The sequence below is a fragment of the Aquirufa nivalisilvae genome (genome assembly GCF_004307455.1).
Lineage (GTDB): Bacteria > Bacteroidota > Bacteroidia > Cytophagales > Spirosomataceae > Aquirufa > Aquirufa nivalisilvae.
The window spans coordinates 807,402-864,401 of record NZ_SEWX01000005.1 but is presented as its reverse complement, the minus strand read 5'-3'; the positions used below and the strand labels follow the sequence as shown (position 1 = coordinate 864,401).

Sequence of the window (57,000 nt, the reverse complement as noted above, 5' to 3'; positions counted from 1 at the left end):
TGTCTCCTATTGCATTTGAAAAAAAACTACTAAATTTAAATCAAGCTATAAGCTAAACACCTAAAATACTTGAATATGAATCAAGTATAAGTGACACAAAACGGTCAACGTCATTCAGGCATTCACAATTTATAATTTATAATTCACAATTTACAATTCCCTCCGTGCGCTTACTTTTCCTCCTTATCTTTTTTCCTTTCATTCAAATCAATGCCCAGGCCTTGATTAGTCAAGCTGATTTTCAATACTTGAAAGAATTGACCAAAGCAGTCATTGATAGTTCAAGGATTTTAGCCAATCAGCGGATTTCGTCGGATTTTGGATCCAATCAAACAGGAGGGACCTTGATTCGGCCGGGTGCTAGGACTTCTTATCCTGCTTTCTGGATTCGGGATTATGCGATGTCAATTGGAACCAATATGATTTCTTTAGAAGAGCAAAAACACATGTTATTATTAACAGCCACCACACAAAATGATGAAACTAGAAAGACAAAATATGGTTCTGTAATTCCTAAAGGAGCCATTGCCGATCACATTAGGATTGATGATGCTAAACCCATTTATTTTCCTGGAACTTATTCTGCTGAAAATCAGGGAGAAACAAGATGGGGTTTTCAACCTCCTTTAGATGATATGTATTATTTTATACATATGGCCTATGGATATGTGAAACAAAGTAAAGATGTTTCAATACTAGATCAACCTATCAGAGGAATCAGCTTGTTTCAACGTTTAATGTTAGCATTCAACGCTGTACCCATTAATCCAACCAATCAATTAGTTCAGGTAGAAGAAAGCAATCGGGGAGTTGATTTTGGTTTCCGAGATGCCATACATATCACGGGGGATTTATGTTTTACTTCTTTATTAAGGTATCAGGCCTTACAACAATTAGCAGAATTGTACCAAATGAGAGGCAATTCATTGAAATATCATCGCATGAAGTTGAGCGCAAGAAATTTGAAGCAACAAATTGTACGAGTATTTCAAGATTCCAGGGGTATGTTGAAAGCCTCAACGGGTAAAAGTGCTCAAGCAGATGTTTGGAGTACTGTTTGGGCCGTATATTTAGGAGTGTTAGTGGGAGAGGATGCAAAGAAGGCTTCTAGAACGCTAAGTCAAGCTTATTCGAAAAATGGATTAGCTTACCGAGGAGCAGTGAGGCATGTCTTGAAATCGGACGACTTTAGTGAAAATAGTGCTTGGGAAGGAAGTTTAGTGAAAAAGGATACTTATCAAAATGGGGCATTTTGGTCGACCGCCACAGGATGGGTGGCTTATACCTTGTCGTTGACTCAAATGTCTCAAGCAAAACAGCTTATTGGCGAGTTTATTCAAGATTTAAAGCAGGGGGATTTTAGAAAAGGAAAGGATTATGGTGCTCCATGGGAGTGTTTTACGAGTACGAGCCAACAAAACCCTGTTTACATGACCTCAGTCTCAGTTCCTTATCAGGTTTTGCAAAAAATGAATTCAAAATAAAGGATAAGCCTACAAGTCAAGGTAGGATTAAAAATAGTTTAAATTGAATTGTTCAAATGTAAAATTGTTATAGCTTTGAAGATTGAATTGCCATGTAGGATTTGACAATTCTTAATACCTTATAAAATTAGACCTATGAAACTAAAAAAATCCGATGCTTCCAGAAGGGAGTTTATTAAATCTGCCAGTTTAGCCTCTGCTGGTTTTATGATTGTTCCTCGCCACGTATTAGGCGGAAAAGGCTTTACAGCTCCTAGTGATAAAATTGTTGTTGCCGGTATCGGAGTAGGAGGAAAAGGAAAATCAGATTTACGTTACTTTGCTCAAAGCGGTAAAGCTGATATTGGTTTTCTTTGTGATGTAGATGATCGTCAGGCTAAGGATTCAGTTGAAGCATATCCAAAAGCAAAATATTATAAGGATTGGCGTGTTATGTTAGAAAAAGAGTCAAAGAGTTTTGATGCAGTTTCTGTATCTACTCCTGACCATAACCACGCGATTCAGGCTATGGCCGCTATGCAATTAGGCAAGCACGTTTACGTGCAAAAGCCAATGACGCATGATATTTTTGAAGCAAGAGCCTTAACTCAGGCTGCTAAAAAATACAAAGTAGTAACTCAAATGGGTAACCAAGGTTCTTCTGGTGACGGTGTACGTCAGTTAGTTGAATGGTTTGATGCAGGTATTATCGGTGACGTTCATACGGTACAAATCTGGACAAATCGCCCAATATGGCCACAAGGTATACCTTGGCCAAGCACTAAGCCAGCAGTTCCACAAGGTTTGGATTGGGATTTATGGTTAGGTACTGCTCCTTACAAAGATTATGTAGATAACTTGATTCCAGGAAGCTGGAGAGGATGGTGGGATTATGGTACTGGTGCTTTAGGAGATTTGGGTTGCCATTTAATGGAAGCTCCTTTCCGCGTATTGAATCTTAAATATGCATCGGATGTACAAGCTTCTGTAAGTAGTGTATTTACTGCTTTCGGAAAGCGTGGATTCTTCCCAGATAGTTGTCCTCCTTCTAGTCATGCTACCTTAACATTCCCTAAAACAGATCGTACACAAGGTCCTATCACCATGCACTGGATGGATGGTGGTATTAAGCCAGAAAGACCAGAAGAATTAGGTCCAGATGAAATGTTTGGAGATGGTAATTCAGGTATCTTGTTTATTGGAACCAAAGGTAAAATGATGGCAAGCGAATATGCAGCTAATCCTCGTTTATTGCCATTGTCTAGAAATGAAGAAGTTAAAGTACCTCGTAAATTAGAACGTGTACCAGGTAGTGCAGATGGTCATTATGCCCAGTGGGTAGAAGGATGTATTGCAGGATATGGTAAAAAACAATTGAGTTCACCATTTGAGATGGCTGGTCCTTTGACTGAAGCTATTTTGATGGCGAATTTAGCTATTCGTGTTGCTGATATTCCTGTACCTAGAAAAACAGGTAACGGAATGCATTATCCAGGTTCTAACACGAAGTTGCTTTGGGATAATCAAAACATGCGCGTAACGAACTACGATGCTGCCAACGCCTTTGTCAAGAGAACTTACCGCGAAGGCTGGACATTAGGAAACTAAAACCTAATAAGATGGATCCTGCCTCAGGGTCCATCTTTTTTTTACCCAACATTGAATTCGATTGATATTACCCTCAACTACATTGAACAAAAATATTTAGATCATGTCCTTTAAAATTAGATTCGGGATATTAGGTATTGTTTTAGCGATCATTGCATTTAGCGCATTTCAGCCCTCTACGTCTCCCTATTTACAAATCAGAAAGAAATCGACCATATCTTTGATTGGTAATAACTTAGGTTCAAGAATGATCAATTTTGATCATTTTGAAACGGAATTACACCTGAGATATCCCGATAGTTTACTGACAGTAAGGAATCTTTGCGATGGAGGAGATACTCCTGGTTTTAGACCTCATTCTTCCAGAAATGATCCTTGGGTTTTCCCAGGAGCAGAAAAATTTCAATTGGAATTTGCTAAAAATTCAGGGAGTGAAGGTCACTTAGAAAAACATGATGTGTGGTTAAGTCGACTGAAAACAGATATTGTCGTTGCATTTTTCGGATATCCTGAATCGACAGAAGGTCCTGCTCGAGTAGCTAATTTCAAAGCGGAATTGACCGCCTTCATTAAACATACACAAAATCAAAAATACAATGGGTTGAGTGCTCCTCAATTGGCATTGGTCTCGCCAATTGCCTTTGAAGACATTAGTAATTTGAGGGATTTGCCCAATGGAAAGAAAGAAAATGAGCGTTTGGCATTGTATACTCAGGCCATGAAAGAAGTGGCTGAGCAAAACAACGTCTTGTTTCTAGATGCATTTGAGATATCAAAAAAATGGTATGAGGAAAGTAAAGAACCATTGACGATTGATGGTCTTCAATTAAATGATGCTGGTTACCAGCGTTTATCTTTATTTCTATCCGATAAATTATTTGGTAAAAAAGCGACAGAAGTAGAATCTCGTAGAGCGATGGTTCAAGCTGCTGTAGACGAGAAAAACTGGATGTGGCATAATGATTTCAAAATCCCTAATGGAGTACACGTATATGGAAGACGTTACAATCCTTTTGGACCAGATAATTACCCAGCTGAGATTGAGAAAATTCGTCAAATGACTCAAGTTCGTCAGAATGCTATTTGGTTAGCTGCTCGCGAAGGTAAAGTCTTGGATATTGATGCAGAAGACAAAAAAACAAGAACATTGCCAGCTGTTACGACCAATTACAATCCAGAAAAAAATGGAAGTTTACGTTATTTATATGGCGAAGAGGCATTAAAGTCAATTCAGGTTCCAGCAGGCTATAAATTAGAATTATTTGCATCCGAGGAGCAGTTTCCAAATTTAGCTAAGCCTTCGCAAATGACATTTGACAATAAAGGTCGTCTTTGGGTAGCGGCTATGCCAACATATCCTCATTATAAACCAGGAGATCCCAAGCCAAACGATAAGCTTTTGATATATGAAGATACCAATGCTGATGGGAAGGCCGATCGTGAAATCGTTTTTGCAGATCATTTACAGTTGCCCGTAGGTTTTGAAATTACGCAAGAAGGAGTTTTTGTAAGCCAAGGAACGAATTTGGTATTATTAAAAGATACCAACGGAGATGATAAGGCGGATAGTAAAGAAATCATATACAGTGGGTTTGACGACCATGATTCTCACCATGAAATCCATGCCTTTGTTTCAGATGAATCAGGTGCGATTTACATGGGTGAAGGAGTATTTTTACATACGAATGTAGAGACACCTTACGGAACAGTACGTGGAACCAATGGAGGATTCTATCGCTTTAATCCAACTCGCAGGCATTTAGAAAGAGTCGCTCAATTGTCAATACCAAATCCATGGGGTATCGCATTTGACCGCTGGGGACAGAATTTCTTTGCTGAGACCTCTGGCCCAGATGTTCGTTGGATGATGCCTGGAAGTGTTTTGAACCGTTATGGTGAAGCTAATCATAAATCCTATAACTTGATTGAAGAAGCACATCGCGTTAGACCTACTTCTGGTTTGGAATTTATCTCTAGTAGACATTTTCCTGACGAAGTTCAAGGAGATATGCTGATTAACAATACCATTGGATTTTTAGGTATGAAGCAACATCAAATCTGGGATGATGGTACAGGATATAAGTCCAAACACCGAGTAGATTTGGTGAAAAGTGAAGATCGTAATTTCCGACCAGTGGATATGGAATTCGCTCCAGATGGGTCATTGTATTTCATTGACTGGCACAATATTCTGATTGGTCATATGCAACATAATGCCCGTGATCCATTAAGAGATCATACACATGGCCGTATTTATCGGATAACTTATCCATCTCGTCCATTGGTGAAACCTGCCAAGGTTTTTGGTGCTTCCATCGATGAATTATTAGAGAATTTGAAATTGCCAGAATATAGAACCAGGTATAGAACTCGTCGTGAATTAAGAGGTCGTAATGCGGCAGATGTCATTGCAAAGACCAAGGCTTGGGTGGCAAAATTGGACAAAAATGACCCTAATTATGAGCATCATGCGCTTGAGGCACTTTGGGTTACATGGGGTATGAATAAAATTGATCAGGTTTTGTTAGGTCAATTGTTGAAGGCGAAAGATTACCATGTTCGTGCTGCAGCGGTACGTGCAGTTCGGTATAATGGACATCAATTGCCTAATCAAGCGGCTTTATTAACTCAAGCTGCTCAAGATAAGCACGGTCGAGTAAGATTAGAAGCTATTGTTGCCGCATCTTGGATTGGACCAGAAAAAGGTTTGCCCATTTTAGCTCTTGCTAAAACGAAACCTTTAGATGATTGGATGATACATACCTATGAGACAGCATTTGCGCATTTGAATGGAAGAGGAGTAGAGCGCAAGAAAGAAGTTTATGGAGCTACAAATCTGAAAGGACAAGATTTAGAGTCTTACAATGCTGGTGGAGCTTTGTTTGGAAAAGAAGGCTATTGTGGTACATGCCATCAATTGGACGGTAAAGGCCTTACAGCTTCCGGTTTTCCTCCATTATCGGGCTCTAAATGGGTGACAGGGAATCAAGACCGATTAATTAAATTGGTCTTAAAAGGCTTAATGGGGCCCATGACAGTTAATGGTGTCAAATATTCAGGGCAAGTACCCATGACTCCATTTGGAGGCCTGATGAATGATAAAGATGTGGCGGATGTATTGACATATATACGAAATGCATTTGGAAATAAAGGTTCATTAATAAGCCCACAAAAGGTTAAAGAAGTTCGAGCGAATGTGCTAGGTAAGAAAGATTTTTATCAGGTTGATAAGCTTCTTTCAGAGCATCCAATGGAAGATTAGGTATTTTATCTACAAAAACAGCCTCATTATGAGGCTGTTTTTTGTTATTTTAAGTATATTTTTCATTTCTTGGACTTTATAATTGGTTAACTCTACTCTCAATATATAAGTGAACTATGAGCTTTGTCTTCTAGTTTTTGATGACTTATGGAAAAAATTACCATAAACTATTACCTGTATTTTTTAGGTTTTTTATTTTTTGCTTTTGGAGCCAGCTTGATGTTGAAAAAAGGATTGTTGGCAACTCGACTTTTGGGGTTCCAGTTCTTGCAGTTAGGTATTCAGCTCTATTGTAGTTACTACATTCAAGTACCAATTATTTTTGAACATCCTAATTACTTTAGGATCATATCTCCTCTATTTTATCTTATAGGGCCTTTGTCGTACCTCTTCCAACATTTTTTATTATATCCAGAAAGAAAATTTAAGCGGGTGTATTTTTTACATTTTTTGCCTTTTGCGTTTCATTTTCTCGAGTTTGTTCCTTTGTACCTAAGCCCAGAATCAATCAAACTAGCTGAAATTAGTGAGGTAGTGAAGGAAAGTACATTTAATACCCATTATTCCAATTTTGGACTGATCTCCATGAGCACGCATATTTATTTAAAAGGCTTATCCTATATAGCGTATATGATTTGGACAGCCTACGAACTATTTGCTTATTATCAGTCGGTCTCAAAATCATTCTTATTAAAGAATCGCCTCATTGTATTTTGGTTAACTGGTGACTTAGTTCTTAAAATTATTGTTTTGGGATGTCATATTGCCTTTAATATCATTTATCATGATCATATTCAAACAGTAGCAAGAGATTTTCTATATGCAGGTGAATTTGCAATTATGGCTTTATTCTTGTTTTTGAACCCTCGCTTATTGGATGGACCTTACTTAAAAGGCCTAGTTTTTCAGCATTCTCACCGAGAAATTCAGGAAAAAGTGGATGCACCTATGTACTTTGATGCGGAAAAGTCTAGAATCAATGTAAAGAATAAATCAATTTTGGAAAAATTAGATCGATATTTTGAATCAGAGTTTATTTTTTTAAAACCAAACATTTCTTTAAATCTAGTTGCTCAAAGTTTGAAAATTAAACCAAGATTGATACGTATATCCCTTCAAGAAGAGCTTGATTTTTCCTTTACAGACTATGTAAATTCCTGGAGAATTCAATATGCGGAGGAGCAATGTCGCGATAATCCTCGCTGGAAATCGTACAAAATCGAGGTTATAGCCACAGAATCGGGCTTTGGTACCCGTCAGAGTTTTAATGCAGCCGTTAAGAAGTTGAAAGGTGTTTCACCTGGTCAGTACTTTGCGAAGTACTTGAATTGATGTTCTCTTGTTTAAATTTCAATAAAAATTTTAACGAAAGAATTGTTCTCTTTTTTAAATTCGTAAAGATTATTTTGGGGTTAATTTTTCTTTACATGTACTCGAAATTTTATTTTTGTGTTTGTAAATTATTAGTGTACCTTTGAAGTGTTATAAAGATGAAAGATATCTGAAGATGGTAAGTGTGGTTCCTTTAGATTTTTCTTATAACCTCGGAATATGATATAATTTAGAACACGGAGTAATGTAAATCCAAGATTCAATGAATCTTGGATTTTTTTTTGCCCAGAATTTGGATGATTATTTTAATTCGAGTGTGCGTAAGCGAGCATCTACTTGAATAGCTTGTTTAAGCGCATACAATTGATTTTTGGATGAGCTTGTTTCTGAATCAAGGTTCCATAAGTAGATGGCATAAATACCCTCTTGTATTGATTCATGGTTGATTTTAATCGAGCCATAATTTGCTCGATAGTTTTCCAAGCTTAGAAAGTTCTTTTTGCCATTTAATGCAAATTGAATGGGTAATATGTAGCAATTAGGTTTTTTATCTTGTGATTTGAGAATAAGAAACCATTGTTTCTTGAAATTGGTCGAAAACGGGAAATGTTGGAATTCTAACCAATAATAATGATTGAGCCAGGTAGCATGTTTTTGCTGCATAACTTCCTTATATTCTTTCGCTTGAAAAATCAATGTTTCAGGAGCCAAAGAAATTGTAGAATGACCATCAAATGGATTATTCCATGGGTAATTCATGGAATAGATTTTATTGTTTTCTGCTTTTTGAAATATTGGTTTAGCATTCCATAAGTAGCCAGAACTTACAGATAAGATACTTCCATTATTTTGCCAATTAATTCGATCAGCCACAAAGCTCATTTTTTGATACTGTTGTGCAATGGTATGATTATAATAGGATAAGCAATAAAAGGAAATGCTATATATCAGTGTGCCTATTAAAAGGAATGGATGAATTTGTTTGCTTGTGTGTGGAAGCAAATGCAAATAAACGATGATGATGGAAAGGGCTGCATATAGTTGGAACCTACTATAAATGGTATAGCTTTCTGCCGAACGAACTAAGGCTATTAATCCTGCTGAAAATAAGATGAAGGATAGTATACCTAAATATGTCCCTTGACTTTTGTTTTTAAAATTGAATTTCCAATGATCTAAACTATAGTATATAAATAAGCTAACAACCCAGAAACCTATAAACCAAGATAAGATTAGGCCAATTTTGGGGAATTCCATAGCACTTGCACCAATAAACCCAAGGAATGAAAATATGATATGGTTTAAATTCCAATGAAACTTGGCAGCTTGTCCCATCTGATAAATTTGCAAATAGCAGGCAAAGAAAATGACTAAACTAATGCCAATGATTAGTGCATTTTTCCAGTTTTTTTGCAATAAATAAACATAAGCAAGGGCTATAAATACAATAAAGCCATTTCCAAAAGTAAAGGAAGCTAAGAAGGCTAATAGGATAGCCCAAGCTAAAGCAAATGGTCTATTTTCAGTAATAATCAATAGGCTAGCAAGTAGAAATAAGGTTACATGGCCATGTTGAAGTCCTGTGATTGCCCAATTAGAAACTTCATGATATTGGGGCTGCAACCAAAGGAATGCCACTGGAACAAAATAGACAAGAGCTAACTGCTGCCTTTTAAATAAGCGAAAGAGCAGATATAAAATGAATATCAGCTCGGCTAATGTGATCAAAATAAGGTGCTGAAAATTAACTTGGCCAAATAGTAAATAGTCGAGCCAGGTAATTAGTCTTGGTATGACAATCGAGTGATCATTATCAACCCTGAATAATGCTTGAAAAAAATGTGACCAATTCCATGGCGACATTTGCGTACTATTAACGAACTCCAACAGCGTTACATCATCTTGAAAAGGGAAATCCAAGCTGAAATAATGAATGTAAAACACAAATATTCCAATCAAAGACAATATGACTATGGCTGAAATATAGGTAAGAGCTTTGGGCATAGGTCAAAATAATCTTCAAATTTAGCTAAAATTTAAGGAATAGATTCGCTGGAAATTTTGGCTTATTTCAGCTAGTATGCATTCGTTCTGATTTTTTAGTTTTATTTTTGAAGACCTATACTGAGCTGAAAGAAATTTTCAGTTCATTTAAACCTATTTAAATATTATAAATCATGTTTCATCGAGTGACCTATGCGATAGGTTCATGGGCGTATTTTGTCAGCCTAAGTGTACGTATTCTTTTTAAACGAATTCTTCATCGTAATAAAGTTCATATTGGAATCCTCATGGATGGGGATTTGGGCGATATGGTGGCTTCAGAGCCAATTCTGGGGGCTTTACAACAAAAATTTGGCAATGTTGCCATCTATTGGATTACAGAAAAACGATATTTTCCTCTCTTTAATCATCATCCATTAATCACGGAAATGCTGGATGAGCATAGTTTATTGGTAGCCCGTTTTTTATTGGCATGGAATCCTTTTAACTATTTTTATTTCTTACAATTAAGTGATTTTAGAACGGATCCAGTATTTCATGTTTCATTGAAAAATACCCAAGCTGATAAATTAGGGATAAGCTTAAAAAATTACTACAATCATTTTAATTTATTGGAAATATCATCTCAACTGGCTGATTTGGGGATGATGAAAGGGCAACCTCAATTATATGTAGATAATAAGCCTCTTTCATTTGATATTCAAAAACCATATTGGGTGGTACATTGTAAATCCAATGCTGGATTAAGAGATTGGAAGGATGAGTACTGGAATAAGTTAATTATTGATGCCATTGAAAAATGGGGAGTACAAGTAATCGAAATTGGGATGAAGAATCCATTGAAACTAGAGCATCCGAATTTTAAATCCCTTGTGGGTCAATGTAATTTAATGGAAACCATGAAACTGATACAAGGAGCATCCTTTTTCATCGGTTTAGATTCTGGGCCAACTCATATGGCGAATGCATTTCAAATTCCAGGATTGGTGATTTGTGGGGAATTTACTTACTTTAAAAAATATATGTCTTATTCTGGATTTTATCAGGAAAGTAAGCAAACGAAAGTCATGTTTAACCCAGATGGTAAAGCCGAAGGATTAGCTTTTGATGAAGTGTGGCAGCAATTAGTTGCCTTGCAAGAAAATAAATAGCCTATGCTATTTCTGATTACATTGGGTGCCATAGTGTCTTTGGTTTTAGCTATGACTTGGCTAAAATTACCCCCTTTTGTAGCATTTGTTGGTATCAGTATTCTTGCTGGCTTAGCCTTTCAATTGAGCCCAGAGCTTATTTTTAAAGCCATCCAAGATGGGATGGGTAGTACTTTAGGGTCAATAGCAGGTATCTTAGCTTTTGGTTCAATATTGGGGAAATGGGTCGGAATCAGTGGGGCTGCTCAAAAAATGACCGAGGTATTATTGAGTATTTCGGGGACTCGATTCGCAAGAATAGCCTTTATGATGGCTGGTTTTCTGGTTGGACTTCCGCTCTTTTATTCAGTAGCTTTCATGTTATTGGCCCCACTTGTCATTACTGCCTCTGTCAAATTGAAACAACCTGCGACCTTTTTGGCCTTGCCCATGTTAGCCTCATTAACAGTCACACAAGGTTATTTGCCACCTCATCCTGCACCATTAGCTATCATGCAAGAGTTTGGAGCAGATTTGTCCAAAACCATGATCTATGGCATTATTATTGCCATACCTGCTATTTTGATTTCAGGATTGTGGTTTGGATTTACGACTAAAAATATCACGACACCTGCCAATCAGGCATTTGTATTTGTTCATGATGAGCATCAGCCTTCGGAGCGGAGTTTATCCACCATTCCCAGTTTCTTGATTGTTTTATTTCCCATCATTTTATTAGCGTTGGGTTCATTTGGAACAGGTTATTTTCCTAAAATGGCCAGCTATTTATCCAATCCTGTTTTTTCTTTGTTTCTATCTGTATTGTTGGCAGGAATTCTTTTGAAAAGGATTGGATTTACGTCAGATGAATTATTAAGTTCCTCCATGGTATCCATTAAAGATATAGCAGGAATATTATTGATTTTTGGTGGGGCAGGGGCATTGAAACAAGTATTGGTGGTAGCGGGAGTCAGTCAGGCCGTGGCAGATAGTTTAGGTGCTTCTACCTGGAACGTTTATGTTTTAGGTTGGACTATGGCGGCTATCATTCGAGTTTGTGTAGGTTCTTCTACGGTTGCAGGTATAACAGCCGCTGGTTTTATGAAAGTGATTTTAGTGAATTCCATGGCAGACCCTAACTTGATGGTATTGGCATTAGGTGCAGGAAGTATGATGTTCTCCCATGTAAATGATACTGGATTCTGGCTATTTCGGGAATATTTTTCTCTGAATTTTAGAGATACAATACGGTCATGGACCCTAATGGACACTTTAGTCTCTATTACGGGTCTTATTGGAGTATTGGTTTTAGATCAAATTCTTTTTTAGGGGTTCAATCGGATTTCCCTCTGACTGACATAAGTCATTGTTTCAACGAGTAGATTTGTCTAAATTAGTTTGATCATTTCTTATTTGTATGAAAAATTTCTGGTATTTTTTTGTTCTTCTAGCTGTCCTATCTTGTCAATCTTCTACTTCTGAAAATCAAGAAACGCTAGTGCCTAATTTGATATTGAATGATGTGCTAGCCTGTAAAGATTTAGCAGGACTTCAAGCTCAGTATGGTTCCGAATCTTTAGTTGCGGATACGAGTTGGATTCTAAACGAAGATACCTTGAAGGGTTCTATATTGTATCCTAATACGAATAAGCAAGTCTATATCATGTATCATCAAGGGCAGATATTGGATGTTTCTGTAGTAGGGAAACAGTCTTTGTGGAAAACTAATTCGGGCTTATACTTAGGCTTAAAAGTACTTGATGTAGAGAAATTAAATCAAAAGAATTTTACTATTTCTGGATTTAATTGGGTCAATGGCGGCATGGTTGTAAGTTGGGAAGGCGGGAAATTAGGTGGAGATAATTTGACTCACGTTGTTCAATTTAGCAATGCAGGAAATCAACATGAAGGGCTTTCCGATATGGAATACAGCCAAATTTCAGGAGAAGCCGAATTTGATATTCGCCATCCATTGATACAAAAACTAAATCCAAGTTTGGATCAGTTAGCCATAGTGAAACCTTATGTTCCTTCTAAGTCAGAAGGTAAATCCATGGGAAGTCATATCACTAAAACTCAAGTTCCTCAAGTCAAGAAAAAACCTTAATTAACCTGATTGATAGCTTTTCCTGCTAAAAATCCGACTAAGGTAGTTGTGAGGCTTTGAATGATTCGTGTTCTAGCCTCAAGACTTAGCCAAGCATTGTGTGGTGTGATATATGCATTAGGAATACCAATTAATGGATGATGGCTAGCTGGTGGTTCTTGATCTAAAACATCCAATAAAGCCGCAGCAATCTGTTTTTCTTGTAAGGCTTGTGCTAATGATTTAGAATCTACCAGTCCACCCCGAGAACTATTAATTAAAACAGCATGCTTGGGCATCCAGGATAGAAATTCTGCATTAATGAGTTGATCAGTTTGTGGGTTTAAAGGGCAATGTAGGCTAATAACATCACAGGTTTGAGCTAATTCTTTATTGGATAGAAATGTTCTATTAGCTAATTGTAAATCTCTTGTATGGTGGTAATAAATCTTCATTCCCAAGCTTTCTGCCATGCCAGCAAAACATTGTCCAATGTTTCCCATGCCTATAATCCCTAGTTTTTTATCAGCCAGTTCTGTTAAGGGGCTCAAGGAATAAGACCAATCATTTTTACTCCATTCTCCTGCCTGTACAGATTGATTATGTTGTTCTACTCGATTGCTCCAAGCCAATAATAGGGCCAAGGTATGCTGAGCGACAGAATAGGTACCATATGCAGGTACATTGGATACTTGAATTCCTCTGGCTTTACATGCTTGGATATCGACGGAGTTATAACCAGTAGCCGCGACTAATACTAATTTTAGTTGTGTGAAATGGGCCAAGGCTTTTTCATTGACCAAGCATTTATTGGTTACTAATACCGTGGCATGAGGATCTCTTGAAGTAATTTCTGCTTCAGTTGTTTTTTCATAGAAATCGACCTCTCCCAAATTACTGAAAGAAGTTCTTGAAATATCTTGTTGAAATAGGGCTAAGCCGTCTAGAATAACGATTTTCATGCTTTTAATTTCGGATTATTGTGGTGACGATCTTGGTCTCTAATCGTTTTTTTAGCTAAATTTTGTTCCAAAGCTTTTTCTAAATTGATCCCTGTTTGATTGGCCAAACATATTAAAACAAACAATACATCGGCCATTTCATCACCGAGGTCCTTTTGTTTATCGGATTCTTTCTCCGATTGCTCTCCATACCTTCTGGCAATAATTCGGGCAACTTCCCCCACTTCTTCCGTCAGCATGGCCATGTTTGTCAATTCATTGAAATAACGAACTCCCACGGTTTTGATCCATTGATCTACTTGTTCTTGTGCTTCTTGTATCGTCATGAGTTGGGTTGTTGAGAATCAATAATGATGGTGACTGGGCCGTCATTGACAAGACTAACTTGCATATCGGCACCAAATTGGCCGGTTTGTATAGGAAAGCCTAATTTATTTTCCAATAATTCAATGAGTAGTTCGTACAAAGGAATGGCTTCTTCTGGTCTAGCGGCTTCAATAAAACTAGGACGATTCCCTTTTTTAGTTTGAGCTATTAAGGTGAATTGACTGACCAAAATAATTCGACCATCTACAGCTTTAATGTCTAGGTTCATCTTGCCTTCAGCATCTGAGAAAATACGTAGCGCACTAATTTTATTGGCTAAGTATAGACAATCTGCCTCGGTATCAGATTGATGTATACCAAGTAAAATCAAAAAACCTTGTTGAATTTGAGCATTGATTTGACCATCAATTTCAACCTTAGCTTCCGAAACACGTTGAATGACAGCCAGCATGTTAGAGTAATAAATAGACGATGAGGAAATAAACCCCATAGCCCAGAATGTCATTGGTGGTGGTGATGAATGGACCACTGGCTACTGCCGGATTGATGTTTAATTGGTTCAGCACCAAGGGGGTAAGTGTCCCCATGAGAGAAGCTAACATAACCACAGCAAATAAGGAAATGGAGACAGTGACAGAAAGCATAATGGCACCGTGGTCTACCAACATGGAACAACCAAAGGCAAATGCCGCAGCAATTAAGGCATTGATCAAGGCAACTAATAAAACTTTTTGAAGTCGTTTCCAGAGTGTCGTATCCAAACCGCTTTTATCAGCCAAACTTTGAACAATGAGAGAGGAAGATTGAATTCCTACATTTCCTCCAGTAGAACCAATTAATGGAATGAATGCCGAAATAGCAGGCATCAGGGAAATAGAGCTATCGAATCGATCAATAATTTTAGCCGCCAAAAAACTTCCTACCATACCACCAATTAACCAAGGTAAACGAGAACGCACCAATAGCCAGATGGAGTCATCTTCTTCTACATCTTCCGAAATACCGGCCATGACTTGTATGTCTTCCTGTGCGGATTCTGTAATAAAATCGACCACGTCATCAATGGTAATTCTACCGAGTAAACGGCCTTGGATATTGACCACGGGAATGGCTTCAAGATCGTATTTTTGCATTAAATCAGCCACTTCTTCTCCCGATATATACGTTTGTACTGAAACAATTCCATCGGCATCAAACACATCTTGGATTTTGGAACCTCTTTTAGCGAGAATGATTTTTTTTAAGGAAACAGTTCCCATCAATAAACCATCATCATCTACGACATAAACGGCATATACTTTTTCAACGTCTTCGGCTTGCCGACGAATCTCTTCTACACATTCCGTTACCGTTTGTTTGACGTTGATTTTGATTAATTCCTTTTGCATTAAACCGCCTGCACAATCTTCATCATAATGCATTAAGTCAATGATGAAACGAGCTTGTTCACGATCTTTTAGTAGAGCTATCACTTCCTCGCGAACTCGAACGGGTTGTTCATTGAGGATATCCACCGCATCATCGGAATCGATGACATTGATGTAACCTGCAATTTCTTTGGAATTGAAATTTTTCAGAAACTTTTTACGGTCATCTGAGTCCAAGGTTGAAATGATTTCAGCAGCTAATTTGGTATCAAGTAATTGAACGATATATTTGGCTTCTTCTCCGCTTAATTCATCCAAAATACTGGTAATGTCCGCTGCAAATAAATCTTCAATTTTAGCTAGAATAGCCTCATTGGATTGCTCAGCGATGAGTAATTTGATTTCCTCTAAAAACTCTTTAGTGAGTTCAAACGGAAGGTGTTGTGGGTTGACTACTTCCATGGATTTCGCTGAGGGTTGAAAATTTCGTATCTAAATTAAGAAATATTTGCTGGATTTCGACTATGCGCCAACATAACCATTGGCTTTCCACAATTCGGTCAGTTCGGTAAATTCAGCAACACCTAATTGTTCGGCACGTTTGGTTAATAATGGATGATCTGGCAACTGCATAGCTCTTAGTGCATTTCGTAATGTTTTACGACGCTGGTTAAAAGCCATTTTGACTACTTGCTTGAATTTCTGAGGATCACAATCTAATTTTTTGTCCCAATTTCTTACCACGCGAATGACTCCAGAATTAACTTTTGGAGGTGGAGTAAATACTTCGGGCCCTAAGGTAAACAAGTATTCTACGTCGAAATAAGCTTGCAGTAAAACGCTTAATATGCCATAATCCTTATTGCCTGGTTTGGCGGCCAGTCGCTCGGCTACTTCTTTTTGTAACATACCTACCACTTCCACACATTGATCTTTATACTCTAGGATTCTAAAAAATATTTGGGTTGAGATGAAATAGGGGAAATTACCAACAATGGCAAATTTTTCCTCACCAAATATATTTTCAAGTGGATATCTCAAAAAGTCTCCATCGATTAAGCGAGGGCCTGTAAATTCTAAATAATTCTTTCTTAAGTAAGCCACAGACTCTTGGTCAATCTCAATGAGGTAAGTTTCGTAGTCTTTCTTTTTGACCAAATATTGAGTCAGAACACCCATACCTGGGCCAATCTCCAATACCTTTTGGTAAGCACCTTGCGGATTCAGTGCATTGACGATGCGCTGGGCAGCGTCTAAATCATTTAAAAAATGTTGTCCTAAACTCTTTTTTGCTCTTACTTGCACGTGCTGATGGGGCTTTAAGGAAGTAAAATTACGCCCTTTTTTGTACATTGTAAGCAAAATAGTCGAATAAAGCCATGGCAGGTTGGGCACAGAAATCCAAGGAAGAATTAATTCAGGAAATAAGACAACTGAAAAACCAGTTAGATGTACTGGAAATGACGGAGTCGACCTTTACAGGGACCTCAGCCAAAGAGAATCTAATTAGGACATTAGAAAGTTTAAAGCTTTTTGGAATCATCATGGCGTTGGATGGAACGATCACGCATGCCAATGTATACACGCATAAACTTTTGGGTTATGAACCGAATGAGTTAAATGGAAAAGACTTTTTTACCACCTTATTGCCTATTGAAGAAAGACAAGGTCGTCGGTCAGCATTTAACCAAGCTGTTGCCAATGGAGGATTATTTGAGGAGAGAGAAAGGACCTATGTAACCAAATCAGGAGAAATTAAATGGGTGGAAGTCAATTCCACCATCGTTAGTGAATTAGATGAACAGACCTATTTAAGTATCATAGGTGAAGATATCAGTGAAAGAAAAAAAGTCAGTGAAGCTTTAACCCGATCCAATGCCCAGTTGCAGGATTTGATTAATAATACCACCGACTTAATTCAAATTACTGGTATCACCGGGCGTTTTCTCTTTGTTAATCGAGCCTGGTTGGAAACCATGGGCTATACCGAGGATGAGGCGCGGGATTTGAAGCTACAGGATGTTTTGCATCCAGAATTTGCTTCTAATACCTTGAATCAGTTGGATCTGCTCAGTAAGGGAAAGGAGATTCCGGAATTTACGGCTGTATTTAGAAGAAAGGACGGTCGACGACTATATGTCAGTGGATCAGCTACTTGTCGGTTTGAAAAAGGAGTACCCACCGCATTTCGATGTATTTTACATAACTCCACGGCTAAAGTCCGTGCTGAGCGAGCCAGTAAATTGTACTCGTCCATTGCTCAGGTTACTATTAACTCATCCAATTTGGATGATTTATATACCAATATCCATAAGCAATTGGGTGAAGTAATTGATGTGAAGAATTTCTTTATTGCTCAATATGACCCAGCGAAAAGCTTTTTGTATTTTCCTTATTACGTGGATGAATACTTTAATTCTAGGGTTCATTTTACCAAAAGGAAATTAGGTAATGGATTGACAGAATATGCCATCATGGCCAATAAGCCTTTGATTTTGCATGATGATGATATCCATCAATTAGCCAATGAGAAGAAAATATACTTATATGGGGTTGTTCCTAAGGTGATGCTTTGCGTACCTCTGAGGATTGGAGATCGGGTAACCGGTATTATTGGAGTTAAGTCTTATGAACGTTCCAATAAATACGAAAATCGAGATTTGGAGTTGTTAGACTTTATTTCAGGTCAAGTGGCCTTGGCCATTGCTAGAAAACAAGCAGAAGAGGCTTTGGCCCGTGAAACAGCCCGATTGAATGCTATTTTTGAAGGTAGTTCTCACTTGATGTGGTCAGTAAATAAACGTTTGTTTTTGACCAGTTTTAATCATGAATATTCGGATTTATTGGTTGAACAGATCAGCATTAGTCCTCAGATTAATATCAGTGCCGAAAAAATGGGTTTTCAGTTGTTAGCTCCGCCAGAGCGTAGAAGAATGGAGGATGGTTATAAAATGGCATTTAGAGGGCAGAAGCAGCACTTTGAATTAGAGCTTTTGACCAAAACGAGGGAGGAAAAATGGCTTGAGATATATTTGAATCCTATCTTTCTAGAACACGGTGCAATCGAAGAAGTATCAGGAATTGCTCGCGATATTACGGATTTGAAGAAGTACCAACATGCCTTGGTGGAAGCCCGTGAACAAGCAGAGAGGTCTTTAAAAGTGAAGGAACAATTCTTGGCCAATATGAGTCATGAGATTCGTACACCAATGAATGGAGTAATAGGCATGGTGGATTTATTGAGCGATACGCCTTTAAATGAAGATCAAGTAGATTACGTACAAACCATCAAGAAATCCTCGGAAACATTACTTCATATCTTGAATGATATTTTGGATTTAGCCAAAATAGAAGCAGGGAAGATGGTGTTACATCCAAGTGACATCGTTTTAGATGATGTGCTAGATCGATTGATGGCCTTATTCTCTCAAGTGGCTTGTCAGAAAGGAAATACCTTAGAATATCATTTATCCAAAGATTTGCCTGAAGTGGTGGTGGCAGATGAGACCCGCTTATTGCAAATTCTTTCCAATTTGACTTCCAATGCCTTGAAATTTACGGAACATGGAAAAGTGAGTATTGATGTTTCAGGCGAAAATATCACCAATGAGTCCTTGGATTTAGTGGTGAAAGTACAAGATACGGGCATTGGTATCAGTCCTGAAAATTTGAAAATATTGTTTAGTGCCTTTCAACAATTGGATAATTCAACTTCCAAAGTATATGGCGGTACTGGCTTGGGACTAGCTATTTCCCGTGAATTCTGTAAGATGATGCAAGGAGATATTGGGGTAGAATCCACTTTAGGAAAGGGAAGTACTTTCTGGTTTAAAGTGCATTTGGAGGTAGGTAAGCAGGAATTGGTTCAAAGAAATAAGGAAGCTGATAAATTTGTCATTCAAGGGAAATTAGAAGATATACAGCCCCATATTTTGTTGGTGGATGATAATTCGACCAATAGAAAGGTGGCTTCTCAGATTTTAGCCAAAGCGGGTTGTATTGTTCAAACAGCCTCTAGTGGTAAGGATGCGATTAATTTGTTAAGTAAAACGCATGAGTTTGATTTAATCCTCATGGACATTCAAATGCCTGAAATGGATGGTATGCAGACGACCCAGCATTTGAAACAATTAGGCTTGGCTAGCTTGCCACCGATAGTCGCCATGACTGCGTATGCTATGAAAGAAGACCGTGAGCGTTTTTTAGCAGTGGGGATGGATGATTATTTAGCAAAACCTATTCGAGCTCAACAATTGATTCAAATGGTCAATCATTGGGTGATTAAAGGGGTAAAGCCCCATGTGAAACAAGAAGCTTTTAGTGAGGAGCATTCCGTAAATCCCATTGATCAAGAAGCATTGGATTCATTATTGGAAGCCACAGGCGGGGATGAGGGATTTGTTAAAAGTATGTTGTGTGATTTTATTCATGAAGCCAAGCAGCAAATACTGGATGCAGAAAGCTCTTATCAGAAGAATGACTGTAAGGGAGTGCAATCTGAGTTACATACTTTAAAAGGCAATTCAGGGACCTTGGGTGCAGCAGAAGTGTATACAATTTGTAAAAAAATTGAAGCGAAAGCCAAAGTTTGTGATTTCAAGGAATTTGAATTAGAAATAGAATTATTAAAACAGGCTTTGCACCGCTTTGAAGAGGCGGTTCAAGTACAATATGCCTGATTTTCGGACAAAATGGCTTATTTGGTAATTTATATAAAAGACAAATAGGTCATTATTTCCGATTTTTCTCTGTGGATAAAGATTTGAAAGGAAGAGGTCAAATTGAAAATAAACAGATGAATCCTAAAAATTACACTTCCCAAGCGAGTATTGTGATTCAAAATTCAGTGGAATTGGCGGCTAATGCAGGCCAACAAGCCATTGAGACGGGTCACTTGTTGGCCGCTATTTTGCAAGATGATACCCAAACGGTTTCATTTTTGCTCAAAAAGTTGGGAGTTTCATCCCAGCAAATTCAAGAAAAATTAAGTAAAATTATTAGCTCTTATCCCAAGGTTTCAGGTGAACCCTTTTTGAGTAATGGATTGCAACAATCCCTTCAAAAGGCTGAAAAATGGAAGGAAACCATGGGAGATTCGTATGTCAGCGTGGAAGTTTTGTTTATTTCTTTGCTGGATGGGAATGACGTCGTAGCGGATGCTTTGAAATCCTTAGGCCTCAGTACCACTTCGTTAAAAAATGCCATTGTAGAACTTAGAGGAAATAGAAAAGTGAACGATCCACATGCAGAGGGTACTTACCAATCCTTAGAAAAATACGGTAAGAATTTGAATGATTTGGCCAAGGCTGGAAAAATCGATCCAGTGATTGGTCGTGATGAGGAAATTCGACGTGTCTTGCAGATTTTATCACGTAGGACAAAGAACAACCCCATTTTATTAGGTGAGCCAGGTGTAGGTAAAACCGCCATTGTAGAAGGTTTGGCACAAAGAATTGTGTCGGGTGATGTACCAGAAAACTTGAAATCTAAGATTATTATGTCCTTGGATATGGGTTTGTTAGTGGCTGGAGCTAAATACAAAGGGGAGTTTGAAGAGCGATTAAAAGCGGTCATTAAGGAAGTTACAGATTCCAATGGCGAGATTGTTTTGTTCATTGATGAGATACATACCTTGATTGGTGCGGGTGGAGGAGGAGAAGGCGCGATGGATGCGGCTAATTTGTTGAAACCAGCTTTGGCTCGTGGAGAATTGCATGCCATTGGTGCTACTACGTTGAAAGAATACCAAAAGTATATCGAAAAAGATAAGGCTTTAGAGCGCCGTTTCCAGGCGGTAATGGTCGAGGAGCCAGATGTTGCAGATGCAATTTCCATTTTACGTGGTATTAAAGATAAATATGAATTGCACCACGGGGTGAGAATTCAGGACGATGCCGTGATTGCTGCTGTTGAATTATCCAATCGTTATATTTCAGATCGTTTTTTACCAGATAAGGCTATTGACTTAATTGATGAGGCTGCTGCAAAAATGCGTTTGGAGATTGATTCTGTGCCAGAAGAAATAGATGATATCCAACGCAAAATCATGCAATTGGAGATTGAGCGAGAAGCGATTCGCCGAGAAAATAATAAGGAAAAAGAAGTGATACTATCACGTGATTTAGCTGATTTATCAGAAAAGCGAGATGCGTTAAAGGCGCGTTGGCAATCGGAAAAATCGGTTTTAGATACGATTCGTTCCGAGAAAGAGAAAATAGATAAGTTGAAGTTGGAGGCTGAGCAAGCAGAGCGTCAGGGTGATTATGGTAAAGTAGCGGAGATTCGTTATGGCCGTTTAGTGGAGTCAGAGCAAAAATTGAAAGATTTGCAATCGGCCTCTGCTGGAGAAAATACCATGCTGCAAGAAGAGGTAACAGCAGAGAATGTAGCGGAGGTGGTAGCTAAGTGGACAGGGATTCCAGTGAGTAAAATGTTGCAAACTGAGATTGATAAATTGTTGCATTTAGAGGATGAATTGCACAAGCGTGTAGCAGGGCAAGATCAAGCCATCGAGTTAGTTTCTGATGCAGTTCGTCGTTCTAGAGCAGGTTTGCAAGACCCTCGTCGCCCAATTGGATCCTTTATATTCTTAGGTACAACCGGTGTGGGTAAAACGGAATTGGCGAAGTCGCTAGCCTCTTATTTATTCAATGACGAGAATGCGATTGTTCGTATTGATATGTCAGAATACCAAGAACGTCATGCGGTAAGTCGTTTGATTGGAGCGCCTCCAGGATATGTAGGCTATGATGAAGGTGGACAATTGACGGAAGCAGTGCGTAGAAAACCCTATTCGGTGGTGTTGTTGGATGAGATTGAAAAGGCCCATCCGGATGTTTGGAATATCTTATTGCAAGTTTTGGATGAAGGGCGTTTGACGGATAATAAAGGAAGAACAGCCAATTTCAAAAATACCATTATCATTATGACTTCCAATATCGGTAGTCATTTGATTCAAGAGAAAATGGGACAAATGGAGGGTTGGAATAATCAAATCATCATGGATGAGACGAAGGAAGAGGTGATGACTTTGTTGAAGCAAGTAGTTCGCCCTGAGTTTTTGAATCGTGTCGATGAAGTGGTATTGTTTGAGCCATTATCGGAAGAACATGCTCGTAAGATTTTGGGTATTCAGTTCAAAGAAATCCAGCGTCGATTAGCGGATCAACAAATCACCTTAGAAGCCACGGATGAGGCATTATCCAAATTGGCTAAAGATGGATATGATCCAAATTATGGAGGAAGACCGATGAAAAGAGTACTTCAAAGGGCTGTCTTGAATGAATTGTCGAAAGAGATTCTTTCGGGTAAAGTAAAAAAGGATTCGGCTGTTTTGATGGACTTAGATTCGGAAGGGAATGTGGTATTTGAAAATGTACCGAATCCAGAGGTAGTTTAAATTGGGGAATTTTTAGAAAAGCCTGAGGATAATTTCTCAGGCTTTTTTTTTGTAACGTTGTCAAGGTTTGGAACCTTGCCAACGTTGGGAAAATGGGGTTTATTGTATCCGTTTTTTGATCATATTGATTCATTATTGAATAATAAAAAAGAAATCAATTTATAGATTAAATATGTACGTAATATTGTACTTATATTTGTACAAAATAAATGGTATATGCTGACAACTTCTATCTCCGATTTCAGGAAAGATATTAAACGGTACTTTGACCAAGTAACTGGTAATTTTGAAACGTTGATTATTAACCGAGGTAAAGATAATGGTGTGGTAATCATGTCATTAAAAGAATACAATTCGCTTTGTGCAACTCAGCATGAGTTGTCATCCAAAGAAAATGTAAAAAGGCTAGATGCTGCCATTGAAAAATTGAGGTCAGGGGAAGTTCAAAGTAAAAGTCTAATGGAAGAATGAAATACATCTTTGTAGATGAATCTTGGGAGGATTATGTGTATTGGCAACAGACTGATAAGAAGAAATTAAAGCGCATCAATGATTTATTGAAGGATATTTCTCGAAATCCATTTGATGGTATTGGTAAACCTGAGCCTCTAAAATTTAAATATGCAGGATTTTGGTCCAGAAGAATCGACGAAGAACATCGTTTGATATATCAATATAGGGATGGAGAAATCCTAATCGCTAAATGTCGATTTCACTACGATGCATAAAAAAGCCTGAGGATAATTTCTCAGGCTTTTTTTGTAACGTTGTCAAGGTTTGGAACCTTGCCAACGTTGGAAAAATGGGGTTTATTGTATCAACTAATTGATTAACTCAGCTGGAAAATTTTGGTAGCAAATCGGACGCGTAAAACGATAAATGGCTTGCGTACCAACTGATGTTCCTCTGGAATCACTGGTGGCAGGGAAAGGGCCTCCATGAACCATGGCTGGCGAAACTTCCACACCAGTTGGGAATCCATTTAGTAAAATTCTACCTACGCGTAAACTCAAAGCTTCGATTAGTTCTGGAAATGCCTTAATCTCTTCGATTGTTCCATGAATAGTCCCAGTCAATTGACCTGGTAAAGATTCAATAAAGGCAATCAATTCCGCTTGGTTTTCCACCACAACAGCCAGGGTACTTGGTCCAAATACCTCTTCTAAAATCTCTTGATCTTTCATGGCTGCTTGAGCCGAAGTAACGAATAAGCTTGGTGAAGGAATGGCTTGAGTAGTATATCGATTTACGTCCGGATGTTGGTCTAATTTTTCACATCCTTTGGTAAATGCTTGCGCAATTCCTTGCGTTAAAAATGCATTCAATGACATCGTGTCTAATTGCGCTGCTAAATCCTGTAGAAACGCTGCATCGGATTTTTGAATGACGATTAAGCCTGGATTAGTGCAGAATTGTCCTTGTCCTAAACAAACCGATTGACTGAAATTAGCTGCTAGGCCAGCCCCATTCGTGGCCAGTCCTTCCGAAAGGAGAACCACCGGATTAATACTTCCCATCTCAGCATATACAGGGATTGGGTTAGGACGTCTTACAGCTAAATCATACAATGCTTTTCCTCCTCGGTATGATCCTGTAAACGCAACCGCTTGAATGTCGGGGTGCTGCACTAAATAACCTCCTAATTCATGGGAAGTAGTGTGCACCAAGGAAAAAATACCTTCTGGCATCTGAGTTCTTTGAGCCGCTTTTTGAATAGCTCTACCTACCATTTCACAAGTGTTTGGATGGGCTGGGTGAGCTTTAAAAACAACTGGGCAGCCAGCAGCTAAAGCTGCCATGGTATCTCCGCCAGCTACTGAAAAGGCCAATGGGAAGTTGCTAGCACCAAATACCGCCACAGGTCCTAAAGGAATCTGTTTTTGGAATAAGCTTGGTTTAGGTAAGGGTTGTCGGTCCGGCAAAGCGGGATCATCAATCGGATTAACCCAAGCTTTGTTTTTGATGAAATTAGCAAAAGCCAACACCTGTCCTGTGGTACGTCCGCGCTCACCTTGAATACGAGCAGTTGGCAGCCCTGCTTCTAAACAGGCCATTTCAATTAAAGGGTCACCAATGGCCATGATTTCTTCCGCTATCGCTTCTAAAAACAAGACTCTTTTTTCATCGGATATTTTTTTTAAACTAGCAAAAGCTGTTTTAGCTTTAGCAATGGCCAAGTCTATTTCTGCAGCAGTTGCTTCATAAAATGGGGTAGATATGGCAATACCTGAATCGGCTTGCATACCTTGAAAAGTACTCGTACCTAATTTGGAAAATGTATTTCCTATGATTTGTTCACCTGTAAGGTTCATTATGCTACAATTTGAATTAAAGTTCCAATGGGTTCAATTTGAATTTCGATGCGATCGCCTGATTGCAAGGTAAAAGGATGATCAGGTACCACACAGGTTCCTGTCATCAAGAAAGTTCCTTTTGAAAAGGTCATTTCACGAGTAAGGTATTCAACCAATTCCGCATGAGTTCTCTTCATTTGAGATATTTGCGTATCTCCTTGAAAAACCTCATTGCCATCACGGAAAATACGCATATCAATCACCGTTTCAGGTGCTAATGGTTTGTCTGTTACCAATAAACAAGGTCCTATGCCCGCAGCACCATCGTATACTTTGGCCTGTGGTAAATACAAAGGGTTTTCTCCTTCAATATCTCTTGAGCTCATGTCATTCCCAATGGTATAACCTGCTAATTGACCTTGAGCATTGACGAAAAGTGTTAATTCCGGTTCAGGGACGTTCCAAGCGGAATCTTTACGAATTCTTACTTCGCCACCTTGTCCAACGGCTCTATGACTATTCCCTTTATAAAAAATTTCAGGTCTAGGCGCTGAATATACTTTGTCATAAAATGTATCTCCTCCTGACTCCTTAGATTCTTCCATTCGAGCCACTTTGCTTCGTAAATACGTAACACCTGCCGCCCAAATTTCTTGTTGGTCTACTGGGTGCAACAAATGGATATCGCCAAAATTCACTTCCGTACCATGGGCAAAGGCCTTAGCACACGCTTCAAATAAATTTTCTTGATTGATGAAATCATCCCAAGAAGTGGCTTGGTGAAAAATAGATTTATCCGATTGACTGGATTGAATGACATGTCCGTGAGGAGTACGGTACAGCTTAAAATAGTTCATTTGAAATAGGTTTATGTATTAATTTCGGCTAATCTTTTCCAAAGCTTTCAATACTTCAGAAGCATTTCTTTGTGTAAAGGAAAGATTGAAAGTACAAAGATTGTCAATTTTTTGATTTAGTATTCGAATTGGTAATTTTTTGCAGATTTTCATGACCTCATTTAGCTCAGAATAGGGGAATTCGATTTCTTCTTCCACCAAAGGTTCATATTCAAATATTTCAGCATGAGCTAAGGCATCTAGACAGGCTTCTTTGTAGGCATGAATTAAACCAGGAACTCCTAATAATGTGCCTCCAAAATATCGAATCACTGCTATGAATACATAATGCAGTTGATGAGATAAAATGGTATTCAAAATGGGTTTACCCGCACTTCCTGAGGGTTCACCATTGTCATTGGAGCGGGCTTCCTCTTGACTGAATCCCAATCGATATGCATAACAAATATGTCGTGCCTTTGGATGCAATAAGGCTAATTCTTGTAGTATACTTTTAATTTCTTCCAGATCTTTCACTGGATAGGCCATGCCGATGAATTTACTTCCTTTATCTTTGTACAGACCCTCTGAAGGAGAAGCAATGGTTAAATATGAATCTTGCTTGGACATGAAGAGGATTAAATTCTCCGCAATTTATGCACAATAATTATTATTTCTTGCGAGTTCTTGCGTCTAACTTACGTCAAAAACTGATGTATGCACGTCTGAAGCAATGTTTTTCCCAAGAAAAGGATGAATTAGTACTAGGTTTTGAACGCCAAAATGGGGAAGAATTTTGGATGAAATGCTGTTTGGGACCTCAGTTTTCTTGTTTGCAATTTCCGGACAACTTTCATCGTGCTGGAAGAAATTCTGTCGATTTATTTTCAGATGTTCTTTTGGCTGAGGTTCAAGAAGTGGAAATGTATGAGAATGAACGCGCTTTTAGCCTTCATTTTTTAGGGGATTTTGTGCTGCTTTTCAAAATGTATGGCAATAGAGCCAATATTATTTTATTTCGAGATGGAGAGTTTCAAAGCCTCTTTCAATCTAGATTGAAGAAGGATGCTGAAATTTCATTAGCAAATCTCCACCGCCCCTTAGATCAAAGCTGGGAGGCATTCCAAGCAAACGATGGAAATTATTCAGCCTTATTTCCCACTTTTGGAAAAGAGATAAAAGCCCATCTGTTGAGTTTAGGATATGAAAATGCTTTGTTGAAACCTCGCTGGGAAATACTTCAAACATTAAAAGCCGATTTAGAAAACCCAACATTATATGTATATCACCGAGAGGATGGGGTATTTCTTAGCTTATTGAAATCGGAAGCAGAAGCGTTGTATGTGGGGCATGACCCTTTGGAAGCATTAAATGCATTATATAAATATCATTATTCCATTGGGGAGTTTCTTAAAGAAAAAACCCAGTTACTTACTTTTTTTCAAAGAGCTCAAGACAAGACTCGATTATACTTACAGGACTTGTTGAATCAAGGAAGTAAAAGGGGAGCTAGCGTTCCTTATGAAGAGATTGCCAATATCATCATGGCACATTTGCATTTGATTCCTGCTAATGTTAATGCTGTAGAGCTGCCTGATTTTTATCGCGATAGCACCATTAAAGTCAAGCTGAATGCTAGTTTGAGTGCTTCTCAAAATGCGGAGAATTATTACCGTAAATCGAAAAATTATGCCAAAGAATTGGCCCATTGGCAAGAGCAAGTGGATCGTAAAAGGGATGAAATCAAGCTGTGGGAAGAGCGTTGGGAGCAAGTAAATCAAGCCACCAATAGAAAGCAGTTGAAAACATTTATTCCGCTATTAACAAAAGATACTTCTCAAAAAGCCGTAGAAGAAATACCATTTAAGGTATTTGATGTACAAGGTTGGACAGTTTGGGTAGGTCGAAATGCCAAAAACAATGATTTATTGACCATGAAGTATACCAAACGGCACGATGTTTGGTTGCATGCTCGAGATGTGGCTGGTTCTCATGTGGTGATTCGAAATCCTCAACAAAAAGTAGTACCCAAACAGGTTATCGAGGAGGCGGCTGGCTTAGCGGCGCATTTTTCTAAAAGGCAACATGAGAGTTTATGTCCAGTGATCATCAGTTCTAAAAAGTACATTAGAAAGACGAAAGATTTATTAGCCGGTCAGGTGATTATAGACCGCGAAGAGGTGATCTTAGTACCACCAGCAAGAATAGATTAAATCACATTTTGTCTAACTATTCTGCAATATTTTTTTATTTTCCTTCGGATTCCTCTAAATTAGTAAACTTTTGACCCATTCACTTTTATAAAAAACTATGCAATCTCAAGGTTTACAGTTACTCGATTACCTCGTGTTCCTCTTTTATTTTATTGTTGTTTCCGGATATGGTTACTGGATTTACAAACAAAGACAATCAAAAATTTCTAATTCCAACGACTTCTTTTTAGCAGAAGGATCATTGACTTGGTGGGCTATTGGAGCTTCATTAATAGCCTCTAATATCTCTGCAGAGCAGTTTATTGGTACATCTGGTGATGGTTTTAGATTAGGTTTAGCCATTGCTACTTATGAGTGGATGGCAGCCGCAACCTTATTAATTGTGGCGATATTCTTCATGCCTATTTATTTGAAGAACAAGATTTTTACCATGCCTCAATTCTTGACTCAACGCTACAGTCCAACGGTCAGTTTGATCATGGCGGTGTTCTGGTTGATGTTGTACATTACCGTTAACTTAACATCTATTTTGTATTTAGGGGCTTTGGCAGTTACGACCATCTCAGGTGTCGACTTTACTGTATGTATGATAGGTATGTCGGTATTTGCTATTTTCATTACACTTGGAGGGATGAAAGTAATTGGTTACACCGACGTTATTCAAGTAGTATTTTTAGTTTTAGGAGGCTTAGCGACTTCTTATTTAGCCTTGAATATGGTGACTGACCGTTTCGGTGGTTCAGGAGTAGTGGATGGCGTGAATCACTTATTAACGAAGGCGCCAGAGCATTTCCACATGATTTTACAAAAGGGAAATCCTAATTACCCAAGTTTGCCTGGTTTAGCTGTGTTAATTGGAGGTATGTGGATCATCAATTTGAACTATTGGGGATGTAATCAATACATTACTCAACGCGCTTTAGGAGCGGATTTAAAAACTGCGAGAAACGGTATTTTATTTGCTGCTTTCTTAAAGTTGATGATGCCAATCATTGTGGTATTACCAGGTATTGCAGCTTATTTGTTGTATAAGGACGGTATGTTCCAAACAGAAATGTTGAAGGATGGCGTACTGAATAAGGATAATGCCTATCCTGTATTGTTGAATTTATTGCCTACTGGCTTGAAAGGACTTTCTTTTGCTGCATTAACCGCAGCAGTAGTAGCTTCTATGGCAGGTAAGGCCAATTCTATTTCAACCATTTTTACACTTGATATTTACAAGAAATACATCAACCCGAATGCTTCTGAAAAGAAATTAGTGAACGTGGGTCGTTTTGCTGTAGTTGGAGCGATGGTTACTTCAGTGATTGTAGCACCTATGATGGGTATTGATAAAAAAGGAGGATTTGAGTTCATCCAAGAGTATACAGGTTATGTATCACCGGGTATTTTTGCCTTGTTTACTTTAGGTTTCTTCTGGAAAAGAGCTACTTCTAAAGCTGCTTTAGTGGCCTTATTAGGAGGGGTAACCTTTTCAATTATGACCAAATACATTCCTTCTTGGACTGGTGTAACGGAATGTTTCTTTTATTCTTCATTCCCTGATGAAACAGGTCGTATGATGATTCCATTCATGGATCGTATGGCTTGGGTATTTATTTTCTGTGTGACTTGTATGGTGATTATTTCGTTAGCAGATCCAGAAAGCAAAAATAATCCTAAGGGATTAGAAATTGATGCTAGTATGTTCAAATTATCCCCTACATTCATTGTAGGTTCGGTGGTGATTTGTACTATTTTGACTTTCTTATACACCTATTTCTGGTAATTACGAAACATGAAAGAAGTCTTTTTTTCTCTTTTGTGTTTACATATTGCTGGGGGAGGCCTAGGTTTATTGGTAGGAACGTTGATTCTCTTTTTACGAAAAGGGGATAGGAACCACCGAAAACTGGGCCTCCTTTTTTATTGGGGCATGAGCCTTGCTGGAGCCACTTCCTTGGTCATGGCTGTCCTTCATCCCAATTACTTTTTGTTCATTGTCGGTATTTTTACTTTGTACATGAACCTGAGTGCTAAGCGTTACCTTCGTTTTAAGAAGAAAGAACAGGAAGCACAAGTAATTGACTACGTGATTTCGGCATTTATGTTGGTCTTTGGAATCATTTTTATTGCTTTTGGAATCTACCTGCTGGTTCAAGCTAAGAATTTCGGTATTGTGTTTTTGGTATTTGGAAGTATCGGACTTCGATTTGTAAGGCAAGATTATCTATTCAAAAAGTCGGGCTATAGCATAAAACTAGCTTGGCTTTCTCAGCATATTCAACGCATGATGGGGACTTATATAGCCTCATTAACTGCATTTTTAGTGGTCAATAGTTCCATTTTCCCTCAATTTATTCCTTCCTTTGTTTTTTGGTTATTGCCTGGCATCATCGTGGGTCCATTGATTGGACGCTTTGTCAAGAAATATACCCAAAAAGTGAAGCATTCATGAAGGAAAAATTACCTATTTTATTGGTGATTGCGGGCCCAACGGCGGTGGGGAAGACGGCATTATGTGTTGAGCTAGCTCAAAAGTTACGTACCGAGATCATTTCGGCAGATTCCCGACAGTTTTATCGTGAGTTGGCTATTGGTACTGCCAAACCCACTAAGGAGGAGCAAGGGGGTATCAAACATCATTTTATTGATTCTCATTCCATTCAAGAATATTTCTCACCTGGTGATTTTGAAAGAGAGGCCTTAATCCTGTTGGAGCAACTATTCCAAAAGCATGAAGTGGTCATTTTAACAGGTGGTTCTGGTTTATACATCAAAGCATTATTGGAAGGTTTGGATGAAATGCCCGATGTGGACTTGGTGCTTCGAGAGCAATTGATGCAACAATTGGAGAAAGAAGGAATTGCGCCATTGTGGGAGCAATTGCAGCGCTTAGATCCAATGTATGCTGCTCAAGTAGATCAACAGAATCCCCAACGCATTGTCCGAGCCTTAGAAGTTTGTTTATCTACAGGTAAGCCTTATTCTGATTTCCGAAAAAAGCAGTCGGCCGACCGACCCTTCCAAGCCATCAAAATCTGCTTGGATAGACCCAGAGAAGAATTGTATGCCCGCATTGATCAACGCATGGACCAGATGTTAGCTCAAGGACTTGTTGACGAAGCGATTCAATATCAAGAATTCCAACATCTGTATGCGCTGAAAACCTTAGGTTATAAAGAGGTTTATGGGCATTTGAAGGGAGAATACGATGAAACTGAAATGGTTCGCTTATTGAAGCGAAATAGTCGGCATTATGCCAAAAAACAATTGACTTGGTTTAGACATCAAGGGGAGTTTCGGTTTATGCATCCTGATGAAGCGAGAGAGGAGTTATTAGGGTTTAGTTATTAGTTAATAGGGATTAGTCGTTCAATGTAGAATGAAAAGTGTAGAATAAATAAAGTTGAATTTTAGCTAGGAAATCAAGTCGGTCTGCACGAGCGAAATGTGATGAACGAAGCGGTAGACGAGGTTTTGACCTCAGCATGGGCGATGCGCGATGGCGTCAAAAATATAGGCGATAGCGGAGTGAATCACGGTTCTGCGAAGCAGAATTCGCCTTTGCTGAACGACATAAAAGAAGTTTTTTTGTTTCTTTTTTTGGACAAAAAAAGAAAATCCTTAGTATTTGCTGAACTATAGTGTTCTTGTTAAAACAACAAGAAAGAGCCCTAAAAAATAGCTTTTCCGAAGATTTAATTCATATGGTATTTCTTTTTTTCAAAAAAAAAGAAACAAAAAAAACAGAATAAATACGGTTAATCCTAAGACGAATTCTGCTGCACAGAACCGATGTTCACTCCGCATATGGCTTTATTCTTTCATAGGGATTGACCTTTCCATGTAGAATGAAGAATGTATTGGCTTGATTAGGTTATTACTAATTCCAAACGCCATTCATTTCTGTTAGAATAATGGGTTTTCCATCTGTGACAACGATGGTATGCTCATGTTGTGCCATATAACCTCCTTTGTTTCCAACCATTGTCCAGCCGTCATTAAGCTCCACCGTATAGGTAGAAGAAGTTGAAATGAATGTTTCGATAGCTACTACAGAGTTCTTTTTAAATCGTCTTTGGTCAAATTTATTTTTATAATTCAGCAATTCATCTGGTTGCTCATGGAGACTTCTGCCGATACCATGTCCACCAAGATTTTTAATTACTTTATAGCCTCTTTTTTTAGCTTCTGTTTCCATTAGAAAACCCACATCAGCTATTTTTACTCCACCTTTAATATGATGGATTGCTTTTTGCAATATTTCTTTAGATGCATTCACTAAATTTTGATGTTGATGAATGTCATCTCCAAGGACGAATGAGTTTCCATTATCAGACCAATAACCATCAAGCTCAGCAGAAACGTCTATATTGATTAAATCGCCTTCTTTTAGAATTCTGTTTTTGGAAGGAATACCATGGCAGAATTCATGGTTTACGCTAATGCAAGTCCAACCAGGGAACTTGTAGGTCATAAACGGTGCGGAATTTGCTCTAAATTCTTTTAAAATACTCGCCCCAAAGTCATCAAGCTCTTTGGTTGTCATACCCGGCTTGGCGTAATTTTTCATTTCTTTTAGGGTGTAAGCAACAACGTCACTTACTTTTTTCATTCCAATTAATTCTGATTCTGTTGTTATGGACATACTCGTATATTTCTGTTGTTGATCTTCTTTTAGTCTGAATGGTAATTATTCGCTCTACACCCTAAAACCTCCCCAATCTACAAAACTTGTAAATAATGGAGAGCTAAAATATTATATTTAGCCGATAAAATAAGTACATTTTATCCACTGGTCTTCCTAAAAGAGAAACTATGAATTCAATTCTGAAAATGGTTGGTAAGAACCTAATGAATAAAATTCTAACCCATAATAACTAATAACTAACATCTAATCCCTAATTTCTAAATCCCCAAATACACCTCCAATCCCCCTTCTAGATTCTGGCATGAAATACCTTTCGCTGAAAGAAGTCGACACGCGATGTAGCTCTGCGTACCATTGTAACAAATGACAGTAATGGGTTGTGGGATCTGCTGGACTTCTTCGATACGGTCCAATAATTGATCGAGTGGAATATGAACACCTCCCAGATTAAAGTCGTCCCACTCGCGGGGAGTACGTATATCCAGGAGGTGTAAGTGGCTGATTTGTTCTTTGAATGTAACAGCCGAAATGGATTGCATCTTAATATCCAGCAGCCTGCCAAGCGAGCATGCCGCCTACTAAATTACGGACATTGCTGTATCCTTCGCTACTTAAATATTCTTTAGCACGACCAGAACGAGCTCCTGAGCGACAATGAACAATGATTTCTGCATCTTTATCTGCTTCAATTTCATCCAATCTTTCAGGTAATTCTCCTAAAGGGATTAATTGAGCTCCAATGTTGAACTCATCAAATTCATGTTCTTCACGGACGTCAATGATGTACAATGCCTCATTGTTATCCATTCTCTCTTTTAATTCTTCTATTGTAATATCTTCCATGTGATTATTGATTTTCTCCGCCACCTACAACCCAAAGGTCAATGGTATCTCCTGGGTGAATACTCGTTCCGGTGCAAGTGGCACAAACTTGCTTAAATACCACGCCAGGCTGAAATTCTTCATTCGCTTCGTAATAAATTTTACCAACCGTTAGGTTCATGCCTGCCAAAATAATATTGACTTCATCCAAAGGTTTACCCACTAAATCTGGTAATTCCATTTCTACATTGGCCGTTCCATTTCCTATGAATAAATCAACCATGGTTCCTTTGGGAATCGTTGCTCCCGCCTCAATCTTCCGCCCGTTCACTTGCATTTCAATCACTTCTTTAACCCTAGGGTCATTGATTTCATGCACAATTCCTTTTCTCAATCCAGAAATCAATAATTGCTGCTCAGCACTTCGCACCGATAAGCCTATCAAACCTGGCATTTTGATGGTAGGAGGGGTTTCTGAATTGATGGTGATGTAAATTTTTCTTCCCGACTTCACCAAAGCATTCGGTAAAGGGTATTGAGAAAGTATCGTCAAAGGTGGTTTATCTGCCGTAAAGGTGCAATCGGAAATTTCATATGTTAAGTCATTGGCATCGACCAATTCCTCCATTTTTTCCATGGTCATTCCCTTCAGATTAGGAACTTTGATGGTTTCCCCATGATGGGTACTCCAAGGCAAATACACAAAAAAGAACCCGAAAAATAAAACCAGAAATAAGGAGATCAGAATCGCTATGTGCGTGTACAGATCTTTTTTGGTTTGGGTAGGGATTTTCATCATGAGGGATGCGTTCAAATATTGAATGCAAGTTAGGGAATTGTCGGGAAAACAAAAACCCATTTTGTCAACCGAATCCTTAGTTTGGACATAAAAAAACCGGGTAGTCATTCAACCACCCGGTTCTTATACTTAGCTATTTCTTAGTATTTGAATACTTTAGATCCTGCCATAACTTCTTGTGTCTTCTCGTTGAAGGTAACACGCTCTCCTGTACGATAAGCCGCATTGGCCATAATCGTAGCAATGGAGTGTTGGTAACCTGCTTCAATCGGAGCATTAGGAGTTTTACGTGAACGTACACATTGCATCCAGTTTTTGATGTGCTCAAATGTTAAGCTATCACCACCTGTGTTAGATCCAGTCTCTACTTTAGGACCTTCAATTTTCAAGGTTGGCAATAAATTCGCCTGCATGCCCATACCTCTAGCTTCTCCTTCAGTTAATCCACCATTCGGAGAGATCATGTTGGTATCTAAGTTCAATTCACCACCATTTGAGTAGTAAATTTCTTTAGTTCCACCTGCGGAGTTAGAGAAACGAGATGTAAAGCTTACTTGGAAGCCTTTGTTTGGTTGGTCTGCAGGGCCGTAATCAAATACCGTAGTCATGGTATCTGCATTTTTACGTCCATCATTCCATTGGTAGATACCTCCATTGGAAACCGCAGAACGTGGATGCGCCAAGCCTGAGAACCAGTGAACAGTATCAATTTGGTGAGACATCCATTGACCTGGAATTCCTGAAGAATATGGCCAGAATAGACGGTATTCTAAATATTTACGAGGATCAAATGAATCTTTAGGACGGTTCATCAAGAAACGGTTCCAATCGATATCTGATTCTTTTAAGTCTTTGCAAAGGTTGACTCTTCTCCAGCGACCTGGTTGGTTGACGTTCCACATCAACTCTACCATTTTGATATCACCGAATTTGCCCGACTTGATAAACTCATCTGCTGCCCAGTAGTTGGCACCACTACGACGCTGAGATCCTATCTGAACAATTTTATTGGATTCTTTTACGGCTTTTAATACAGCACGTGCATCTTCCATTGTTTCTGCCAATGGTTTTTCTGCATATACATCACAACCCGCTTTCACCGCTTCAATGGTGTGTAAGGCATGTTGGAAATCCGCTGTTGAGATAAATACTGCATCTACTCCTTTAGCTGCATATAACTCGTCGTTATTACGGTAAGTAGTGATTTTGCTTCCTAATTGGGATTCCAAATAAGCCTTTCCTTCTTCGCGTCTGCGGTTCCAAAGGTCAGAAACTGCCACCATTTCAAAATTCATTTCTTTTTGTAAAATTTTGAATGGAGGAACGTGTGAAGAACGGTGACGGTCAGAAAAACCTACACAGGCTACACGAACACGGTCATTTGCTCCAAGAATCTTGCTGTAAGATTTAGGGCTGAAGGCAAATGTTCCTAAGGAGGCAACTGCGCTCTTTTGGATGAAATCTCTTCTTTTCATGTTAAAAATTATTTTTGAGGTATCGGTTGTTATTTAATTTCTCTGATTTTGATGTTCTTGTAAAATACAGAATCACCATGCTCTTGTAACAAGATCGGGCCTTTGGCTTTCATACCAAAACCAGGCCATTTGTTGTATTTACTATGCGCTACTAACACTTTATAAATATTGCTTCCACGAACATACTCAATCACTTTGATGCCATTTAACCAATGTTGAACAACATTATTTGGGTAAACTATCACACGACCGCGATTCCATTCACCAATTTTTTTAACGGAACGTTTGTCTTTGTCGGAAGGGATCAAGTCATATAAGCTCGACAATGTTCTATTTCCTTCTGTACCCAACTTAGCATCAGGGTGCTTGTCGTCATCTAATACTTGAAATTCTAAACCAATGGCCGACATGCCTGAGTTGTATGATTCATCGACAAAGTATTTTACTCCTGAATTAGCTCCTTCTGTTAATTTGAAATCAAAAACCAATTCAAAAGCGCCGAATTGATCATTGGTTAGAATATCGCCACCATTACCTGATTCTTTTCCACCCTTACTATTTACGTGTAAGGTACCATCTGATTCTACGGTCCAAACTGAAGGAGGAGCCGTAGTTTTGAAAGCCGAACGCCAGCCGTTTAAATCTTTACCGTTAAACAATAATTTATATCCTTGTGCTTCTTCTTGTGGAGAAAGAGTGTTTAAGGTATAATTTTCTACTGGAGTAGTTTTGTCCAAAGGACGTGGACGCATTTGGCTACCTGTTTGAATCTTGATGTTTTTCCACATCACTTGTGTACCCTCTTTTTGATCTTTACCGATGGCATGCACTTGGAAAGCAATGAATCCTTTGGCAGTCATATCATCTACTAAATAAGTAACAGGGATATTGTTTACCCAGGTACGAATGGTAGTTCCGATAGCCTCTATACGATAGTGATTCCATTCCCCTTTTTTGAATGCTTTTTTAGCAGCTGAATTTTCTTCTACTGGATATAACCAGCCACGGCGAGCCTCATCATACAGGCCGCCTGACCATGCTCTGTCAGAAGGATCTATTTCCACTTGATAGCCATGAACACGACCATTCATGTATTCAGGAGTAGAAAGACTACGGATTTGAATACCTGAATTCATCGAATTGTCCACTTTAAGGTCGACTTCTAAGATAAAATCACCGTATTCTTTTTCAGTTGCCATGAAAGAATTGGGTGTATTGGCTACGGTAGTGCCTATCATGACACCGTTTTTGGCTTCGTATTTAGCTTGACCGTTGAGTTGTTTGAATCCTTTGAACGTTTTACCATCGAAAAGATTGGTCCATTGTTCATTTTGCGCCAGAGCTGGCATCAATACCCCTAAACTAAGGAGTAGAGTAAATAATTTTTTCATAGTTTCTTTTAAATGTATTAATTACTCGTAAAAGTCCTAAAAAGAATTGATTTACTCAAATTCTCCAGATTAATCCTCTTATTTTTCTATAGGGTCTTGACCTTCTCTTAGAATTGGTGAATTGAATGAGAATCCTTTTGGAAGAAATATTAAATTTGATTTTCGGGCTATTCCATTAAATTTGTAGATTAAATATCGCCTACATGAAGAAACAAACTCAAGCCATCCGAATTCAAGCCAAGCGTTCTCATAACCGGGAGCACTCGGTGCCATTGTATCTTACTTCAAGTTTTACCTTTGAGGATTCAGAACAGGGAAGAGCCATTTTTGCAGAAGAGATTCCAGGAAATATCTATTCTCGTTACCAAAATCCCAACGTAGATGAGTTTGTGGAGAAGATGTGTATGTTGGAAAATGCAGAAGCTGGTTTGGCTTTTTCAACGGGTATGGCGGCTATTTTTTCTTCATTAGCTGGTTTATTAAAGCAAGGAGATCATGTGATAGCATCCAATGCATTATTTGGATCAGCGATTCAAATTTTGACTAAAATTACCGCTAAATGGGGCATTGAATGCACTTTTGTAGATGGTCACGACATCAAAGCTTGGGAAGCTGCAATCAAAGACAATACCAAATTCTTTTTCTGTGAAAGTCCTTCTAATCCAGGCTTGGATTTAATTGATATTGCAGAATTAGCGGCTTTGAAAAAGGGGAAGGATATTGTTTTAGCGGTAGACAATTGTTTTGCCACGCCAATTTTGCAAACTCCTCTGGATTTAGGGGCAGATTTAGTACTACATTCTGCGACTAAATACATTGATGGACAAGGACGTGTGTTAGGTGGTGTAGTTTGTGGAAAGGCCGAATACATTGCTGAAATACGTTTTTTTGCTCGTCATACAGGCCCATCATTATCTCCATTCAATGCTTGGATATTATCCAAGAGTTTAGAATTATTGGATTTGCGTATGCAAAAGCATGCAGAAAATGCCTTGGCATTGGCTGAGGCTTTACAAGGCCATCCAGCTGTTCAAGCGGTGAAATACCCTTTCTTGAAGAGTCATCCGCAATATGAATTGGCTAAAAAGCAAATGAAATATGGGGGAGGTATTTTAACCTTAGATATCAAAGGGGGATTTGAGAAAGTCCAAAAATTAAGTCAATTGCTTCAAATCGTGTCTATTTCGCCTAATTTGGGAGATACGCGTACTATTTTAACTCACCCTGCATCAACTACGCATTCGAAATTATCTGCAGAGGATCGTGCTGCCGTAGGAATTACAGACGGACTTGTCCGGGTAGCCGTAGGTTTGGAAGCGATTGAGGATTTAAAAGAAGATTTCTTAAACGCTCTTAATCAACTTTAATCCATGTGGATAGCCCTAGTGGTATGTTTGGTATTACTGACTATCAATGTGGTGGTGGGTGTTTACGTAGAACGTAAATTATCTGCTTTTATGCAGGACCGTTTGGGGCCTATGGAAGTAGGTAAATGGGGCTTATTGCAAGTATTTGCTGATTTGTTGAAATTATTTCAAAAGGAAGACATAGTCCCTGCATCCGCCCAAAAGCAATTGTTCTTATTTGCTCCTTGGATCATTTTTTTGGCTGTTTTTGGCTCATTTTCAGTGATCCCTTTAAGTTCAGGTAGTTTCTTGCAAGGCAGCCAAACCGAAATGGGAGTCATGTTATTAATGGGCATCGTTTCTTTAGATTCCTTAGGGATATTACTGGCAGGATGGACTTCCAATAACAAGTATTCACTCCTTGGGGCGATTCGTTCAGCGGCACAATTGGTTTCCTATGAGATTCCCATGGGTTTGAGTATTCTGTGTGTCGTATTGATTTCCTCCAGTTTGAATTTACAAGAGATAGCCTTGCAACAAGGGATATTTAGTCAACAGACCAACTTTCTATTCGGTTTATCTTTTTTACAATGGGATGTGACACATGTAGGTGGGATTTTGACTTGGAATGTAGTACGAGTGCCCTTCTTCTTTTTTCTGTTCATTTTGTTTTTCATCACCAGTTTAGCTGAGGCTAATCGCGCGCCATTTGATATACCTGAAGCAGAATCCGAATTGGTAGGAGGTTTTCATACGGAATATGCTGGAATGCGTTGGGCATTATTGTTTTTGTCGGAATATGGAATGATGCTCCTTGTCAGTGTTTTAGGGGTAATACTTTTTTGGGGTGCATGGTATTCTCCTTTTCCAAACATAGGAAGTTTACGTTTGGCAGATTGGACCAATGGAACACCAGGGACTATATGGGCAACCGTTTTAGGTTTTGTTTGGATAATGTTAAAGACCTATGTTCTGATTGCCATACAAATGTGGGTACGCTGGACTTTACCTAGATTAAGGGTAGATCAGCTGATGTATTTATGTTGGAAAGTCCTCACTCCAGCCGCTTTGGTTTTCGTCGCAATATCTTCGATTTGGTCGATGTTCATGTAATTTCATTTCTACTTATCAAGTATTATACGTATAATTGGTTTTATAACCTCAAACCAGTTATATGATAAAACTCTTTACTAGAGTCTTTTATGTCTTATGTTGCCTAGTCATTTTTCATAAAAGCTATTCACAATCAACGACTACTACTTTACCCTATTTAGAAGGAAAAGTTATCGATGCTCAAACAGGGGAACCACTCCGAGGTGCGGATATTTCGGTGGATTTTAAGAAATCTGGTACATCCACTGATTCTTTAGGTATGTATCGTATTTATTTGCCTTATGGGGAATATGTCGTGAAAATCGGTCACGTAGGATATAATCCTTACAGGACTAAAGTCTATATCAAAGCGAATACCACACTCAATGCTCAGCTGAATGATGTGACCAAGCAATTGGAAGAGGTCATTGTATCCAGTGCCGCTACGAAGCGTGATATCCAAACTCCTTCATTAGGAGTTACAGTTCTAAGTTTAAAAGGAATTAAGAAGCTTCCTACCATGATGGGGGAGGTTGATGTCATTAGAAGTTTGCAAACACTTCCCGGCGTTTCTTCGGTGGGAGAGGGTGCCAATGGATTAAATATTCGAGGTTCTAATGTGGATCAGAATTTGATTTTCATTGATAATACGCCCATTTTCAATCCAACTCATATGTTTGGCTTGTTCTCCGTATTTGCTTCTGATGCTATTCGCGATTTAGAATTATATAAAGGTGGAGTTCCTTCTCGATTTGGAGGTAGAACGGCTGCTGTATTGGATATCAAAATGATTGAACCCAATACAGAGAAGTTCAAGATGCAAGGAGGAATAGGTTTGGTTTCCAACCGAGTGATGGCAGAAATACCTTTAGTAAAGGAGAAATTATCTGTTTTGATTGCGGGCCGACTTTCAGTTAATGATTTCATGTTCAAATGGTTCGCGCCAACAGAGTTGAAAAATATCCGTGCCAATTTTATGGATGTGGCAACTAAGGTTTTCTATCGTCCCAATAATAAGAATACGATCTCCTTTTCCAATTATTTGAGTCAAGATTTTTATCGAGTTGATTCCTTATTTAGTATTGAAAACGTGGTGGCAAAGCGCACTTCGTTTGATTATGGGCATAATAACTTGGCTATTCATTGGAATCATTATTTTTCAGATAAGCTGAATATGATGTTAAGTGCTACGAGTACCTTATACAAAACGAAAACGTATTCTCCTGATACGGTCAATACGATTGATTTGCAAAGTTCCATTGATTATAAAAATGTACACGTAAGCTTTGACTTACAACCAACCGATGGTCATAAAATGAATTTTGGGGCTATGGCTACCCGTTATTATGTGAAGCCAGGGTCATTGAATGACGGGGTGGTTTCTCGGGTTGCTCGCGTGGTTTTACCTGATGAACAATCTGTAGAGGCAGCTGTTTATGCTGATGATGAATGGACAGTAAGTCCTAAGTTTACCATTCAGGCGGGTTTACGATATGCGCAATATTGGCGCTTAGGTGCAGGAGTTGTCAACCAATACGATCCAGGTAGGATGCCATCGGCAAATAGCGTCATTGGGAAAAAAGTATATGGCGATGGAGAAGTAATGGCTTCTTATGGCGGATTAGAGCCCCGATTGACGATGAAGTATTCTTTGGCAGAAAATACGACTATGAAATTTGGGTATAATCGCATGCAGCAATTCTTTCAATTGCTTTCTAACAATACGACCCCTTTACCTACTTCTCGTTGGAAAACCGCTGACTCATTCATCAAGCCGCAACAATCAGATTTTTATTCTTTAGGATTCTTCAAAACGTACAATGAAAACGTGTATGAAGCTTCTTTGGAAACTTATTACCGTGATGTTAGAAACACCCTTGATTTTGTTTCTGGTGCCAATTTACAATTGAACCCAACCATAGAAACCCAGTTGATAACGGGAAAAAGTAAGGCATATGGCGTGGAGTTAATGGTTCAAAAGAAAAAAGGGGAAGTTTCCGGTTGGGTGAGTTATACTTATGCTCGCGCTTTCAATCAAATGGTTGGAGATTTTCCTGAGGTTCAAGCGATTAATGGGGGAGATTGGTTTGCCACGAATTATGACAAACCTCATACCTTCAATATGATGTTGAATATTCAACCGACTACCCACCACAGTTTCTCATTTACTTTTGCGTACAATACGGGTCGTCCATTTTCATCACCATCTGGGAGTTATGAAATCGGAGGTAAAAGATACCCTGTATTTGCTGCAAGGAACAATGACCGCATTCGAGATTACCACCGTTTGGATTTCTCATGGACCATCAGTAACCCATCTATGGTAAAAAAGAGATGGGAAGGAAGTTGGGTTTTTACCGTGTATAATTTATATGGAAGACAAAACCCTTATTCGGTATTCTTTAAATCGAATAAGCAAGCATTACAGGCCTATGAGCTAAGTGTATTTGCTGCTCCATTTATATCCTTGACCTATAATTTTAAATTTTTATAGAAATGCCTAATAAGTTAATTAGCTATATTTTCTTGAGTTTTGCCATGATCTTTATGACATGGGCTTGCATCAATCCTATTAAAGATTTTGCACAAATAGACTCGACTTCTTACATGACAATTGAAGCTGACATTGTCAATGATCCCAGTATGTGTAAGATCCGATTAACTAGTTCAGCCAATCGAATTATGTCCGTGTTATCACTTCCAATTACCAAAGCAGACGTGTACATCGTGGATCAAGCGGGTACAAAAACTACTTTTAAGGAAGTTACAGGTGGCACAACAGGAACCTATTTACCACCCACTGGTTTTGCAGGTAAAGTAGGTTCAACCTATCAATTGTTTATTAAAACATTGGATGGAAGACAATATCAAAGTAGTCAAGAAGAAATGAATTCAGTCCCTGAGATTGAAAATATTGTGACCCAATTTGAAGTATTGGATCAGTATTCGAAAGGAGATGTTCGGAGAACTGGTTATACAGTTTACCTTGATTTCAAAGATAGCCCTAAGGAAGGCGATTATTACATGTGGAATTGGAAGCACTATGAACCAATCACCATTTGTGCTACTTGTACTGGTGGAGCTACATGGAATTTTAAACAAAATACTTGTGTTACTCCTGCGGTTGCCACCGATCAAATCTTGAATTATTCATGTGATGGTAAATGTTGGGATATTTCAACCAATAATGATTTGAATGTTTTTTCTGACGTGTTAACCAACGGACAACGAATCGTGGGTCGTCAGGTGGCTCGTGCACCTTTTGATAATTACACGCCTTATTACTTTCGTTTAGAGCAGAGAGGTATTTCAAAAAGTGCCTTTTTGTTTTATCAAAGTTTAATTGCTCAAGTTCAATCGAGTGGTTCATTATTTGATGTTCCGGCTGAAACAAGATTTTCTGTCAATGTGAAATCGACCACGAATCCAAGTGAAAAAATATTAGGCATATTCAATGTATTCTCTGTGAGTAAGAAAATCTTTTATATAGATCGTACTAAGGGAATTCCTCCTGGAGAAAAGGCTTTTATTCCTCAAGTTCCAGGTGAAATGTTTTTCTGTCCGGGGGCTTCTCCAGGATGTCAGGATCGTGTTCCATGTTTTGAAGGGCCATCAAGAACAAAGATTACACCAGAAGGGTGGACTTTATAAGAATTTTGCATCATCTTTGCGGCAAATTAGGACAAAATGGTAGGAGTTTTATTGGTTAATTTAGGTACTCCGGATGCTCCGGATACTGCTTCAGTACGTCGTTATTTAAGGGAATTTTTAATGGATGGCCGGGTAATTGATATCCCATATCCATTTAGGTTCATGTTGGTTAATGGTATCATAGCCCCATTTCGGGCACCAAAATCAGCTAAAATATACCAGCAACTTTGGGAAGAACGCGGCTCTCCATTAAAATTTTATGGGGAGGATGTACGTGATGAATTACAAAAGAGCTTAGGGAATGAATATGTGGTGAAATTGGCCATGCGTTATCAAAATCCTAATTTGGCTTCGGTATTGAAGGAAATGGAACAGATGCAATTGGATAAATTGATTATTATTCCACTGTTCCCTCAGTATGCTTCTGCCACTACGGGCTCTGTGTATGATCGTGTGATGGAGTTAATGAGTTCATGGCAAGTAATGCCCAACATTTCCTTGGTGAGTTATTTCTATCAAAAACCAGGATTTGCTTCTTATTTCGCTGAAAAAGCAAAGAAATACCAAGCAGAACATGAGTTTGATTATTATTTATTTTCATATCATGGAATTCCTGAACGTCATATTCGAAATGGAGATATCACCAAAAACACCTGTGCATTTGGCTCTTGTTGTGAGCAAATCACCGAGAAAAATCATGGATGTTACCGTGCTCAATGTTTTGAAACTACTCGTTTGATAGCCAAAGAAATGGGTTTGAAAGAAGGTACATTTGGTACGGCCTTTCAAAGTCGATTAGGAAGAGATCCATGGCTTCAACCTTACACAGATGAAACCATCAAAAGTTTAGTGAAAGAGGGTAAAAAGAAAGTATTAGCCTTTTCTCCAGCCTTTGTAGCCGATTGTTTGGAAACAACCATTGAAGTAGGGGAAGAATACAAAGAATTGTTTGAAGAAGCAGGAGGGGAGCATTGGCAATTGGTAGAGAGTTTGAATAATTCTCCTGAATGGGTAAGTTTCTTGAAAGATTTGGTGCATCAATCATAATGCCATGATATACTTCATTTTAAGTGTTTTCTTTGCCATTTTATTATTGGTCAACTTTCGGATGCATGCCAAATTTGGAGTAGATACCAGTTTAACCATTCTATTGAATTACCCCATTTGTTTTTTAACGGGTTGGGCAGTTCAACCCCATGCATTACCTTTCCATTGGCCAGACATGCCTTATTCCTTGGGAATGGTGGCCTTGGGTTTGGGTTTTGTTGTAACATTCTTATTAACGGGTTTTTCAACACAGAAAAACGGTATGGCTACAACCTCTTTGGCCAATAATATATCTTTAGTTATTCCCGTCTTGTTCAATTTGTTAATTTGGAATCGGGGAGGAGTAACTTGGACTTGGCAAATCATAGTAGGTTTACTTTTGGCTTTTGGAGCCATCTATTTTTGTAGTCCTAAGATGGAAGGGAAGGGGCAGAATAAATCTTTGACTGCTTTATTGTTGGTATTTGTCGGTTATGGCATTACAAACACGGCTTTTAATTTTTTAAATGCAGAAGTAGCAACCGAAGCTGGTGGAACAATCCCCTTTATGTTGATGATCGTAGCTGGGGCTGTTGGTGCCTCTGTACTAGAATTAATTCGGGGAACGATGGTTGGGAAGTTTACGTGGAACAAAGCTTCCATAATGGCTGCGCTGCCACTAGGATTGCCCAATTTTTTCTCTTTTTACTTTTTGTTGAAAACCTTGGATTACTTTGGAAACAATGGAGCTATTGTACTCCCAATTTTTAATATTGGAGTCATTGTAGGTTCTACGGCAGTTGCTTATGTGTTTTTCAAAGAGAAAATTAGCGGTCGACAGAGTATTGGAATTAGTTTAGGCTGTATTGCCATTGTTCTATTATTGCTTTAAAGAAATATATATGGAAGTAGAAATTTTCACATTGGCGGATTATGCGGCTGATTATGGACAAGGCAAATTGGTCATTAATGGGACCTTTGATAATATCACAGCGAAAGAATTTCCTGCCATTCATCCTTCCTGCGCGATTGTTGCCCGCATTCGCATAGGAAATTCGGAAGCAGGATTGCATTATTTCCAAATAGATGCGCTAAATCCTCAAGGAGATAATTTTCATGAACCCTTCAAAGGGGAGTTTACCATAGAGAAAAACCCACATGCAGATCATACTACCTTGAATATCATTTGGAATTTAGTTCATTCCAAATTGGACATGCCTGGTAAATATGCCTTTGAATTTTACTTTGATGGAGAATTTAGAACTGGCTTGAGCTTGACGGTGGGGAGGTAGGGTTAATGTAGAATGAAGAATGTAGAATTAAGAATGTAGTATAATTGGTTATAATTTTATTACACTTCTTTTCACGGTCTAGTTATTGAAAATTCTACATTCTACATTTTTCATTCTACATTCTTCATTTTACATTTAAAGCACATTCGCTGTTTGCTCCTTTATTTTTTCCAATTCGTCTTTCATGTTGACTACCAGACGTTGGATATTTGAATCATTGGCTTTGGAACCAATGGTATTGATTTCACGGCCAATTTCTTGAGCCATGAAGTTTAATTTTTTACCGTTTCCTTCTTTCAATACTTCAAGGAAATACTCTAGATGAGTCGATAATCGAACTTTTTCTTCCGATATGTCGAATTTCTCGATGTAATAAACCACCTCTTGCTCGAAACGGTTTTGATCAAAATCTTCATTCAAACCTAGGTCTAATAAGGACTTTTTCATACGCTCACGAATGTTTGGCATACGAATCAAATCTTGCTCTTTTACTGCATCCAATCCCAATTTAATGGATGCTATGTATTCCTTGAACTTCTCTTCCACCACATTTCCTTCACGCAAACGAAAGGCTTTACATTCTTGTGTCGCTTCTTGAATGATTTCAAAAATGGATTGCCAAAGGGCCTCTACTTCTTCTTCCGTTTCTTGGGTTTGTTCAGCCTGAATGGTATTTGGCATGGATAATGCATGCAAATATAGGGCTGTTTCATTTACTGATTCTACCCCAACTTGCTTTGCTACTCGCTTTAATTCACTGAATAGTTCCTCAATATGCTTTTCAGGCAACAAGCTTGGAGATACCGTTTCCGTGGCCTTTTGCATGGTCAATGACAATTCTATTTTACCTCGTTCTAATTGTTGAGTGAGGTAATTTCTTACTTCAATTTCTCTTGCAGAAAGGGATTTAGGTAAGCGACAAAATAAATCGGTGAACTTGGAATTCAAACTCTTGACCTCTACTTTGATTTGAAGATCTTGTATTTCTTTTTGGGCCTTCCCAAAACCGGTCATCGAATAAATCATATACTTATACTTTCTTTTTTCTAAACTCTAATCCCAAGGACAATCCTAAGAATATAATCAACCCAATGGATGCTAATCCATCTATTTTACCTCCCGTTTCTACAGAATTAGGTGCGAACTTAAATTCAATTTGATGTTTACCTGCCGGAACAACCATGGCGCGTAATACATAATTAGCTCTTACATGTGGCATTTCTTTGCCATCAATATAGGCCTTCCAATCTTGATTTCCGCGGTAATAAATTTCGGAGAAAACGACTAGTCCTGATGCACTTAACTGACTTTGGTAGGTCAATTTATTGGGCGCATATTGACTTAAAGTAACTTGGCCCAATGTAGGAAGCGGCTGAAAATTTCCCAACCATTTTTTATCTTGGTTTTCTAATACCACTTCTTGTGCTGGGTTAATTTTCTCAATGGCATTCAAGGCTTCATCGGCATTATTAGCCCATTTGATTTGAGAAACGACCCAAGCATTTCCTAATGCCGTTGGATTGGTTTGAGCAATCGGTCGGTTAGTTGAATCCAAACCAATCACATATTTGGTATTTAACATATTCAACACAGTCATTTGAGCATGACTTCCTGCGAAATACTTCTCAATCAATTCTTGGTATCGACGAAGCTTTGCCCCATGATATCCACCTATCGAATGGTGGTAATAGCTCGTGGTAGCATCACTCATGAATGACACGGTAGAATTCAACACGCGGAATTGACTTTTATCGGCTAAAATTTGTTGATCCGCTGGACTAGGTTCTATGTTTTCTTCTAGTGTACTTTTAGAAACAAAAAAATCTTTTCCAAAATAACGTTTTGCGACTGGTGCTACATCCAATACCAACAAAAGTACCATGCCAAAGACCCAAATACTCTTTTTAACTTTTTCTAGTGTGCTGACAAAAACCAAAGCAGCAGCGAACAAGATGAAGAAGAAACTTCTCCAAGCATCGGATGTAAATAAGGCAATCCGGTCTAAACGGATGCTATTCCAAATGGCTGAATTTAAGTTGGCATCCTGAATTAATTGCATACCATCTTGAGGCCCTTTGAAGGAAAGAAACAAATCTGGTAAGATGGCTAAAATCAGGCATAAACCTGCTGTTAAGCCCAATGAGATGAATAAGGGCTGCTTGATTTGTTGAAAGTTCGGTTTTTCTTTCGATAATTGAATCAGTCCCAACATAGCTAAGGCCACTAATCCAAATTGTACAAATGACAAGACCATGGTGATTGCACGGAACTTGTTGAATAGAGGAAAGTAGTCGAACAGGAAACCATTAAATCCAAAGTTTTTACCCCATGAAAAGGTGGTAAATAATACTGTAATGAAGATAATCCACCATTTTTCTTTGCTTTTAACATACAGAGCAGCAAATAAAAACAAGAAGATAACGACTGCACCAGCATAGGCTGGTCCTGCTGTATAACTTTGGTCTCCCCAATATGTAAACCCTTTTTCTACAAAGCCCAGCGATTGCTCTTCTGGAATTCCCGCATCGGTCATGGTTTTGAAGGTATTGGATTTGGTCCCTCCTAAATTACCTTGAGAAGCACCTCCCATGAAATTTGGGATTAATAAGGTGCCTGTTTCAGCAATTCCATAAGACCAATCAAAAGCATATCCTTTATCTAATCCACTTCCTCTGGCTGAATTCGCTTTTAGTTCGGATGGCCCACGGGTAGTTTCCTTGCTATACTCATAATTATTCCAGAGACGCATGGTGTGCGTTCCTAATGCCAGTACTAAGCCCAAAGCCATCCAAAGGCCATTGATTAGCCAGCGTTTAAATTGACCCGTTTTAATGGCTTCACTCAGTAAGTAAAGCTTAATTGCACCAATAATGAAGAATAAATAATAAGTAATTTGAATGTGATTGGCATATAATTCAAGAGCCATTCCTAAGGTGAAAATAGCCAAACCCAACCATTTTCTTTGTCCCCAGCACAGTCGTAAACCCGCTAAAACCACAGGTGCATAAGCCAAGGCTAACACTTTAGAGGTATGTCCAGCTGGAATGATAACCATGTTGTAGGTGGCAAAGGCATAGGCAACTGAGCCAGCAAACCCTAAAATAGGAGAGATGCCCATGGCCCAAAGAAATAGGTACATGCCCAGTAATTGTAAGAAAATAAGATTGACAGGGTTAGGTAGGATATTGGTAATCCAGCTACCTAGGTAGCTGGAGATACTGTTCGGATAAGAGCCTGAAATCTGGTAAGAGGGCATTCCACTAAACATGGAATTGGTCCACCAAGCATCTTGTCCCGTTTCATTTTTAAATTGAACACTTTCCCTTGCCGCAGCTTGTGCCTGCTGAATGTCGTGCTGAATTAATACCTTCCCTTCTAATACAGGGCCGCAGTAAATAAATGCAATGACAACAAAGCCTAGAATAACTAATCCATGAGGCAAAAAGGAGCGAAAATCAATTTTCATGTTGGGGCTTATTTAATCGCAACTAATTCTAATTCAAACGTTAAATCTTTTCCAGCCATTGGGTGATTGGCATCTAAAGTAACGTGAGTATCTGTCAAGTCAGTAACTGTTACTTCAATGACATGTCCACCATCTTGGTGCATGTTTAAGGTAACACCTAATTCTACTGGAATGTGAGCTGGAATTTGGTTTCTTTCAATGGTCAACGTGTTTTCTGGAGAATGTTCCCCATACGCTTCAGCAGCTGGAATCGTAATGGTTTTTTTCTCTCCAATGGCCATGCCAGTCACACCATCATCAAAACCTTTGATAACCATGCCTGAACCTAGTTGAAATTCTAATGGGTTGCTTCCTACGGACGAATCAAAGATACTGCCATCGGTATGTTTTCCTGTGTAATGAACGGCAACTTGGTCGCCAGTTTTTGCAATAGACATAATGTATTGTTAAGTGTAAAAAATCAGAGACAAAGGTCAGTATTTTTTTATTAATCGAGGCATGAAAGTATGGAAGTTTTTCGGCTATTTCATGGTAATGACACTGATACCTGCACCACCTCGGTCGGCATGCTCATCTTGCACTTGTTTAATCTGGGCATAACGTTTTAATTGTTCCCTGACTAAACTCCGTAAAATACCATCTCCTTTTCCATGTAAAACTCTTACTTCCGGAGCACCTAATAGGAGCACATCATTGATGTATTGATCCAATGCAACCCAAACTTCTTCACCTCTTTTGCCACGTAAATCCAATGTTAAGCTAAATTGTGCCATTCGGTCATTGATGTCAATGCCATTTAAAGGAGCGGTTTTAATTTTCTCCGATTTAGGGGCTTGTACTTTTTGTAAACGCTTTAATTTAATGGTAGAGCTAATAGAACCTAATGCTAGTAAAGCATCTTTGCCTTTGATTTCCAACACTTGACCAATGGTTGGTTCGCTGCCTCCATCTTGTATGGCTACCCAATCACCAACTGTTATTGGGCCACTGATGGATTTTAGGGTCGGATTGCTAATGGGTTTCGGCTTGACAGGGGCTTCAATAAGTGCTTTTTGAGCAAAAGTATCTAGCTTCTCTCGAAGTTGTTTCGTTTCTTCTTTTCCTGCCGCCTTTTCTTTAATCTCTCGAATGGTTTGCTCAATCCGTTGATTGGCTTCTTTGACCAATTGCTTGGCTTCGGCTTTGGCCTTATTAATGATGTTTTTTTGCTCATCTTGCAAATGATTTTTCAACTGCTCATACTGTTGCTTGATGGCGTCTACTTGTTCATTTTGAAGACTTAGGCTATTATTTTTACTTTGCCAAATCTGTTTTTCCGTTTCTGTTTCTAATAATAGTTTATCAAAATCAACCTGCTTTTTACCCAATTTTTTTTGGGCATTTTCAATGATTCCATGAGGGAGGCCAATTTTTTGAGCAATTTCAAAAGCAAATGAGCTTCCTGGCTTCCCCATATCTAAGATAAACATGGGTTCCAAATGCGCGGTGTCATAGCGCATGGCAGCATTGAACAATCCTTCCTTGCGATCGGCTAAACTTTTTAGATTACCAAAGTGCGTATTGATAGCACCATAACAACCTTTATCGGCCAATTTTTCCAGAATAGCTTCAGCAATGGCTCCTCCTAAAGAGGGTTCAGTACCTGTTCCAAATTCATCCACTAATACCAAGGTTTTAGCATTGGCATGTTGAAGAAAGTAGCGCATGTTACTCAAGTGAGAACTATAGGTACTTAATTCATTTTCTAAATTCTGCTCATCCCCCATGTCGAGAAAAATCTGTTGGAAGAAACCCATACTTGAACCTTCTTCAATAGGAATCAAACAACCCGATTGGTATAAATATTGCAAAAGTCCTACGGTACTCAGTGTTACTGACTTTCCTCCAGCATTAGGCCCAGAGACAACCATGAGTCGTTTCTTTTCGTCTAGATGAATCGACAAAGGCTTGATTTTTTTACCAATTTTTTCCAATGATTTTTCCAACAGAGGATGACGAGCATTTCGCCAGTCCAAACTAGGTTTATCTTGTAAATGGGGAAGAATAGCTTGATGCTCTTGAGCCCACACGGCTTTGGCTCGTATAAAATCAATTAAGCCTAACCATTGTAACCATTGAGCCAACATAGGAACCATGGGCCTAACTCGGTCCGACAAGCGAGAAAGAATCTGGATGATTTCTCTTTTCTCGGCGGATTCCAATGATTTGATTTCATTATTGGCCGTTAAAGCATCGGCAGGTTCTAAAAAGACAGTTTTGCCGGTATCGGATTCATCTTGGACAAAGCCTTTAATCTTACGCTTATGTTCAGCGGCCAAAGGAATCACCATACGACCATTACGCAAGGTCAAAGAAAAGTCCTTGGAAATCCATCCCTGTTGTTGTGCCTGATTCAATAGGCTATCTAATTTCTTTCGTAAGCCCTGCTCTTCCGTATTTTTTTTCCTACGAATCTCTCCTAAATCCGAGGATGCATTTTCTTTAATTTGTCCATTAGCATCAAATACTCTACCTAATTCTTGTAATACAGGTAATAATTGCATGTAATCCTGATCGGATTTTTCCGCAATTTTTTGAGAATATTGTCGAGTTAATTGATGTAACTCTGGATATGTTTCAGCATCCAATAAATGAAAAAAACGGATACACTGATAGAGAACTTCTAGTCCTCTTTGCCAGTCTCTCCATTGATCAGCAGAGAAGTAATTGCCTTCTAAAGTTAAAGGGGCTAGCCAAGGTCGTAAATCATAATAATCTACTTGAGGCCATTCTCCTCCACGCTCCGCCATCAATTGCTTCATTTCATGCACTTGATTGACCCATTGTTTAACGAGAGGGAATCGGTTAGAAAAACGCATTTTCTCCGCGAATTCTACTCCCATCTGACTGAGACATGCCGCTTTGATGTCTGCCTGAACATGGCTAAAGCCTATTTTGTCAGTTAATCCTTCTGGGTAATTCATGCGGTATAATAGGCTTTTATTTTGGCAAGGAGTACCTCATTGATTTTTCGGTAACTTTCGTTGGTCCATCCTGCAACGTGCGGACTGAATAAGGTAGCAGGAAAAGAACTGATTTTGTTAAACAAAGCTTTTTCTTCTTCTGACCAAGTATTGATTTTTTCATTAGGCAACACATCTAGGATCAATCCTTGAATTTGCCTCTTTTCTAATCCTAATAATAAGGCTGGTAATGGACTAATAGCGCCTCGAGAACTATTTATGAACACAATGGGCTTTTTAAATTGTGAAAGCCATTGGTCATTGACCATGCCCTTCGTCTCTTCGGTCAATGGAATATGTAATGAAACTATGTCTGCTTGATCAAAAATATCCTGCATTTCAGCACTGTACCGGCTAGCAGGCTGGTATTTGTCGTAGGCTAATATGGTAGATCCAAAACAGCTTAAGCGACTAGCTACTGATTGACCCATATGTCCATAACCAATGATACCGATTGTTTTTCCCGATATTTCCCAACCTCTATTTCCTTCTCTATCCCAAATACCTTGTCGTACTTCTCTATCGGATTTATGTAAATGATGTGCTAAACTCAATAATTGCCCAATGACATGTTCAGCAACGGCTTCTTTATTGCCTTCGTTTGCAGCAAAAACTTCGATATTTCTACTGCTGGCCTCTTGTAAATCAATTAAATCCAATCCTGCACCAGCTCTAGCTATAAATCGAAGAGCACTAGCTTGCTGAAGAAAATGGGCATCTATTTTAAGTTTACTTCTGACTACCAATCCTTCAAACACACCAATTTGTTGTAGGATTTCATCTTTTGTCCATGTGCTTCCATTCACGACTATAAAATCCAATGCTTCCAAGCCTTGGGCCATGGATTCATGTACTTCATCAATGATTAGGACTTGAGCGCGCATGTTATGCCTGCATTCTATTTTTTACTAAATCCATTGCCAAAAAGAGGGCATGCATAAAGGAACTTGGATCTGCCTCATTTTTCCCAGCAATATCATAAGCTGTTCCATGATCTGGAGATGTTCTAATGATGGGAAGCCCAGCAGTAAAATTCACACCAGTATCAAAAGCAATGTATTTGAATGGAATCAATCCTTGATCATGATACATACCTAAAACGCCATCAAATTCTTTGAATTGTGCTTTGCCAAAAAATCCATCAGCTGGATACGGACCAAACACTAGATTTCCTTTATTTCTAAATTCGTCGATGACAGGTTGAATGATTTCTAATTCCTCTTTTCCTAATAAGCCTGATTCACCCGCATGCGGGTTTAATCCTAAAACAGCTAATTTGGGTTTATCGATGGAGAAATCTTCTTTCAAACTCTTTAAAAACAAGCTTATTTTATCTTTAAGCAATTGAGCATTGAGGGCATTACTTACTTCTTGCAAGGGTAAATGTCCTGTAGCAACACCCATGCGGAGGTTCTCACTTACCATCATCATTAAAGATGACTTAGCATCAAAGCGTTCTGTTAAATATTCGGTATGTCCAGGAAAGGAAAATTCCTCGGATTGGATGTTGTGTTTATTGATTGGTGCAGTCACCAATGCCGATATCAAACCGCGATCTAAATCTTTGATGGCCATTTCTAAACAATCAAAAGCCGCTTTCCCTGCTTCTTGAGTTACTTTTCCGGGTTCCACAACGGTGTCTTTATCGTCCCATGCTTTCACTAAATAACTCTGACCTTCTTGAATCTGATTGAGATTGTCTACAATTTTGATGGACCAATCTTTCAGTTCTAATTTTTGACGGTAGAAATCCAAGACCTTTTTGGAACCATAGATTACAGGAGTACACCACTTTAAAATTCTTGGGCTACCCAATGCTTTTAAAATAATCTCTGGACCGATGCCATTGTAATCACCTAGGCTTATTCCTATCAAAGGTTTATTTGTGTTCATGCTTCAAAAATTCAGCCTGCAAGTTAAGAAATTTCGAGGGAAGAGGGCTTGATTTTTTTTGTGGACCAAATTTGAGAATATAATCTATGGTTAAATTGGTAACGAACCCTACAATTATTGTAAATTTTTAATATTCAGCAAATAAAACGGGGCAATAAATGCAAAAATGCCAATTATTTTAGCATTTTTGTTAGAATGCAATAATTGAAGATAATGCCAAAGTCATACGTAAGAAAAATATCAAGTCTCCTTATCGCCAATCGTGGTGAAATCGCTATTCGTATCATGCGTGCTGCCTCCGAGTTGGGGATTCGTACCGTCGCCGTTTATACCTTTGAAGATAGGTATTCTTTACACCGCTATAAAGCGGATGAAGCCTACCAAATAGGTAAAGACGATGAGCCATTAAAACCTTATTTAGATTATGAAGGTTTGATTGCTTTGTGTAAAAGCAAAAACATTGATGCCATTCACCCTGGATATGGTTTTTTATCAGAGAATGTCAATTTGGCTCGCAGATGTAGAGAAGAAGGTATAGTCTTTGTAGGCCCTTCTCCAGAAGCAATGAATGCTTTAGGAGATAAGGTAGCTGCAAAAATAGCAGCTCAGAAAGCCAATGTTCCCATGATTCAAGATTCAAAAGGGGATTTGTCTGTCTATTCCTTAGCCTTATCTGAAGCAAAACGTATAGGTTTTCCCGTTATGGTGAAAGCAGCTGCTGGTGGAGGTGGACGTGGTATGCGGGTAGTTCGTTTAGAAGAAGATTTAGAAAAAGCTTATAATGAGGCACGTAATGAAGCCAAGAATGCTTTTGGTGATGAAACAATCTTTATTGAGAAGTTCATTGATCAGCCTAAACATATTGAAGTACAGTTATTAGGTGACCAACATGGAAATTTGGTGCATTTATATGAACGAGATTGTTCCGTTCAGCGTCGATTCCAAAAAGTGGTAGAAATAGCTCCATCCTTTGGTCTTAAAGATGAAACAAAAAAGAAATTATACCAATATGCGTTATCCATAGGTAAAGCTGTAAACTACTACAATGCAGGAACCGTTGAGTTTTTAGTAGACCGAGATGAGAATATCTATTTCATTGAAGTTAACCCTCGAGTTCAGGTAGAACATACCATTACGGAAGAGGTTACGGGAATTGATATTGTACGTACCCAAATTTTAATTGCCCAAAATTATAAACTGTCTGATCCAGGTATCTATATCCTGTCGCAGGAAGATATTCCATTAAGAGGATTTGCTATCCAATGTCGAATTACAACGGAGGATCCAACCAATGGATTTAAGCCTGATTTTGGTACCATTATTGCCTACCGAAATGCAGCTGGTTTTGGCATTCGTTTGGATGAAGGATCATCTTATCCAGGGGTGAAAATTTCACCTTATTTTGATTCTATGTTGGTGAAGGTTTCTGCCAAAGGTCGTACCTTATTAGGTGCAGCCGAACGATTAAATCGTGCATTAACCGAGTTTCGTATTCGTGGGGTAAAAACCAATATTCCTTTCCTAAGAAATGTAATTTCCCATCCCATCTTTCAGAATGGTCAATGTACAGTACAATTCATTGATACCCATCCTGAATTATTTAAGTTTACCCCAACCAGAGACCGTTCTACTAAAGCTTTACGCTACTTAGGGGAAGTGATCGTCAATGGTAACCCTGATGTCAAGGTTAAACCTAGCAACAGTTTTAGACCTCCAATTATTCCTTATTCAGACCCTTTGTCTGATTTCCCTAAAGGCAACAAGCAATTGTTGATGGAATTAGGACCTGAGAAGTTTGCTAAGCATATTCGTGAAACAAAACAGGTTTTGTTTACTGATACAACTTTCAGAGATGGCCATCAGTCATTATTAGCAACGCGGGTAAGAACACAAGATATGTTGGCTGTAGCATCTGGTTTTGCCAAATCTTTCCCAGAATTGTTTTCTATGGAAGTTTGGGGAGGAGCGACGTTTGACGTAGCCATGCGATTCCTACAAGAATCTCCTTGGAAGCGTTTGCAAGAGTTCCGTCAGGCTATGCCGAATATGTTGCTTCAAATGTTGTTCCGCGGATCCAATGCCGTAGGATATTCAGCTTATCCAGATAATTTGATTGAGAAGTTTGTAGAGAAATCATCTGAAGCAGGTATTGATGTCTTCCGTATTTTTGACTCATTGAACTGGGTTGAGGCTATGAAAGTCTCTATTCGTGCTGTGCGTGAAAGAACGCCAGGTATCGCTGAAGCAGCCATTTGTTATACAGGAGATGTATTCTCTAATGAGAAGTATAATTTACAATATTACTTGGATTTGGCTCGTCAACTAGAAGATGAAGGAGCACACATGCTGGCCATTAAAGACATGGCAGGTTTATTGAGACCATTCCAAGCTGAGTTATTGGTTAAAGAATTGAAAAAGGCAGTGGATATTCCTATTCACTTGCATACACATGATACGGCATCGATTCAATCAGCAACATATTTAAAGGCGATTGAAGCAGGAGTTGACGTAGTAGATGGTGCATTGGCAGCCATGTCAGGTTTAACTTCTCAACCAAATTTAAATTCCTTGGTTGCGATGATGCAAGGTCAAGCAAATCAAGATTTGTTGGATTTGGAAGAAATGAATCAGTATTCCAACTATTGGGAGGCGGTGAGAACTTGGTACACACCATTTGAATCTGAATTGAAGGCCGGTACTGCAGAGGTATACGATAATGAAATTCCTGGAGGTCAATATACCAACCTTCGTGGTCAGGCGGTTGCTTTGGGAGTAGGAGATAAGTTTGAGTTATTGAAGGACAATTATTCAGAAGCGAATAAATTA

Annotated in this window: 45 protein-coding genes (1 of these 45 cut by a window edge); 24 read left to right on the top strand and 21 right to left on the bottom strand. The window is 38.6% G+C overall.

Features of this window, described 5'->3' with window-relative positions; genetic code table 11:
• Positions 1 to 164 precede the first annotated feature (164 nt).
• The 4 genes from EWU22_RS10655 (at position 165) to EWU22_RS10640 (ending at position 7,665) form a co-directional block, all read left to right on the top strand.
• Entirely contained in the window at positions 165 to 1,484 is a 1,320-nt protein-coding gene (locus EWU22_RS10655) for a hypothetical protein (protein ID WP_130925507.1), read from the top strand.
• A 135-nt stretch (positions 1,485 to 1,619) separates the two neighbouring features.
• Positions 1,620 to 3,071: a Gfo/Idh/MocA family protein gene (locus tag EWU22_RS10650; protein ID WP_109323315.1), complete on the top strand. Its 1,452-nt coding sequence runs from the start codon at positions 1,620 to 1,622 to the stop codon at positions 3,069 to 3,071.
• A 103-nt stretch (positions 3,072 to 3,174) separates the two neighbouring features.
• The gene (locus tag EWU22_RS10645; protein WP_130925506.1) at positions 3,175 to 6,333 is read left to right on the top strand and encodes a PVC-type heme-binding CxxCH protein; all 3,159 of its coding nucleotides are present in this window, start codon (positions 3,175 to 3,177) and stop codon (positions 6,331 to 6,333) included.
• Positions 6,334 to 6,480: 147 nt separating this feature from the next.
• A complete protein-coding gene (locus tag EWU22_RS10640) occupies positions 6,481 to 7,665 on the top strand; it encodes a helix-turn-helix transcriptional regulator (protein ID WP_130925505.1) in 1,185 nt (394 codons plus the stop codon).
• A 300-nt stretch (positions 7,666 to 7,965) separates the two neighbouring features.
• Here EWU22_RS10640 and EWU22_RS10635 read toward each other — a convergent pair whose 3' ends face one another.
• The gene (locus EWU22_RS10635; protein WP_130925504.1) at positions 7,966 to 9,669 is read right to left on the bottom strand and encodes a hypothetical protein; all 1,704 of its coding nucleotides are present in this window, start codon (positions 9,667 to 9,669) and stop codon (positions 7,966 to 7,968) included.
• A 173-nt stretch (positions 9,670 to 9,842) separates the two neighbouring features.
• Here EWU22_RS10635 and EWU22_RS10630 point away from each other — a divergent pair, with 173 nt between their 5' ends.
• The 3 genes from EWU22_RS10630 (at position 9,843) to EWU22_RS10620 (ending at position 12,906) form a co-directional block, all read left to right on the top strand.
• Entirely contained in the window at positions 9,843 to 10,820 is a 978-nt protein-coding gene (locus tag EWU22_RS10630) for a glycosyltransferase family 9 protein (RefSeq protein WP_130925503.1), read from the top strand.
• A 3-nt stretch (positions 10,821 to 10,823) separates the two neighbouring features.
• On the top strand, positions 10,824 to 12,128 hold the full coding sequence (locus EWU22_RS10625) for a GntP family permease (protein ID WP_130925502.1): 1,305 nt from the start codon (positions 10,824 to 10,826) through the stop codon (positions 12,126 to 12,128).
• Between the two features lie 88 nt (positions 12,129 to 12,216).
• On the top strand, positions 12,217 to 12,906 hold the full coding sequence (locus tag EWU22_RS10620) for a hypothetical protein (RefSeq protein ID WP_109323309.1): 690 nt from the start codon (positions 12,217 to 12,219) through the stop codon (positions 12,904 to 12,906).
• Here the strand turns inward: EWU22_RS10620 and EWU22_RS10615 are convergent.
• From EWU22_RS10615 to rsmA, 5 genes are read right to left on the bottom strand one after another with little or no spacing between them, the layout of a single operon-like run.
• Entirely contained in the window at positions 12,903 to 13,847 is a 945-nt protein-coding gene (locus EWU22_RS10615; RefSeq protein WP_130925501.1) for an NAD(P)-dependent oxidoreductase, read from the bottom strand. The genes EWU22_RS10620 and EWU22_RS10615 overlap by 4 nt on opposite strands.
• Complete coding sequence (locus EWU22_RS10610) at positions 13,844 to 14,173, bottom strand: nucleotide pyrophosphohydrolase (protein WP_109323307.1); 330 nt, start codon at positions 14,171 to 14,173, stop codon at positions 13,844 to 13,846. The genes EWU22_RS10615 and EWU22_RS10610 overlap by 4 nt, the downstream gene beginning before the upstream one ends.
• Positions 14,170 to 14,625 (bottom strand): D-aminoacyl-tRNA deacylase, encoded by a 456-nt coding sequence (dtd, locus tag EWU22_RS10605; protein WP_130925500.1) that lies wholly within the window; start codon positions 14,623 to 14,625, stop codon positions 14,170 to 14,172. The genes EWU22_RS10610 and dtd overlap by 4 nt, the downstream gene beginning before the upstream one ends.
• 1 nt (position 14,626) lies before the next feature.
• Positions 14,627 to 16,003, bottom strand: coding sequence for a magnesium transporter (gene mgtE, locus EWU22_RS10600; RefSeq protein WP_109323305.1), 1,377 nt, complete (start codon positions 16,001 to 16,003; stop codon positions 14,627 to 14,629).
• Positions 16,004 to 16,063: 60 nt separating this feature from the next.
• Positions 16,064 to 16,894 carry a 16S rRNA (adenine(1518)-N(6)/adenine(1519)-N(6))-dimethyltransferase RsmA gene (gene rsmA, locus EWU22_RS10595; protein WP_109323304.1) on the bottom strand — a complete coding sequence of 277 codons (831 nt, stop codon included), beginning with the start codon at positions 16,892 to 16,894 and terminating at the stop codon, positions 16,064 to 16,066.
• A gap of 26 nt (positions 16,895 to 16,920) precedes the next feature.
• Here rsmA and EWU22_RS10590 point away from each other — a divergent pair, with 26 nt between their 5' ends.
• The 4 genes from EWU22_RS10590 (at position 16,921) to EWU22_RS10575 (ending at position 23,668) form a co-directional block, all read left to right on the top strand.
• Complete coding sequence (locus EWU22_RS10590; protein WP_231962876.1) at positions 16,921 to 20,220, top strand: PAS domain S-box protein; 3,300 nt, start codon at positions 16,921 to 16,923, stop codon at positions 20,218 to 20,220.
• Between the two features lie 116 nt (positions 20,221 to 20,336).
• Positions 20,337 to 22,940, top strand: coding sequence for an ATP-dependent chaperone ClpB (gene clpB, locus EWU22_RS10585; RefSeq protein ID WP_130925499.1), 2,604 nt, complete (start codon positions 20,337 to 20,339; stop codon positions 22,938 to 22,940).
• A 216-nt stretch (positions 22,941 to 23,156) separates the two neighbouring features.
• A complete protein-coding gene (locus EWU22_RS10580) occupies positions 23,157 to 23,411 on the top strand; it encodes a type II toxin-antitoxin system Phd/YefM family antitoxin (RefSeq protein WP_130925498.1) in 255 nt (84 codons plus the stop codon).
• Entirely contained in the window at positions 23,408 to 23,668 is a 261-nt protein-coding gene (locus EWU22_RS10575; RefSeq protein WP_130925497.1) for a Txe/YoeB family addiction module toxin, read from the top strand. The genes EWU22_RS10580 and EWU22_RS10575 overlap by 4 nt, the downstream gene beginning before the upstream one ends.
• A 93-nt stretch (positions 23,669 to 23,761) precedes the next feature.
• Here the strand turns inward: EWU22_RS10575 and EWU22_RS10570 are convergent, their stop codons facing one another.
• From EWU22_RS10570 to EWU22_RS10560, 3 genes are read right to left on the bottom strand one after another with little or no spacing between them, the layout of a single operon-like run.
• A complete protein-coding gene (locus tag EWU22_RS10570; protein ID WP_130925496.1) occupies positions 23,762 to 25,252 on the bottom strand; it encodes an aldehyde dehydrogenase (NADP(+)) in 1,491 nt (496 codons plus the stop codon).
• Positions 25,252 to 26,091, bottom strand: a complete 840-nt coding sequence (locus EWU22_RS10565) for a fumarylacetoacetate hydrolase family protein (protein ID WP_130925495.1) — start codon at positions 26,089 to 26,091, stop codon at positions 25,252 to 25,254. Before EWU22_RS10565 ends, EWU22_RS10570 begins: the two co-directional genes overlap by 1 nt.
• Before the next feature lie 18 nt (positions 26,092 to 26,109).
• Complete coding sequence (locus EWU22_RS10560; RefSeq protein ID WP_130925494.1) at positions 26,110 to 26,700, bottom strand: IMPACT family protein; 591 nt, start codon at positions 26,698 to 26,700, stop codon at positions 26,110 to 26,112.
• Between the two features lie 26 nt (positions 26,701 to 26,726).
• Here EWU22_RS10560 and EWU22_RS10555 point away from each other — a divergent pair, with 26 nt between their 5' ends.
• The 5 genes from EWU22_RS10555 to EWU22_RS10535 all read left to right on the top strand — a co-directional run bounded on the left by EWU22_RS10555 (position 26,727) and on the right by EWU22_RS10535 (position 31,913).
• Complete coding sequence (locus tag EWU22_RS10555) at positions 26,727 to 28,283, top strand: NFACT RNA binding domain-containing protein (protein ID WP_130925493.1); 1,557 nt, start codon at positions 26,727 to 26,729, stop codon at positions 28,281 to 28,283.
• A gap of 97 nt (positions 28,284 to 28,380) precedes the next feature.
• Positions 28,381 to 30,054 (top strand): sodium/sugar symporter, encoded by a 1,674-nt coding sequence (locus tag EWU22_RS10550; protein ID WP_130925492.1) that lies wholly within the window; start codon positions 28,381 to 28,383, stop codon positions 30,052 to 30,054.
• Between the two features lie 9 nt (positions 30,055 to 30,063).
• A complete protein-coding gene (locus EWU22_RS10545; RefSeq protein WP_130925491.1) occupies positions 30,064 to 30,723 on the top strand; it encodes a hypothetical protein in 660 nt (219 codons plus the stop codon).
• On the top strand, positions 30,720 to 31,622 hold the full coding sequence (gene miaA, locus EWU22_RS10540; protein WP_130925490.1) for a tRNA (adenosine(37)-N6)-dimethylallyltransferase MiaA: 903 nt from the start codon (positions 30,720 to 30,722) through the stop codon (positions 31,620 to 31,622). The genes EWU22_RS10545 and miaA overlap by 4 nt, the downstream gene beginning before the upstream one ends.
• Positions 31,623 to 31,721: 99 nt before the next feature.
• On the top strand, positions 31,722 to 31,913 hold the full coding sequence (locus EWU22_RS10535) for a hypothetical protein (protein WP_130925489.1): 192 nt from the start codon (positions 31,722 to 31,724) through the stop codon (positions 31,911 to 31,913).
• Positions 31,914 to 32,151: 238 nt separating this feature from the next.
• Here EWU22_RS10535 and map read toward each other — a convergent pair whose 3' ends face one another.
• From map to EWU22_RS10505, 6 genes are all read right to left on the bottom strand, one after another.
• A complete protein-coding gene (map, locus tag EWU22_RS10530; protein WP_130925488.1) occupies positions 32,152 to 32,916 on the bottom strand; it encodes a type I methionyl aminopeptidase in 765 nt (254 codons plus the stop codon).
• A gap of 260 nt (positions 32,917 to 33,176) precedes the next feature.
• Positions 33,177 to 33,458, bottom strand: a complete 282-nt coding sequence (locus EWU22_RS10525) for a rhodanese-like domain-containing protein (RefSeq protein WP_130925487.1) — start codon at positions 33,456 to 33,458, stop codon at positions 33,177 to 33,179.
• 1 nt (position 33,459) lies between these two features.
• Positions 33,460 to 33,762 (bottom strand): rhodanese-like domain-containing protein, encoded by a 303-nt coding sequence (locus EWU22_RS10520; protein ID WP_130925486.1) that lies wholly within the window; start codon positions 33,760 to 33,762, stop codon positions 33,460 to 33,462.
• Between the two features lie 4 nt (positions 33,763 to 33,766).
• Positions 33,767 to 34,555 carry a PASTA domain-containing protein gene (locus tag EWU22_RS10515; RefSeq protein WP_231962875.1) on the bottom strand — a complete coding sequence of 263 codons (789 nt, stop codon included), beginning with the start codon at positions 34,553 to 34,555 and terminating at the stop codon, positions 33,767 to 33,769.
• A gap of 125 nt (positions 34,556 to 34,680) precedes the next feature.
• Entirely contained in the window at positions 34,681 to 36,015 is a 1,335-nt protein-coding gene (locus EWU22_RS10510) for a Gfo/Idh/MocA family protein (RefSeq protein WP_109323283.1), read from the bottom strand.
• A gap of 29 nt (positions 36,016 to 36,044) precedes the next feature.
• A complete protein-coding gene (locus EWU22_RS10505) occupies positions 36,045 to 37,406 on the bottom strand; it encodes a 3-keto-disaccharide hydrolase (protein ID WP_109323282.1) in 1,362 nt (453 codons plus the stop codon).
• A 203-nt stretch (positions 37,407 to 37,609) separates the two neighbouring features.
• On the opposite strand from EWU22_RS10505, the gene EWU22_RS10500 reads away from it, so the two are divergent.
• The 7 genes from EWU22_RS10500 (at position 37,610) to EWU22_RS10470 (ending at position 45,813) form a co-directional block, all read left to right on the top strand.
• Entirely contained in the window at positions 37,610 to 38,773 is a 1,164-nt protein-coding gene (locus EWU22_RS10500; protein ID WP_109323281.1) for a trans-sulfuration enzyme family protein, read from the top strand.
• Between the two features lie 3 nt (positions 38,774 to 38,776).
• The gene (locus EWU22_RS10495) at positions 38,777 to 39,865 is read left to right on the top strand and encodes a complex I subunit 1/NuoH family protein (RefSeq protein ID WP_109323280.1); all 1,089 of its coding nucleotides are present in this window, start codon (positions 38,777 to 38,779) and stop codon (positions 39,863 to 39,865) included.
• A gap of 61 nt (positions 39,866 to 39,926) precedes the next feature.
• Positions 39,927 to 42,338, top strand: a complete 2,412-nt coding sequence (locus tag EWU22_RS10490; protein WP_130925485.1) for a TonB-dependent receptor — start codon at positions 39,927 to 39,929, stop codon at positions 42,336 to 42,338.
• Between the two features lie 2 nt (positions 42,339 to 42,340).
• Positions 42,341 to 43,495 carry a DUF4249 domain-containing protein gene (locus tag EWU22_RS10485; protein WP_130925484.1) on the top strand — a complete coding sequence of 385 codons (1,155 nt, stop codon included), beginning with the start codon at positions 42,341 to 42,343 and terminating at the stop codon, positions 43,493 to 43,495.
• Between the two features lie 36 nt (positions 43,496 to 43,531).
• The gene (gene hemH / locus EWU22_RS10480) at positions 43,532 to 44,542 is read left to right on the top strand and encodes a ferrochelatase (RefSeq protein ID WP_130925483.1); all 1,011 of its coding nucleotides are present in this window, start codon (positions 43,532 to 43,534) and stop codon (positions 44,540 to 44,542) included.
• Between the two features lie 4 nt (positions 44,543 to 44,546).
• Positions 44,547 to 45,413, top strand: coding sequence for an EamA/RhaT family transporter (locus EWU22_RS10475; RefSeq protein ID WP_130925482.1), 867 nt, complete (start codon positions 44,547 to 44,549; stop codon positions 45,411 to 45,413).
• Between the two features lie 10 nt (positions 45,414 to 45,423).
• Positions 45,424 to 45,813 (top strand): DUF6941 family protein, encoded by a 390-nt coding sequence (locus EWU22_RS10470; protein ID WP_130925481.1) that lies wholly within the window; start codon positions 45,424 to 45,426, stop codon positions 45,811 to 45,813.
• Between the two features lie 135 nt (positions 45,814 to 45,948).
• Here EWU22_RS10470 and EWU22_RS10465 read toward each other — a convergent pair whose 3' ends face one another.
• From EWU22_RS10465 to pdxA, 6 genes are all read right to left on the bottom strand, one after another.
• A complete protein-coding gene (locus EWU22_RS10465) occupies positions 45,949 to 46,839 on the bottom strand; it encodes a YicC/YloC family endoribonuclease (protein ID WP_130925480.1) in 891 nt (296 codons plus the stop codon).
• Between the two features lie 4 nt (positions 46,840 to 46,843).
• Positions 46,844 to 49,279: a glycosyltransferase family protein gene (locus tag EWU22_RS10460; protein ID WP_130925479.1), complete on the bottom strand. Its 2,436-nt coding sequence runs from the start codon at positions 49,277 to 49,279 to the stop codon at positions 46,844 to 46,846.
• Positions 49,280 to 49,287: 8 nt separating this feature from the next.
• Positions 49,288 to 49,716 carry an FKBP-type peptidyl-prolyl cis-trans isomerase gene (locus tag EWU22_RS10455; protein ID WP_109323272.1) on the bottom strand — a complete coding sequence of 143 codons (429 nt, stop codon included), beginning with the start codon at positions 49,714 to 49,716 and terminating at the stop codon, positions 49,288 to 49,290.
• Between the two features lie 84 nt (positions 49,717 to 49,800).
• A complete protein-coding gene (locus EWU22_RS10450; protein WP_130925478.1) occupies positions 49,801 to 52,242 on the bottom strand; it encodes an endonuclease MutS2 in 2,442 nt (813 codons plus the stop codon).
• Positions 52,239 to 53,165, bottom strand: a complete 927-nt coding sequence (locus EWU22_RS10445) for an NAD(P)-dependent oxidoreductase (RefSeq protein ID WP_130925477.1) — start codon at positions 53,163 to 53,165, stop codon at positions 52,239 to 52,241. The genes EWU22_RS10450 and EWU22_RS10445 overlap by 4 nt, the downstream gene beginning before the upstream one ends.
• A 1-nt stretch (position 53,166) precedes the next feature.
• Positions 53,167 to 54,174: a 4-hydroxythreonine-4-phosphate dehydrogenase PdxA gene (gene pdxA, locus EWU22_RS10440; protein ID WP_130925476.1), complete on the bottom strand. Its 1,008-nt coding sequence runs from the start codon at positions 54,172 to 54,174 to the stop codon at positions 53,167 to 53,169.
• 213 nt (positions 54,175 to 54,387) lie between these two features.
• On the opposite strand from pdxA, the gene EWU22_RS10435 reads away from it, so the two are divergent.
• On the top strand, positions 54,388 to 57,000 hold the 5' portion of the coding sequence (locus EWU22_RS10435) for a pyruvate carboxylase (protein ID WP_130925475.1). The gene runs 1,248 nt beyond the window's last position; only the first 2,613 of its 3,861 coding nucleotides appear in the window; the start codon lies at positions 54,388 to 54,390; its stop codon lies beyond the right edge, outside the window.

Coding starts and splice junctions, on each gene's coding strand:
- EWU22_RS10650 (WP_109323315.1), top strand. CDS start 1,620: ATGAAACTAAAAAAATCCGATGCTTCCAGAAGGGAGTTTATTAAATCT.
- EWU22_RS10645 (WP_130925506.1), top strand. CDS start 3,175: ATGTCCTTTAAAATTAGATTCGGGATATTAGGTATTGTTTTAGCGATC.
- EWU22_RS10640 (WP_130925505.1), top strand. CDS start 6,481: ATGGAAAAAATTACCATAAACTATTACCTGTATTTTTTAGGTTTTTTA.
- EWU22_RS10635 (WP_130925504.1), bottom strand. CDS start 9,669: ATGCCCAAAGCTCTTACCTATATTTCAGCCATAGTCATATTGTCTTTG.
- EWU22_RS10630 (WP_130925503.1), top strand. CDS start 9,843: ATGTTTCATCGAGTGACCTATGCGATAGGTTCATGGGCGTATTTTGTC.
- EWU22_RS10625 (WP_130925502.1), top strand. CDS start 10,824: ATGCTATTTCTGATTACATTGGGTGCCATAGTGTCTTTGGTTTTAGCT.
- EWU22_RS10620 (WP_109323309.1), top strand. CDS start 12,217: ATGAAAAATTTCTGGTATTTTTTTGTTCTTCTAGCTGTCCTATCTTGT.
- EWU22_RS10615 (WP_130925501.1), bottom strand. CDS start 13,847: ATGAAAATCGTTATTCTAGACGGCTTAGCCCTATTTCAACAAGATATT.
- EWU22_RS10610 (WP_109323307.1), bottom strand. CDS start 14,173: ATGACGATACAAGAAGCACAAGAACAAGTAGATCAATGGATCAAAACC.
- dtd (WP_130925500.1), bottom strand. CDS start 14,625: ATGCTGGCTGTCATTCAACGTGTTTCGGAAGCTAAGGTTGAAATTGAT.
- mgtE (WP_109323305.1), bottom strand. CDS start 16,003: ATGGAAGTAGTCAACCCACAACACCTTCCGTTTGAACTCACTAAAGAG.
- rsmA (WP_109323304.1), bottom strand. CDS start 16,894: ATGTACAAAAAAGGGCGTAATTTTACTTCCTTAAAGCCCCATCAGCAC.
- EWU22_RS10590 (WP_231962876.1), top strand. CDS start 16,921: ATGGCAGGTTGGGCACAGAAATCCAAGGAAGAATTAATTCAGGAAATA.
- clpB (WP_130925499.1), top strand. CDS start 20,337: ATGAATCCTAAAAATTACACTTCCCAAGCGAGTATTGTGATTCAAAAT.
- EWU22_RS10580 (WP_130925498.1), top strand. CDS start 23,157: ATGCTGACAACTTCTATCTCCGATTTCAGGAAAGATATTAAACGGTAC.
- EWU22_RS10575 (WP_130925497.1), top strand. CDS start 23,408: ATGAAATACATCTTTGTAGATGAATCTTGGGAGGATTATGTGTATTGG.
- EWU22_RS10570 (WP_130925496.1), bottom strand. CDS start 25,252: ATGAACCTTACAGGTGAACAAATCATAGGAAATACATTTTCCAAATTA.
- EWU22_RS10565 (WP_130925495.1), bottom strand. CDS start 26,091: ATGAACTATTTTAAGCTGTACCGTACTCCTCACGGACATGTCATTCAA.
- EWU22_RS10560 (WP_130925494.1), bottom strand. CDS start 26,700: ATGTCCAAGCAAGATTCATATTTAACCATTGCTTCTCCTTCAGAGGGT.
- EWU22_RS10555 (WP_130925493.1), top strand. CDS start 26,727: ATGCACAATAATTATTATTTCTTGCGAGTTCTTGCGTCTAACTTACGT.
- EWU22_RS10550 (WP_130925492.1), top strand. CDS start 28,381: ATGCAATCTCAAGGTTTACAGTTACTCGATTACCTCGTGTTCCTCTTT.
- EWU22_RS10545 (WP_130925491.1), top strand. CDS start 30,064: ATGAAAGAAGTCTTTTTTTCTCTTTTGTGTTTACATATTGCTGGGGGA.
- miaA (WP_130925490.1), top strand. CDS start 30,720: ATGAAGGAAAAATTACCTATTTTATTGGTGATTGCGGGCCCAACGGCG.
- EWU22_RS10535 (WP_130925489.1), top strand. CDS start 31,722: ATGAACGAAGCGGTAGACGAGGTTTTGACCTCAGCATGGGCGATGCGC.
- map (WP_130925488.1), bottom strand. CDS start 32,916: ATGTCCATAACAACAGAATCAGAATTAATTGGAATGAAAAAAGTAAGT.
- EWU22_RS10525 (WP_130925487.1), bottom strand. CDS start 33,458: ATGCAATCCATTTCGGCTGTTACATTCAAAGAACAAATCAGCCACTTA.
- EWU22_RS10520 (WP_130925486.1), bottom strand. CDS start 33,762: ATGGAAGATATTACAATAGAAGAATTAAAAGAGAGAATGGATAACAAT.
- EWU22_RS10510 (WP_109323283.1), bottom strand. CDS start 36,015: ATGAAAAGAAGAGATTTCATCCAAAAGAGCGCAGTTGCCTCCTTAGGA.
- EWU22_RS10505 (WP_109323282.1), bottom strand. CDS start 37,406: ATGAAAAAATTATTTACTCTACTCCTTAGTTTAGGGGTATTGATGCCA.
- EWU22_RS10500 (WP_109323281.1), top strand. CDS start 37,610: ATGAAGAAACAAACTCAAGCCATCCGAATTCAAGCCAAGCGTTCTCAT.
- EWU22_RS10495 (WP_109323280.1), top strand. CDS start 38,777: ATGTGGATAGCCCTAGTGGTATGTTTGGTATTACTGACTATCAATGTG.
- EWU22_RS10490 (WP_130925485.1), top strand. CDS start 39,927: ATGATAAAACTCTTTACTAGAGTCTTTTATGTCTTATGTTGCCTAGTC.
- EWU22_RS10485 (WP_130925484.1), top strand. CDS start 42,341: ATGCCTAATAAGTTAATTAGCTATATTTTCTTGAGTTTTGCCATGATC.
- hemH (WP_130925483.1), top strand. CDS start 43,532: ATGGTAGGAGTTTTATTGGTTAATTTAGGTACTCCGGATGCTCCGGAT.
- EWU22_RS10475 (WP_130925482.1), top strand. CDS start 44,547: ATGATATACTTCATTTTAAGTGTTTTCTTTGCCATTTTATTATTGGTC.
- EWU22_RS10470 (WP_130925481.1), top strand. CDS start 45,424: ATGGAAGTAGAAATTTTCACATTGGCGGATTATGCGGCTGATTATGGA.
- EWU22_RS10465 (WP_130925480.1), bottom strand. CDS start 46,839: ATGATTTATTCGATGACCGGTTTTGGGAAGGCCCAAAAAGAAATACAA.
- EWU22_RS10460 (WP_130925479.1), bottom strand. CDS start 49,279: ATGAAAATTGATTTTCGCTCCTTTTTGCCTCATGGATTAGTTATTCTA.
- EWU22_RS10455 (WP_109323272.1), bottom strand. CDS start 49,716: ATGTCTATTGCAAAAACTGGCGACCAAGTTGCCGTTCATTACACAGGA.
- EWU22_RS10450 (WP_130925478.1), bottom strand. CDS start 52,242: ATGAATTACCCAGAAGGATTAACTGACAAAATAGGCTTTAGCCATGTT.
- EWU22_RS10445 (WP_130925477.1), bottom strand. CDS start 53,165: ATGCGCGCTCAAGTCCTAATCATTGATGAAGTACATGAATCCATGGCC.
- pdxA (WP_130925476.1), bottom strand. CDS start 54,174: ATGAACACAAATAAACCTTTGATAGGAATAAGCCTAGGTGATTACAAT.